General features: G+C 59.6%; 50 protein-coding genes and 1 tRNA gene. 12 read left to right on the top strand and 39 right to left on the bottom strand.

The features are described 5' to 3' along the window. Positions 1-16: 16 nt before the first annotated feature. The 18 genes from ACKWJN_RS12135 to rpe all read right to left on the bottom strand — a co-directional run bounded on the left by ACKWJN_RS12135 (position 17) and on the right by rpe (position 16,904). Positions 17-102, bottom strand: a tRNA-Tyr gene (locus ACKWJN_RS12135). 60 nt (positions 103-162) lie between these two features. After that, positions 163-954: a uracil-DNA glycosylase gene (locus ACKWJN_RS12130; RefSeq protein ID WP_408597262.1), complete on the bottom strand. Its 792-nt coding sequence runs from the start codon at positions 952-954 to the stop codon at positions 163-165. A 14-nt stretch (positions 955-968) separates the two neighbouring features. Further along, on the bottom strand, positions 969-1,760 hold the full coding sequence (trpC, locus tag ACKWJN_RS12125; RefSeq protein ID WP_408597260.1) for an indole-3-glycerol phosphate synthase TrpC: 792 nt from the start codon (positions 1,758-1,760) through the stop codon (positions 969-971). 13 nt (positions 1,761-1,773) lie between these two features. Continuing rightward, positions 1,774-2,823, bottom strand: a complete 1,050-nt coding sequence (gene trpD, locus ACKWJN_RS12120) for an anthranilate phosphoribosyltransferase (protein WP_408597259.1) — start codon at positions 2,821-2,823, stop codon at positions 1,774-1,776. A 9-nt stretch (positions 2,824-2,832) separates the two neighbouring features. After that, entirely contained in the window at positions 2,833-3,402 is a 570-nt protein-coding gene (locus tag ACKWJN_RS12115) for an anthranilate synthase component II (RefSeq protein ID WP_408597257.1), read from the bottom strand. A gap of 5 nt (positions 3,403-3,407) precedes the next feature. Then, positions 3,408-4,922 carry an anthranilate synthase component I gene (gene trpE / locus ACKWJN_RS12110; RefSeq protein ID WP_408597256.1) on the bottom strand — a complete coding sequence of 505 codons (1,515 nt, stop codon included), beginning with the start codon at positions 4,920-4,922 and terminating at the stop codon, positions 3,408-3,410. Positions 4,923-5,164: 242 nt separating this feature from the next. Continuing rightward, a complete protein-coding gene (gene gph / locus ACKWJN_RS12105; RefSeq protein ID WP_408597254.1) occupies positions 5,165-5,881 on the bottom strand; it encodes a phosphoglycolate phosphatase in 717 nt (238 codons plus the stop codon). Between the two features lie 10 nt (positions 5,882-5,891). Further along, positions 5,892-6,827: a LysR family transcriptional regulator gene (locus ACKWJN_RS12100; RefSeq protein WP_408597252.1), complete on the bottom strand. Its 936-nt coding sequence runs from the start codon at positions 6,825-6,827 to the stop codon at positions 5,892-5,894. A gap of 78 nt (positions 6,828-6,905) precedes the next feature. After that, positions 6,906-8,081 carry an acyl-CoA dehydrogenase family protein gene (locus ACKWJN_RS12095; protein ID WP_408597250.1) on the bottom strand — a complete coding sequence of 392 codons (1,176 nt, stop codon included), beginning with the start codon at positions 8,079-8,081 and terminating at the stop codon, positions 6,906-6,908. After that, positions 8,081-9,268 (bottom strand): CaiB/BaiF CoA transferase family protein, encoded by a 1,188-nt coding sequence (locus ACKWJN_RS12090; protein ID WP_408597248.1) that lies wholly within the window; start codon positions 9,266-9,268, stop codon positions 8,081-8,083. The genes ACKWJN_RS12095 and ACKWJN_RS12090 overlap by 1 nt, the downstream gene beginning before the upstream one ends. Next, positions 9,268-10,272 carry a tripartite tricarboxylate transporter substrate binding protein gene (locus ACKWJN_RS12085; protein ID WP_408597246.1) on the bottom strand — a complete coding sequence of 335 codons (1,005 nt, stop codon included), beginning with the start codon at positions 10,270-10,272 and terminating at the stop codon, positions 9,268-9,270. The genes ACKWJN_RS12090 and ACKWJN_RS12085 overlap by 1 nt, the downstream gene beginning before the upstream one ends. Before the next feature lie 55 nt (positions 10,273-10,327). Further along, positions 10,328-11,329, bottom strand: coding sequence for a Bug family tripartite tricarboxylate transporter substrate binding protein (locus ACKWJN_RS12080; RefSeq protein ID WP_408597244.1), 1,002 nt, complete (start codon positions 11,327-11,329; stop codon positions 10,328-10,330). Positions 11,330-11,380: 51 nt separating this feature from the next. Next, on the bottom strand, positions 11,381-12,946 hold the full coding sequence (locus ACKWJN_RS12075; RefSeq protein ID WP_408597242.1) for a class I adenylate-forming enzyme family protein: 1,566 nt from the start codon (positions 12,944-12,946) through the stop codon (positions 11,381-11,383). Then, the gene (locus tag ACKWJN_RS12070; RefSeq protein ID WP_408597240.1) at positions 12,943-13,392 is read right to left on the bottom strand and encodes a MaoC/PaaZ C-terminal domain-containing protein; all 450 of its coding nucleotides are present in this window, start codon (positions 13,390-13,392) and stop codon (positions 12,943-12,945) included. The genes ACKWJN_RS12075 and ACKWJN_RS12070 overlap by 4 nt, the downstream gene beginning before the upstream one ends. Before the next feature lie 19 nt (positions 13,393-13,411). Beyond that, positions 13,412-14,098: a dienelactone hydrolase family protein gene (locus tag ACKWJN_RS12065; RefSeq protein WP_408597238.1), complete on the bottom strand. Its 687-nt coding sequence runs from the start codon at positions 14,096-14,098 to the stop codon at positions 13,412-13,414. Between the two features lie 8 nt (positions 14,099-14,106). Then, the gene (locus ACKWJN_RS12060) at positions 14,107-15,264 is read right to left on the bottom strand and encodes an acyl-CoA dehydrogenase family protein (RefSeq protein ID WP_408597236.1); all 1,158 of its coding nucleotides are present in this window, start codon (positions 15,262-15,264) and stop codon (positions 14,107-14,109) included. Between the two features lie 24 nt (positions 15,265-15,288). Continuing rightward, entirely contained in the window at positions 15,289-16,083 is a 795-nt protein-coding gene (locus tag ACKWJN_RS12055) for a citryl-CoA lyase (RefSeq protein WP_408597235.1), read from the bottom strand. A gap of 131 nt (positions 16,084-16,214) precedes the next feature. Next, entirely contained in the window at positions 16,215-16,904 is a 690-nt protein-coding gene (gene rpe / locus ACKWJN_RS12050; protein ID WP_408597233.1) for a ribulose-phosphate 3-epimerase, read from the bottom strand. A 30-nt stretch (positions 16,905-16,934) separates the two neighbouring features. On the opposite strand from rpe, the gene apaG reads away from it, so the two are divergent. The 4 genes from apaG to ACKWJN_RS12030 are packed head-to-tail and all read left to right on the top strand — an operon-like array spanning position 16,935 to position 19,338. After that, a complete protein-coding gene (gene apaG / locus ACKWJN_RS12045) occupies positions 16,935-17,327 on the top strand; it encodes a Co2+/Mg2+ efflux protein ApaG (protein WP_408597231.1) in 393 nt (130 codons plus the stop codon). 6 nt (positions 17,328-17,333) lie between these two features. Beyond that, positions 17,334-18,320: a thiamine-phosphate kinase gene (gene thiL, locus ACKWJN_RS12040; protein WP_408597229.1), complete on the top strand. Its 987-nt coding sequence runs from the start codon at positions 17,334-17,336 to the stop codon at positions 18,318-18,320. Positions 18,321-18,328: 8 nt separating this feature from the next. Then, a complete protein-coding gene (locus ACKWJN_RS12035; protein WP_408597227.1) occupies positions 18,329-18,814 on the top strand; it encodes a phosphatidylglycerophosphatase A in 486 nt (161 codons plus the stop codon). Beyond that, a complete protein-coding gene (locus ACKWJN_RS12030; protein ID WP_408597225.1) occupies positions 18,814-19,338 on the top strand; it encodes a CinA family protein in 525 nt (174 codons plus the stop codon). The genes ACKWJN_RS12035 and ACKWJN_RS12030 overlap by 1 nt, the downstream gene beginning before the upstream one ends. A 16-nt stretch (positions 19,339-19,354) precedes the next feature. On the opposite strand, the gene ACKWJN_RS12025 is transcribed toward ACKWJN_RS12030, so the two are convergent. From ACKWJN_RS12025 to argS, 8 genes are all read right to left on the bottom strand, one after another. Further along, positions 19,355-19,816 (bottom strand): putative toxin-antitoxin system toxin component, PIN family, encoded by a 462-nt coding sequence (locus tag ACKWJN_RS12025; RefSeq protein WP_408597223.1) that lies wholly within the window; start codon positions 19,814-19,816, stop codon positions 19,355-19,357. After that, on the bottom strand, positions 19,813-21,186 hold the full coding sequence (locus ACKWJN_RS12020; protein ID WP_408597221.1) for a class I SAM-dependent RNA methyltransferase: 1,374 nt from the start codon (positions 21,184-21,186) through the stop codon (positions 19,813-19,815). The genes ACKWJN_RS12025 and ACKWJN_RS12020 overlap by 4 nt, the downstream gene beginning before the upstream one ends. Positions 21,187-21,246: 60 nt before the next feature. Further along, on the bottom strand, positions 21,247-22,806 hold the full coding sequence (locus tag ACKWJN_RS12015) for an RNA polymerase factor sigma-54 (protein WP_408597220.1): 1,560 nt from the start codon (positions 22,804-22,806) through the stop codon (positions 21,247-21,249). Between the two features lie 22 nt (positions 22,807-22,828). Next, positions 22,829-23,608 (bottom strand): LPS export ABC transporter ATP-binding protein, encoded by a 780-nt coding sequence (gene lptB / locus ACKWJN_RS12010; protein ID WP_408597218.1) that lies wholly within the window; start codon positions 23,606-23,608, stop codon positions 22,829-22,831. Continuing rightward, positions 23,608-24,126, bottom strand: a complete 519-nt coding sequence (gene lptA, locus ACKWJN_RS12005) for a lipopolysaccharide transport periplasmic protein LptA (RefSeq protein WP_408597216.1) — start codon at positions 24,124-24,126, stop codon at positions 23,608-23,610. The genes lptB and lptA overlap by 1 nt, the downstream gene beginning before the upstream one ends. 102 nt (positions 24,127-24,228) lie before the next feature. Continuing rightward, a complete protein-coding gene (locus ACKWJN_RS12000; RefSeq protein ID WP_408597214.1) occupies positions 24,229-24,873 on the bottom strand; it encodes a thiol:disulfide interchange protein DsbA/DsbL in 645 nt (214 codons plus the stop codon). A 20-nt stretch (positions 24,874-24,893) separates the two neighbouring features. Then, positions 24,894-25,571, bottom strand: a complete 678-nt coding sequence (locus ACKWJN_RS11995) for an SPOR domain-containing protein (protein ID WP_408597212.1) — start codon at positions 25,569-25,571, stop codon at positions 24,894-24,896. Positions 25,572-25,601: 30 nt separating this feature from the next. Next, positions 25,602-27,311 (bottom strand): arginine--tRNA ligase, encoded by a 1,710-nt coding sequence (argS, locus tag ACKWJN_RS11990; protein ID WP_408597210.1) that lies wholly within the window; start codon positions 27,309-27,311, stop codon positions 25,602-25,604. Between the two features lie 48 nt (positions 27,312-27,359). On the opposite strand from argS, the gene ACKWJN_RS11985 reads away from it, so the two are divergent. Beyond that, positions 27,360-28,400: a glycosyltransferase family 2 protein gene (locus ACKWJN_RS11985; protein ID WP_408597208.1), complete on the top strand. Its 1,041-nt coding sequence runs from the start codon at positions 27,360-27,362 to the stop codon at positions 28,398-28,400. Positions 28,401-28,407: 7 nt separating this feature from the next. Then, positions 28,408-28,788 (top strand): GtrA family protein, encoded by a 381-nt coding sequence (locus ACKWJN_RS11980; RefSeq protein ID WP_408597206.1) that lies wholly within the window; start codon positions 28,408-28,410, stop codon positions 28,786-28,788. Here ACKWJN_RS11980 and ACKWJN_RS11975 read toward each other — a convergent pair. The 3 genes from ACKWJN_RS11975 to ACKWJN_RS11965 are packed head-to-tail and all read right to left on the bottom strand — an operon-like array spanning position 28,705 to position 32,152. Then, positions 28,705-30,384, bottom strand: coding sequence for an ArnT family glycosyltransferase (locus ACKWJN_RS11975; protein ID WP_408597204.1), 1,680 nt, complete (start codon positions 30,382-30,384; stop codon positions 28,705-28,707). The two genes, ACKWJN_RS11980 and ACKWJN_RS11975, sit on opposite strands and share 84 nt — an antisense overlap. 8 nt (positions 30,385-30,392) lie before the next feature. After that, positions 30,393-31,229, bottom strand: a complete 837-nt coding sequence (locus ACKWJN_RS11970; RefSeq protein ID WP_408597202.1) for a ChbG/HpnK family deacetylase — start codon at positions 31,227-31,229, stop codon at positions 30,393-30,395. After that, positions 31,226-32,152, bottom strand: coding sequence for a LysR family transcriptional regulator (locus tag ACKWJN_RS11965; protein ID WP_408597200.1), 927 nt, complete (start codon positions 32,150-32,152; stop codon positions 31,226-31,228). Before ACKWJN_RS11965 ends, ACKWJN_RS11970 begins: the two co-directional genes overlap by 4 nt. A gap of 41 nt (positions 32,153-32,193) precedes the next feature. Here ACKWJN_RS11965 and ACKWJN_RS11960 point away from each other — a divergent pair, with 41 nt between their 5' ends. The 3 genes from ACKWJN_RS11960 to ACKWJN_RS11950 all read left to right on the top strand — a co-directional run bounded on the left by ACKWJN_RS11960 (position 32,194) and on the right by ACKWJN_RS11950 (position 36,094). After that, complete coding sequence (locus ACKWJN_RS11960) at positions 32,194-33,222, top strand: SLAC1 anion channel family protein (protein WP_408597198.1); 1,029 nt, start codon at positions 32,194-32,196, stop codon at positions 33,220-33,222. A gap of 157 nt (positions 33,223-33,379) precedes the next feature. Then, the gene (locus ACKWJN_RS11955; RefSeq protein WP_408597197.1) at positions 33,380-35,599 is read left to right on the top strand and encodes a malate synthase G; all 2,220 of its coding nucleotides are present in this window, start codon (positions 33,380-33,382) and stop codon (positions 35,597-35,599) included. A 99-nt stretch (positions 35,600-35,698) separates the two neighbouring features. Then, the gene (locus ACKWJN_RS11950) at positions 35,699-36,094 is read left to right on the top strand and encodes a hypothetical protein (protein ID WP_408597196.1); all 396 of its coding nucleotides are present in this window, start codon (positions 35,699-35,701) and stop codon (positions 36,092-36,094) included. Between the two features lie 25 nt (positions 36,095-36,119). Here the strand turns inward: ACKWJN_RS11950 and ACKWJN_RS11945 are convergent, their stop codons facing one another. Then, positions 36,120-37,319, bottom strand: a complete 1,200-nt coding sequence (locus ACKWJN_RS11945) for an FAD-binding domain-containing protein (protein WP_408597194.1) — start codon at positions 37,317-37,319, stop codon at positions 36,120-36,122. A 148-nt stretch (positions 37,320-37,467) separates the two neighbouring features. Between ACKWJN_RS11945 and ACKWJN_RS11940 the strand changes: the two genes are divergently transcribed. Together ACKWJN_RS11940 and ACKWJN_RS11935 are read left to right on the top strand one after the other, a co-directional pair. Then, positions 37,468-38,940 carry an MFS transporter gene (locus ACKWJN_RS11940; protein ID WP_408597192.1) on the top strand — a complete coding sequence of 491 codons (1,473 nt, stop codon included), beginning with the start codon at positions 37,468-37,470 and terminating at the stop codon, positions 38,938-38,940. 6 nt (positions 38,941-38,946) lie between these two features. Beyond that, a complete protein-coding gene (locus ACKWJN_RS11935) occupies positions 38,947-39,726 on the top strand; it encodes a class II glutamine amidotransferase (RefSeq protein WP_408597190.1) in 780 nt (259 codons plus the stop codon). Positions 39,727-39,763: 37 nt separating this feature from the next. On the opposite strand, the gene ACKWJN_RS11930 is transcribed toward ACKWJN_RS11935, so the two are convergent. Both ACKWJN_RS11930 and ACKWJN_RS11925 read right to left on the bottom strand, forming a co-directional pair. Next, on the bottom strand, positions 39,764-40,147 hold the full coding sequence (locus tag ACKWJN_RS11930) for a type II toxin-antitoxin system HigA family antitoxin (protein WP_408597188.1): 384 nt from the start codon (positions 40,145-40,147) through the stop codon (positions 39,764-39,766). Positions 40,148-40,158: 11 nt separating this feature from the next. Beyond that, positions 40,159-40,452: a type II toxin-antitoxin system HigB family toxin gene (locus ACKWJN_RS11925; protein ID WP_408597187.1), complete on the bottom strand. Its 294-nt coding sequence runs from the start codon at positions 40,450-40,452 to the stop codon at positions 40,159-40,161. Positions 40,453-40,494: 42 nt separating this feature from the next. On the opposite strand from ACKWJN_RS11925, the gene ACKWJN_RS11920 reads away from it, so the two are divergent. Further along, positions 40,495-40,683 carry a hypothetical protein gene (locus ACKWJN_RS11920; RefSeq protein ID WP_408597185.1) on the top strand — a complete coding sequence of 63 codons (189 nt, stop codon included), beginning with the start codon at positions 40,495-40,497 and terminating at the stop codon, positions 40,681-40,683. Between the two features lie 63 nt (positions 40,684-40,746). Here the strand turns inward: ACKWJN_RS11920 and gshB are convergent, their stop codons facing one another. The 7 genes from gshB to leuS form a co-directional block, all read right to left on the bottom strand. Beyond that, positions 40,747-41,697 (bottom strand): glutathione synthase, encoded by a 951-nt coding sequence (gene gshB, locus ACKWJN_RS11915; RefSeq protein WP_408597183.1) that lies wholly within the window; start codon positions 41,695-41,697, stop codon positions 40,747-40,749. 3 nt (positions 41,698-41,700) lie between these two features. Further along, positions 41,701-43,572, bottom strand: coding sequence for a potassium transporter Kup (locus ACKWJN_RS11910; protein ID WP_408597182.1), 1,872 nt, complete (start codon positions 43,570-43,572; stop codon positions 41,701-41,703). A 10-nt stretch (positions 43,573-43,582) separates the two neighbouring features. Continuing rightward, positions 43,583-44,878: a glutamate--cysteine ligase gene (gene gshA / locus ACKWJN_RS11905; protein ID WP_408597181.1), complete on the bottom strand. Its 1,296-nt coding sequence runs from the start codon at positions 44,876-44,878 to the stop codon at positions 43,583-43,585. A gap of 81 nt (positions 44,879-44,959) precedes the next feature. After that, positions 44,960-46,240: a glutamate-5-semialdehyde dehydrogenase gene (locus ACKWJN_RS11900; RefSeq protein ID WP_408597179.1), complete on the bottom strand. Its 1,281-nt coding sequence runs from the start codon at positions 46,238-46,240 to the stop codon at positions 44,960-44,962. 14 nt (positions 46,241-46,254) lie between these two features. Beyond that, on the bottom strand, positions 46,255-47,325 hold the full coding sequence (holA, locus tag ACKWJN_RS11895) for a DNA polymerase III subunit delta (RefSeq protein WP_408597178.1): 1,071 nt from the start codon (positions 47,323-47,325) through the stop codon (positions 46,255-46,257). A gap of 8 nt (positions 47,326-47,333) precedes the next feature. Continuing rightward, entirely contained in the window at positions 47,334-47,843 is a 510-nt protein-coding gene (gene lptE / locus ACKWJN_RS11890; protein WP_408597176.1) for an LPS assembly lipoprotein LptE, read from the bottom strand. 9 nt (positions 47,844-47,852) lie between these two features. Next, positions 47,853-49,869 (bottom strand): leucine--tRNA ligase (leuS, locus tag ACKWJN_RS11885; protein ID WP_408597175.1); only part of this gene is annotated, 2,017 nt, incomplete at its 5' end.

Here is a 49,869-nt window from a genome sequence, read left to right as displayed (position 1 = left end):
CATTTGTTGGTTTCGCTGGTGGAGGAGACTGGATTCGAACCAGTGTAGGCGTAAGCCAACAGATTTACAGTCTGCCCCCTTTAGCCACTCGGGCACCCCTCCGGCGAACCGCAAACTATAGCAGATTTTTATGTCTGGCCTTGGCTGACGCCGCAAATCTGCTTACAAAGCCCAATCCAAGGTTTCGCCGCGCTGCGCCAGCCAAACCTGAGCCTGTGAAAAATGGCCGCATCCGATGAATGGCTGGGGCGCTCGCAAAGCGGACAAGGGCGAAGGATGGTTGGCCTTGAGCACCAAGGCCTCACGCGCTGGCGCAGCTGTGTCGCTCAAACCCAAAAAACTCGGCGCCAGCTGGCGGGTTTGTTGTGCCAGCATGTCCGCCTTGGCCTGGGCATGAGCGCCCCACAGCAAGTACACACACACAGGTGCGGTGCGTGCCACCTCGGCCAACAAGGCATCGGTCAAGGCCTCCCAACCACGTTTGGCGTGGCTGGCGGGCAGACCGTCCTCCACCGTCAAACTGGTGTTGAGCAACAACACGCCGCGTCGCGCCCACGCCTCCAGCGAACCACTGGCGGGCATGGGCTGATTCACATCACGCTGCAACTCTTTGAAGATATTGCGCAAGGACGGCGGCAACTTGACCCCAGGCGCCACCGAAAACGACAAGCCTTGCGCCTGGCGGGGACCGTGGTAAGGGTCTTGTCCCAAGATCACCAGCCGCACCTTCGACAAGGGCGTAAGCCACAAGGCCCACAGGGGGTGCGCGGGATAGACCACCGCGCCAGCTGCAAGACGCCCACGAACAAAGTCTGCCAAGGCCACCCCTTCAGGACTGCGCCAAAAAGCATCCAACACCGGCTGCCAATCGGGGTGAACAGGCCAATCCTGAGGGGCCCACGCGGTCAAACGAGGCGCGTCAGGCGGTGATGCTTGAGAGAACAAATCAGCCACAGCGTCAAACTAGATCAAGCCACAAACAACTCAGCCAAGGCCTTGCCGGGATCGGGCGCACGAATGAAGGCCTCGCCCACCAAAAACGCATGGACATTTGCCGCACGCATGGTTTGCACATCGCTACGCTGCAAGATGCCGCTCTCCGTCACCAGCAAACGGTCGGCAGGCACATCTTTCATCAGCGACAAGGTGGTGTCGAGCGTGACCTCAAAGGTGCGCAGGTTGCGGTTGTTGATGCCCACCAAAGGCGTCTTGAGCTTCAAGGCGCGTTGCAGCTCTGGCGCATCGTGCACCTCCACCAGCACTGCCATGTCCAGGCTGCGCGCAATCGCTTCCAACTCAGCCATTTGCGCGTCGTCCAGGCACGCCGCAATCAGCAAAATGCAGTCGGCTCCCATGACGCGTGCCTCGTACACCTGATACGGATCAATCATGAAGTCTTTGCGCAGCACCGGCAAATCGCACGAGGCACGGGCTTGCTTTAAATAATCCACGCTGCCCTGAAAAAACTGCTGGTCGGTCAACACCGACAAGCAAGCCGCGCCATGCTCGGCATAGCTTTGCGCGATATCGGCGGCAATGAAATCTTCACGCAACACGCCTTTGGAAGGGCTGGCTTTTTTGATCTCGGCGATCACCGCAGGCAAGCCCGCTGAAATCTTGGCGCGCAGGGCGCCCACAAAGTCACGCGTGAGCACACGGCTTTCGGCATCGGCACGCATGGCTTCGAGCGTCTTGCGCTTCAAGCCCGTCGCAATTTCTTGCCGTTTGACTTCAACGATTTTGTTCAGAATGTCAGACATCTCTTTTCTTTCTTCAGGCCGCAGCCAATTGATGCACCGCTGTCACCAGCTGGTCGAGCTTGGCTTTGGCAGCGCCAGAATTCAACGCATCATTGGCGCGCGTGATGCCGGCTTCGATGCTGTCGGCCACATTGGCCGCATACAAAGCCACGGCGCTGTTGAGGACTACGATGTCGCGCGCTGGGCCCGCTTGGTTATCCAACACCGACAACAACAGCGCCCGCGACTCCTCTGGCGTGTCCACGCGCAAAGCACGGGTACTGCTCATGGCAAAACCAAAGTCTTCTGGGTGAATTTCGTACTCACGGATGCGCCCGTTCTTGAGCTCGCCCACCAAGGTGGCGGCCCCCAGAGACACCTCGTCCAAGCCGTCACGCCCATACACCACCAAGGCATGCTCAGCACCCAAACGCTCCAGCGCACGCACTTGGATCCCCACCAGATCAGGGTGGAACACCCCCATCAAAATATTGGGTGCGCCTGCCGGATTGGTCAGTGGACCCAAGATGTTGAAGATGGTGCGCACACCCAACTCTTTGCGCACGGGTGCCACGTTCTTCATCGCGGGATGGTGGTTCGGTGCAAACATGAAACCAATACCCACCTGTGCCAAACATTGTGCAATTTGCGCCGGCTTGAGGTTGATGTTCACCCCCAAGCTCTCCAACACATCGGCACTGCCGCTCTTGCTGCTCACACTGCGCCCGCCGTGCTTGCTGACCTTGGCGCCGGCTGCGGCTGCCACGAACATCGAACACGTCGAAATATTGAAGGTGTGCGAACCGTCACCGCCCGTGCCCACAATGTCTACCAGGTGCTGCGTATCGGCCACTTCCACTTTGGTGGAAAACTCACGCATCACCTGTGCCGCCGCCGTGATTTCTCCAATGGTTTCCTTCTTCACGCGCAAGGCGCTCACAAACGCGGCCATCATCACAGGCGACATGTCGCCGCCCATGATGAGCCGCATGATGTGCAGCATCTCGTCGTGAAAAATTTCGCGGTGTTCGATCACGCGCTGCAAAGCCTCTTGGGGCGTGATGGGGTGAATAACGCTGGTCATCGCGACTCCTTACAGAAAGTTTTTCAACATGGCATGACCATGTTCGGTGAGGATGGACTCGGGATGAAACTGCACCCCTTGGATGTCCAACTCGGTGTGGCGCACGCCCATGATTTCACCATCGTCGGTCCACGCCGTGACCTTCAAGCAAGGCGGGCACGACGCGCGCGCAATGGCCAGCGAGTGGTACCGGTTGACCGTGAACTGTTCAGGCAAACCACCAAACACCCCCTCTTGGGTGGTGGTGATGACGCTGGTCTTGCCATGCATCAAGGTCTGCGCCCGCACGATCTTGCCGCCAAAGGCCGCGCCAATGCTTTGGTGCCCCAAGCACACGCCCAAGATGGGCAACTTGCCGGCAAAGTGCTGAATGGCCGCCACCGAAATTCCGGCCTCAGCAGGTGAGCATGGGCCCGGTGAAATCACCAAGCGATCAGGCTGGCGTGCTGCGATGCCTTCGAGCGTGATGTCGTCGTTGCGAAACACCTCCACCTCGGCACCCAACTCACCAAAATATTGAACGATGTTGAAAGTGAAGCTGTCGTAGTTGTCCACCATGAGAAGTTTGATTTTTTTCATGGTGATCACTCCAAGCCTTCTTCCACCAACTCGCTGGCGCGCAACAAGGCGCGTGCCTTGTGTTCGGTCTCTCGCCACTCCAACTCGGGCACCGAATCGGCCACCACACCCGCAGCCGCCTGCACATACAAGGTGTCGTTTTTCACAATGCCCGTGCGAATGGCAATCGCCACATCCATGTCGCCAGCGAAACTCAAGTAACCGCAAGCACCACCGTACAGCCCGCGCTTGACGGGCTCCAACTGGTCGATCAACTCCATGGCATGCACTTTGGGCGCACCCGTCAACGTGCCTGCCGGGAAGGTGGCGCGCAACACGTCCATGCTGGTCAAGGGCTGGCCATCGGGACCCTCACGCAACAAACCCTCCACATTGCTCACGATGTGCATCACATGGCTGTAGCGCTCCACCACAAAGGCTTCGGTCACCTTCACACTGCCCACCTTGGCGATGCGGCCAATGTCGTTGCGTGCCAGGTCGATCAACATCACGTGCTCGGCACGCTCTTTCGGGTCGTTGATCAACTCGACCTCAGCCGCCTTGTCGGCCTCGGGCGTGGCGCCGCGAGGACGGGTGCCTGCCAAGGGGCGAATGGTGATTTTTTGCCCTTCGGGCGTGGACTCTTGGCGCACCAAAATCTCAGGCGACGCGCCCACCACATAGGCATCGCCCAGGTTGTAGTAATACATGTAGGGGCTGGGGTTGAGCGAGCGCAGCGCACGGTACAGCGACAGTGGGCTGGCGGTGAACTGTTTGTGAATGCGCTGGCCCACCTGCACCTGCATGAAGTCGCCCGCCGCAATCAGTTCCTTGGCGCGCACCACGGCAGCCAGGTAATCGTCTTTGGCAAAACTGCGCTGGGCGGGGTGGCTGTCTCCGGGTGCAATGGAGGGCGCAACGGCAGGTGCTTTCAAGCGCTGCTTCAACTCAGCCAATCGCGCCTGGGCTTGGGCATAGGCACCCGGCTGCGCCGGGTCGGCATACACAATCAGCGAGAGCTTGCCCGACAAGTTGTCGATCACGGCCAGTTCTTCGGTTTGCAGCAGCAAGATGTCGGGCATGCCCAAATCATCCGGCGGGCACGATTGGGCCAATTTCTTTTCAATGTGGCGCACGGTGTCATAGCCAAAGTAGCCCGCCAAACCACCGCAAAAGCGCGGCAAGCCCTCAAGCAAAGCCACCTTGAAGCGTTGTTGATAGGCCGACACAAAGTCCAGCGGGTTGCCGTGGTCGGTTTCCACCACCACGCCATCGGTCACCACCTCGGTCTTGGCCTCTGCGCCAAAGCCACTGGCGCGCAACACCGTGCGTGCCGGCAAGCCAATGAAGCTAAAGCGCCCAAAGCGCTCGCCACCCACCACCGACTCCAGCAAAAAACTGCGCTCACCTTGCTGCTGCACATGGGCCAGCTTGAGGTACAGCGACAAAGGGGTTTCAAGATCCGCAAACGCTTGCGCCATCAGCGGAATGCGGTTGTAGCCCTGCTGGGCCAATTGGTTGAATTCGTTTTCAGTGATCACAGCTTGAGCCTCCACAGCTCAGCCCCACAGAGGTGGGGCCATTCATTCCAAAAGTGCTTGCTGGCAAAACTGCCGAGAAGCGCGACGCACGGCGCAAGGCGTGCGAGTTAGATGCGCGCAGAACTCGGCGTACGCCAGGGCCAGGCTCCCCGGTCGTGACAACCTGTGACAGTGCTGCGGTGAATGAACATGTGACTCAGTTTAACAAACGATACACGCCACCAGACGATGCATCGAAGCGCTTAGGCACGGGTCAGCCAATCGCCCACCTGCGCGATCTGGTCCAGGTAGCCATCGGCGTCCACCGCCTCGATGGGCTCGCCGTGGTTGTAGCCATAGCGCACCAACACGACCGGACACCCCGCCGCCCGCGCAGCTTGGGCATCGTTGCTGGAGTCGCCCACCATCAAGGTGCGTTCGGGCAAGCTGCCCAGTGCCACACAGGTTTTGAGCAGGGGCAAGGGGTCGGGCTTCTTGGCAGCAAAGCTGTCGCCACCAAACACCTGCGTGAAAAACCCGTCCAAGCCTTTGACTGCCAAGAGGTTTTGGGCAAATGCCAAGGGCTTGTTGGTCAAGCACGCCAAGGTCCAGCCTGCGTCTTGCATCTGCTGCAAGCCCTGCACCACACCGGGGTACACCTGGGCGTATTGGCCGTTGATGCGTTGGTAATGGTGCTGGTAGCGCAACCACGCAGGCTCGTACAAGCCGTCCACACCGCGTCCCGCACACACCAAGCCAGAGCCTGCGACTTCAGGCAAAGCCAATTGATGGGTGAGTACCGAGCGAATCAAATGCTCGGAGCCTTTGCCGACCGTGCGTTCGACCAAAGCGCGTGTGACCGGCGGCAAATCGAGATCGGCCAAACAGCGGTTGAGCGCCTGCTCAAAGTCCCCCAAGGTGTCGACCAACGTGCCGTCGAGGTCGACGATGGCGGCGTGGATTTTTAAATGGAAAGCCATAAGCGACGCATCAATCCTTTGTGAAAAGTTCGGACACCAACTTCCTCAGCCAACGGTTGGCGGGGTCTGCGTGTTTGCGTTCGTGCCAAAACTGCTTGATGTCGTAACTTGGCACATCAAACGGCAACTTGAAAGTTTTCAAATTCGGCAAGTTACGGGTGTAACTCAACACATAGCTGGGCAAGGTCGTGATCAAGTCCGTCTGCTGCACGATGGCAGGCACCACGGTGAAGTGCGGCACGCGCAACACCACCCGTCGGCTAACGCCCGAGGCCGACAAGTGCCTCTCCAACAAAGATGTGGTCGAGCTTTGGACCGCGTGACCGCTGTAGCGCGAACCTGCAGGTTCAATCACCACATGCGAGGCAGCCGAGAACTGCGCCTGCGACAAACCTTTTTTGATATGCGGATGATCGGCGCGCACCAAACAAATGTGCGAATCCGTGAACAGGCGTTGTTGGTACACACTGGTTTTCAGCGCTGGCAAAAACCCAATCGCCAAGTCCGCTTCACCGCTGGCCAACGCGTCTTGGTAGGCCTCACGTGGCAACTGAAGCACGCGCACATTCACCTGAGGGGCTACCGCCATCAAGCGCGTGACCAAACGCGACAAGTAGACCAACTCGCCAATGTCACTCATCAAAATTTGAAAGGTTCGATCGCAGCGAGAAGGTTCAAAGGCAGCTGCGCCTTCCACTGCGCCCAGCAAGAGCTTCAACCCCTCTTCCACGTTAGGGCTGATACGCAAGGCAAAGTCCGTGGGCTCCATGCCACTGGAGACACGCACAAACAGAGGGTCGCCCGTGAGCTTGCGTAATTTGCCCAAGGCGTGGCTCATCGCAGGTTGAGACAAGCCCAGCCTAAAACCTGCCCGCGTGAGATTGTTCTCGCGCATCAAGGCGCTGAACACTTGCATCAGATTGAGGTCGATTTTGGAAGCATCCATAGACCGAATAGTCTAACGATGCATCATCCGCATCTCTGATGTGCCGAGCCTCTTGTGCGACGCCTCTCACGACAAAGGTCAAGCAGGCGCTAAACGATTCACCCCCGAGCGCCCAGACAGCACTTCACTGGCAATGATCATGCGTTGCATCTCCGACGATCCTTCGGTGATCAAGCGGCTGCGTGCGTCGCGAAACATCAACTCCAAGGGCAATTCGCGCGACAGTCCCAAACCGCCATGGATTTGTATGGCCCGATCCACGATGCGCATGTACACCTCGTCAGCATAGAGCTTGACCTGTGACGCTTCGACGTGAAAGTTCGCTCCTTGATCGGCCTTCCAAGCCGCGTGGTAAGTCATCAATCGCGCGGCGTGCAGCTCGGTGGTCGAGTCGGCAATCATCCATTGAATGGCTTGCCGACGCGCCAAAGGCTGGCCAAAGGTCTGGCGCTGATTGGCAAAGTCAATGGCCATCTCCAAGGCGCGCTGCGCACGCCCCAGGGCCTTGGGGCCGTGAATCAGACGCCCCACATTCAAAAACTCCCGTGCCAGCTCCCACCCCTGCCCGGCCTCACCGACCCGCTGTGCAGCGGGGATGCGTACATTGTCAAAGACCAGCTCCCAGGGGCGGTCCGGACTCATCAATTCAAAACTCTGCCCCAAAGACATGCCAGGTGTGCCTTTGTCGACCAAAAAGCATGACACGCCGCCCCCCGAACCTGTCTCGTCGGTCTTGGCAAACAGCTGCACAAAGTCGGCCTTGTCTGCGCTGGTGATGTAGATCTTGCTGCCGTTGATGCGGTAGTGATCGCCCTCACGCACGGCCGTCGTCAACATGCCAGAAGGGTCCGACCCTGCACCAGGTTCGGTCAATGCAAAGCAGGTCCGTTTGTCGCCTCTGATCACGGGGTAGAGGTATTTTTCTTTTTGCTCCGGCGAACACCTGAATAAAACCGGCCCCAAATAAGGCGTGAGGACGGTCTGTGCGCGAAATGAGGGCACATTGCACTTGGCCAACTCTTCCATGACCAAACACATGCCCACATAACCGACACCGCCACCGCCGTGTTCTTCAGGCAAATCAAAGCACCAAAACCCCAAGGTTTTGGCTTTGTTCTGCAAGCGTTGGCGCAGGTCATCCGGAATGTCTGGCTCGTTGGCGTATGACGCCTCTAAGGGCATCAGCTCTTCTTGAACAAAGCGGCGCACCGAGTCACGCAGCATCAACAGTTCGTGATCAAACCCAAACTCCATCAAATCACTCCCTGCTGGCTCAGTTGTTCAATGTCTTTATCGCTCAGACCCACTTCATGCAACACCTCGCGGGTGTGTTCACCCAGTGCAGGGGGTGGCAAAAAGTTGCTGTAGTTATCCCCGTCATAGCGCACCGGTCGATGCGCGGCTTTGACCACGCCGTATTGAGGGTGCGTGGTTTCGTAAAACAGCCCCAAGTGCTGTACTTGCGGATCGTCGGCCAAATCTTGCAAGCGGCGTTCAGGGGCAAACGGCACATCTTGTGCCTCCAAGCGCGGCATCCAATGCGCGCGGTCTTGGGTGGCAAAGGTTTGCGCCAAGTCAACGGCCAGAGCGTCGTAACCCGCCACACGTGCGCCTCGATTCGGGTACTTTTGCTGCAAATCCTCGCGACCAATGGCAAGGGTCAAGCCCTGCCAAAACTTCTCAGGCGATGACAAATGCAGCCCAATGCGAGCACCATCTTTGCATGTCACGATGAAGGACTGCGAGGAAGACGCACGCGCGTAAAAAGGCACGGGCTCACCCGTTGCAAACAGTTTGCCCAACGGTTCGGTAGAAAAAGCCACAGTCGCTTCAAGCATGCTCACCTCGACCTTGCGCCCCAGTCCCGTGCGGGCGCGCTCCACCAAAGCGCCCAAAATGCCCATCGCTGCATACATGCCCGTCAAGGCATCCGAGACTGCAGGTCCGGGCACACGTGCATCCGTGCCTTGGTGAAACATCGACAACCAGCCCGAGAGGCTTTGCCCCACGTTGTCGTAGGCCGGCCGTTCGGCATAGGGCCCACTCGCACCATACCCTGTGATCGCGCAGTACACCACGCTTGGATCACGGGCTTTCAAAGCCTCGTAATCCAAACCCAGACGCGCCTCCACACCTGGACGCACATTGAGCAACACCACATCTGCCGACGCCAACAAAGCATGCATGGCAGCTTGTCCGTGCGGCTTGGTGTAGTCCAGTGTGATGCTGCGTTTGTTGCGGTTGTGTGCCTGAAAGTGAGAGCTGTACAAACCGCCGTTGAACGCACGAAAAGGATCGCCCGAACCCGGGCGTTCGACCTTCACCACATCAGCGCCCATCTCTGCCAACAACATCGCGGCATAGGGTGCGGTGATGAAGCTGCCCAGATCGAGCACGCGAATACCAGCCAGTACCTGAGGGGAAGCGGTGTTCAAAGCCATCACTCCGCCTTCACACCTGTGAGCTTGACCAGACGCGCCAATGAGGCCGTCTCTTTGCGCATGAAAGCGGCAAACTCATCAGGGCCAGAGGGCGCACCCACCACCCCCAAGGTGGCCAAGCGCTCTTTGACATCGGGTTGCGCCAGTGCCTGCGCAATTTCACGCGACAAGCGCTGTGTGATCTCTTTGGGTGTCCCAGCTGGTACGGCCGTGCCGTACCAGGTCATGAAGTCAAACTCAGGCAAAGCCGCTTCAGCCACAGAAGGTGTATCCGGAAACGAATCCAAGCGCTTGGCACTGGACACCGCCAACGCCACCAACTTGCCAGATTTCACATAAGGCAAGGCGGAAGAAGAGCCCGTGAACATCAGGTCCACTTGACCGGCCACCAAGTCGGTCAAAGCAGGCGCAACGCCTTTGTAGGGCACATGGGCCATGTCAATTCCTGCAAGTGACTTGACCCACTCCATCGACAGGTTGTGCGGGGTGCCATTGCCAATGGAGGCGTAGTTGATCTTGCCGGGTCTGGCCTTCGCCGCAGCGATCAATTCAGGCAAGGTTTTCACATTCAGGGAAGGGTGCGCCACCATCACCAAGGGAACGAAGACGAGCTGGGAGACGGGGGAGAAATCTTTCACCGAGTCATAAGGCAGCTTGGCAAAGAAGGATGGATTGATGGCGTGCGAATCCGTGATGAGCCCTAGGGTGTAGCCATCCGGTGGGGCTTTGGCCAGCATCTCGGTGCCAATGAGCGTACTGGCCCCGGGTTTGTTTTCAACCACCACAGGTTGGCCCATCGATTGGGTCATTTTCTGCGCAACCAAACGCGCCACGATGTCTGTTCCGCCCCCAGCAGGGTAAGGCACGATGAAGCGAATCGGCTTGCTTGGATAAGCAGCTTGGGCCATCACCTGCAGGGTGGTGCAACAAGCGACTACGGCGAGCAGCGCGCTCAACACGCTGCGTTGCATTGCAACGAGGCTAAATCGGAATTGATCTGCCATGTTTGATCTCCTGTATTTCTCGTCACATTCACACAATCGCAGCACGTGAAGCATCTCAGTCCAACTTCACGTTCAGTTCTTTGATGTGTGTCGCATAGGTCGCGCGGTCTTTGCGCAAGAAGTCTGCGTACTGAGCAGGGCCTTGATTCAACAGCTCCAAGCCAACCCCCGAGATGTACTTTTGTTGAAACTCTGACCGGACAATGATCTTGGACACATCGGCAGCAATCTTCTCGACCACTGCACGCGGTGTGGCTGCGGGCGCAATCAAGCCGAACCAGGCACTGGCATTGAACCCCTGCATGCCCAGTTCGCTGAACGTTGGCACCTCAGGCAAAGACGCCGTGCGTTTGGGCGAAGCAATGGCGATGGCACGCAGCGCCCCGCTGCGCACCAATGGAATAGCTGGCGGCACCCCTGTGAAGGCGAACTGCACTTGCCCCGACAACAAAGCAGGCATCACATCGGCCACACCCTTGTAGGGCACATGCAGCGTCTTGATGCCCGCCAGTTTTGAAAACGCTTCGGCATCAATGTGTGCTTTGCTGCCCAAGCCATACGTGCCATAAGCCACCTCATCAGGCTTGGCTTTGGCCGCCGCGATCAAATCGTTCAACGTGCTTCCCTTGAAAGCAGGACCAACCACCAAAACCTCCAGCGTTTCCGCCACGTTGATGACTGGCACAAAGTCTTTCACCGGGTCATAGGGCAGTTTGTTGTAGAGGTACTGGTTGGACGAAACCGTGGGGTCGTTGGCCAGCATCAGGGTGTAGCCGTCACCGCCAGCAGCGAGGGTGGCTTGGGCGGCAATGATGGTGTTGGCTCCGGCGCGGTTTTCGACCACCACCTGTTGACCCCAATCACGGCTGAGTTCTTGGCTCAGACCACGCGCCAAGTTATCGGCCAAACCTCCAGGAGGAAACGGCACGATGATTTTGACGGGCTTGTTGGGATAACTGCTGGTGCTCTGAGCCAGCACAGAAGCACCAAACAGGGTGGCTACGGCGCACACACTGCCGAGCGCAAGCTTGCTGAAAATTTGCGAAATACGTGACATGGATGTCTCCTGTGGGTGGCATGAAAAGGGTTGCTCTGGCTGGCAACTTGTTTATGAAACATGTCGCTGCTGGTCCTGCCACAGCGGTGCACGCAAGGCGCGCTTGTCAATCTTGTTGGTGCTCGGCACGCGAGGCATAGCCTCAAGAAACTGGTAGTATTTAGGCCGCTTGTATCCCGCAATAAGGTCTCGGCAATGTTCAGTCAATGCCTCCTGTGTCGCACTGCAGCCAGGCTTGAACACGACCGCAGCCACCACCGACTCACCCCACTTGGGGTCAGGGGCGCCAACCACCGCCACCTCAGCGACCGAGGCATGCAACAACAGGGCTTCTTCGACTTCACGGGAGTAAATGTTTTCGCCGCCAGAAATGATCATGTCTTTCTTGCGGTCCACGATGAACAAGAAGTCCTCCTCGTCCAAATACCCCATATCTCCCGTGTGCAGATAGCCGTCGCGCAGGGCTTGCGCCGTGACATCGGGCTTACGCCAGTACGCCTGCATCACAGACTTGGAACGCATGCACACTTCACCAACCTCACCACTTTTGCATTCCCGACCCTCGTCGGACATGATTTTTAAATCGGTGCCAAGGTAAGCCTGACCTGCACTTGCCAAGCGCGCACGTTGCTGCGGTGTGCCATCCAAGATGTGTTGGTGTTTGAGCAAGGTAGTCCCCAAACCTGCCTCGGTCATGCCGTAAATTTGCATGAAGATGGGCCCCATGACAGCGCGCGCACGTATCGACAAAGCCACCGACATCGGTGCCGAGGCATAGCAGACGGTATGTAGGCTGGATAAATCTACGGGCGTTTGCTCTTGCACGTCCAACATCATGGTGATCATGGTGGGCGCCAAATGCGCAGACGTCACACGATGCTGCGCCATGCTGTTGAGCACAGCGGCTGCGTCAAAGGTTCGGTGCAACACGATGGTGGCGCCAGCGACCCAATACGTCAGCAACTCAGTAGGCCCCCCAATGTGATAGAAAGGCATGACGATCAACATGCGGTCTGTTTGTTGCGCAGCATGTGCCAAAGCCTGTACACGTGCTTGCTCCAACTGCGCTTCATTGCCCAACATCACGCCTTTGGGCACACCCGTGGTACCACTGGTGTAGATCAACAAAAAAGTGTCGTCTTCGTGGGCTCTGTAGCGCACAGGGTCGGGCTGCGCAGAGGCCAACAAGGTTTCGTAGTCGAGCGCCCAATCCACGGGTTGTGCCAATTGGTCAAAGCATATGAACAGCGTGCTCGCTGGCAGGTGAGCACGCAACTCTTCGGTGCGTTCCAAGTACTCGGACTCAAAGAAGAACACCGCAGGATCGGCATCTTGCAAGATGCCTATTTGCTCAGGGGCTGACAAGCGGTAATTCAAGCCTAAGCCGACATAACCGCCCCAACCGGCGGCACCGTAAACCTCCAGGTACTCCAGGCAATTACGCGACAACACAGCCAAGCGGCTTTGGTGCCCACACCCTGTTGCGGCCAAGGCATTGATGAGTTGCTTGACACGCTGCGCGTAGTCATGGTGGCTCAAGCTGCGCCCTTCAAAATGCACCGCAGGATGCTCTGGGAAGCAGCGCGCGTTGCGTTCAATCATGTCGCCCAAAATCATGTCACGCCTCCATGCCGGCGCACCATCGTTTGCGCCACACCTTCTTGCACCACCTGCCCCGAATGGTTCACCAGCTTGATGCGTCGCTCCAACACCCCACGTTGCCCATCGGCGGTAGGCCGCTTCGCCACAACGTCCACCTCCACATGCACCGTGTCCCCCACAAACAAAGGCGCGAGGTAACGCCAGCTAGAAAAACCCAGAGCCGCAATCACGCCATCGCCCAACTCAGGAAACTTGGTGGCCATGCCAAAGGCAATGTGCAAACCGTAGCTGCCTTGAAAAATGCGTTGTCCCAAAGGCGTGGTTCGGGCAAATTCAGCATCCGCATGGATGGGGTGCCAATCGCCGCTGCTCATGCACGCATCGTGCAAATCGGCCTCGGTCAAGGTGCGTCCCGTGCTGCGCCAGCTTGCACCAACTTCGATGTCATCAAATCGCATCATGGCGGCCATGACTCCGCCCTCAAGCCAAAGCCTGTTGCAAAAACGCGCAGGTGCGTTCACGCGCCAAGGCCACATCCGCCGCCGCGCCACGGGTGTAAAACCCGTGGTTCGCACCTGGGTAGACGTGCATGGCCACCGAGGGCTGAAGATGCAGTGCATCGGCAATGGCTTGGCGCCCAGCTTCTGGCACGTAAGGGTCATGGTCGCCAAAGTGCAGCATCAGCGGGCAGCGCAAGGTTGAGGCAAATTGCAACTGAGTTTCAATGCCAACGCCGTAAAACGACACCGCAGCATCCACGGCTGCGTTTGCAGCGGCAAGGTAAGCCAATTTGCCACCCAAGCACATCCCGGCCACGGCCACCCGCCCGGCAAAGTCAGGCAGCGCACGAATATGCTGGGCCGTGCTGGCGATGTCGGTCAACCCATCGCTGTCTGGGTAATCATGAAGGTAGCCCATGGCTTTGGCGATGTCGTCTTTGCTGTGTGACAAGCTGATGCCAGGCTCGAAACGCCAAAACAAATCGGGCGCATAGGCCAAGTAACCGTCCTCGGCAAAACGGTCAGCGACCGCGCGGATATGAGGAGTGACACCAAAAATTTCTTGCAGCACGATCACTGCGTGACCATTAGGCTGCGCGGGCACACTCACATAAGAATCAAAGTGCTGGCCATGACCCGCGTCAATGCTGTCGTTGCGTGATCTCATGCATCCTCCTAATGGGTGTAACGGCCATTGAGCACTTCGCGTGCAATGGAACTTTTGTGAATTTCCACCGTGCCATAGCCAATAGACATGCCCCGAACATCACGGAAATAGCGCTCGTAGGGATATTCTTCTGACAAACCATAAGCACCCGCCAACTGCATGGCTTCGTTCGTCACCCTCACGGCCATTTGGTTGACAAAGGCCTTGGTGATGGAGGTGTCCACGATGCTGGGCCGCCCTTGGTCCACCCGTTGTGCCGCGTTGTACAAAAGGGCTCGCGCAGCTTCTATGTCCATGGCCATGTCTGCCAATTTCCATTGCAAACCTTGGTTCTCTGACAAGGGTTTGCCAAACTGCTGCCGCTCTTTGACATGGGTGGTGATGTGCTCGAATGCCGCTTGCGCCACCCCCAAGCACACCGGCGGGTTGCCGGTGATGCGGTCGGCATCCAGCACGCCCAGCAGTTCACGCATGCGTCCGGCTTCAAGCAGCAAGTTGCCGGCGGGAATACGGCAGTTTTCAAACACCAACTCAGCCATGCCCGTGCCACGCAAGCCCAGCAAATCGAGGTGTTTTCCAATCGTGAAACCAGGCGTGTCGCGATGTACCAAGACCGCACCCATGCCCTTCATGCCAGGATCGTTCGTCAAACGCACCCACACCAAGAACAGGTCAGAGACCTGCGCACCTGTGCACCACAGCTTGCTGCCGTTGATGACAAAGTCATCGCCCTCTCGCACCGCGCGGGTTTGCACATTGCCTACATCTGAACCCGCATTGGCTTCAGACATGCTCCAAGCGGTCAACAACTCTGCGCGCACAATGGCCGGCAAATAGGCTTGCTTTTGTGCCTCGCTGCCCAGCGCCAAGATGGCGCGAGGCGTGGCTCCGTCGGTACACGAATACAAAATTGCCGTGTTGGCGCAGTAGCGGGCAATTTGCTCGACCACCAACACGTTCTCCATCACCCCCAAACCAGCGCCGCCATATTGGTCGGGCATGAACAAACCGGTGTAGCCCATCTCAGCCAATGGCTTGAGGTTTTCCACCGGGGCTTGGTAATGTTTGTCGGCTTTGGCCGCGTTGGGGCCAAATTTGTCGCGCGCCAAGTCGCGCACGCTGTCGCGGATCAGGCGTTGTTCTTCGGTCAGTCCGTGGTCTTTCATCTGGGCATTGCTCCAATCAAGGGCTTACGTTCTGACATGCGCAGAGCACTCTTCTTCGGTGCGCTCCCATATTTCCCGCGCCAGCGGATTGCGCAACTCTTCGGCCAGGTGACCCACGATGCCGATCGTGCGGCCAATCACAGCCAAACCGCGGCACAACTTCCAAGGAATGCCCAACTCCGACGACAAAGCACCAATCGCCCCGGTGGCATTGATGGGTAGCTGACCAGGTTTGCCCAGGGCACGCTCCGCAGACAAGGCCACATGCTTCATCAATTCAACGTACTTGCCGCTCAAACCCTGCTGCTGGGCCAACTCAAACAAGCGCGGCGTGCGTGGATCAATCGGTTTGTGCAAGTTGTGACCGATCCCTGGAATGGGTGTCCGTGTCGCCATGTGGCGCTGAACAATGGCTTCGGCCATGGCTGGCAACTCGTGCATCGGTGTGTCGGCAGCATCACCCGATAAAGCCTCTTGCAACAATCGGGCTGAACCTTCGGCAGTGCCTGCAAACGTGGTGCCCATGCCGAGAATGCCTGCGGCCACTGCGCCTTGCAACGACTCAGGTGCACCCATGTAGGTCAAGCGCGAGGCAATCACCATCGGCGTCATGCCATGCTCTACCAACGTGGAGAGCAACGCATTGAACACCACCGACTCGCCTGGCGTTGGCAAACGGCTTTGAATCTCTAAAAAGGCAAAGTCACCTAAGTTGAGTTTGCCCAAAATGTCGCCTGTCAAACTCATGCCTTTGACAGTGATGCTGGTGGCATTGCTCCAGCCCATGTCGGACTGAAGGTTTTTTCTTTTTCGGCTCACGTGGTCTCCTGGCTTGCATGTCCGACGGACACGTCAATCCAGCGTAATGTAGGAAGACCAGGTCATGCGCGCAATCGATGGCGCGCATAGTTCACATCAGCATTACGAATGCACAAGCACCCTGACGCGCATCACCCCAACGCCACACGCATGTCGTCGATCACCTGCTTGTAGTCAGGCTTGCCAAAAATCGCACTGCCCGCCACAAAGGTGTCGGCACCTGCATCGGCGACGCGACGGATGTTGTCGGCCTTGATGCCACCATCCACTTCTAGACGAATGTCACGGCCACTGGCATCGATCAGCTTGCGCGCTTGTTCCACCTTGCGCAGAGCTGAGTCGATGAAGCTCTGGCCACCAAAGCCCGGGTTGACGCTCATGATCAGAATCAAATCAATCTCATCCATCGTCCAGTTCAGCACGTCCAGCGGCTCGGCGGGGTTGAACACCAAACCGGCCTTCACGCCACGGGCCTTGATGGCCTGCACACTGCGGTGCACATGGGCGCTCGCGTCGGGGTGAAAACTGATCAAGTCGGCCCCTGCGTCGGCAAAGGACGCGGCCAGTGCATCGACCGGTGAAATCATCAGGTGCACATCGATCGGCACCGCCACACCGGCAGCGGTTTTGGCATGCGGCTTCAAGGCTTGGCAAATCATGGGCCCAAACGTCAGATTGGGCACGTAGTGGTTGTCCATCACATCAAAGTGAATCCAGTCCGCGCCTGCAGCGATGACATGCTTCACTTCTTCGCCTAACCGGGCAAAGTCGGCCGACAAGATGGAGGGTGCAATGCGAAAAGTGGGACGGGTGCTGTTCATAGGGCGATTATTTCATCCAAAATCACCGCCATGCCCAGCTACCAATTCAAAGTGGATGTCCATCCGCAATACCTGCCCGAACAATCCGAACCCGAAGCCGGTGTGTTTGTGTTCGCCTACACCATCACGATCACCAACACAGGCAGCATCGCGGCACAACTGATCTCGCGCACCTGGAACATCAACGACGCCAACGGCGTGCACGAAAAAGTGCGCGGCCTGGGCGTGGTGGGCCACCAGCCCTTGCTCAAACCCGGCGAGTCGTTCGAGTACACCAGCGGCAGCCACTTGCGCACGCCCACGGGCACCATGCACGGCAGCTACTTCTGTGTGGCCGAAGATGGCGAGAAGTTTGATGTGGACATCCCCATGTTCGTGCTCGACGCCTTGAGCGCCGACCCCAGCCAACGCCGCTTGCATTGATCGCGCATGGGCGAATTCGACCTGATTGAACGCTACTTCAAGCGCCCAGCACACCAAGCGGTGTTGGGCGTGGGCGACGACTGCGCCCTGCTGCTGCCTACCCCCGGCATGCACCTGGCTGTGTCGAGCGACATGCTGGTGGAAGGGCGCCACTTTGTGTCGACCGTTGACCCAGAGCGCCTGGGCCACAAAGCGCTGGCCGTCAACCTGAGCGACCTGGCCGCCTGCGGCGCCGAGCCGCGTGCCTTCACCCTGGCCTTGTCTTTGCCACGCGTGGACGAAGCCTGGCTGGCGGGGTTTTCGAGGGGCTTGCTGCGCTTGGCTGACGCGCATGGGTGCGAACTGGTGGGGGGCGACACCACCCAAGGACCCTTGAACATCTGCATCACCGTGATGGGCGACGTGCCACCCGGCGATGCGCTGTTGCGCCACAACGCCCAAGTGGGTGACGACATTTACATCAGCGGCACCGTGGGCGATGCGCGCTTGGCGCTTGAGGTGTTTCGCGGCACACAGTCGCTGGATGCAGCAGGTCTGGAACAAGCGCGTCTGCGCATGGAGCAACCCACCCCACGCGTGGCCTTGGGGCTGGCCTTGCGCGCCGTGGCCAACGCCGCCATCGACATCAGCGATGGACTGCTGGGCGACCTGGGCCACATCCTCAAACGCTCACGCGTGGGCGCACAGATCGACACCCACTGGCTGCAAAGCGGGTCCAGCTTTGGTGACGGTCAAGCAGCGGGCATCACGCCCTTGCTGGCGGCTTTGCCCTGGAACAAGCGCCTGGAGTTTGCCTTGGCGGGCGGTGACGACTACGAGCTGTGCTTCACCGCCCCCGTGAACCAACGCGAGATGGTGCACGCCGCCGCGTGGGAGAGCGACACGCCCGTCACCCGCATTGGCCGCATCACCGAGGCCTCCGGCCTGGTGCTGCTCGACCCCCAAGGCCAGCCCATCACGCGTCGCTTTGCGTCGTTTGACCACTTCGCTTAAGGACTCGCATGCTCAACCGCCGCTTCTTACTCGACCACCCCGCCCACCTGATTGCCCTGGGCTTTGGCGCAGGCCTGAGCCGCTTTGCGCCTGGCACCGTCGGCACCCTGTGGGCTTGGGCCGCTTTTTTGATCTTGCAACGTTGGCTGTCGCCTCTGGAGATGGGCCTGCTGATCGCTGTGTCTTTGGTGGTGGGATGGTGGGCCTGCACCGTGTGCGCACGGCACATGGGCGTGCCAGATCCGGGTTCGATTGTGTGGGACGAGGTGGTCGCCTTTTGGCTCATCTTGTGGCTGGTGACGCCCACCACCTTTTGGGGCCAGTTTGGCGCCTTCGTGCTGTTTCGCTTTTTCGATGCAGTCAAGCCCGGTCCGGTCCGATGGGCTGACAAGCAATTCAAAGGCTTTGGTTGGCGTGGCGGATGGGGCATCATGTTTGACGACCTGGTGGCCGCGTTTTGCACGCTGCTGGTGATCGCTTTGTGGAGGTTTTGATGACACACGACAACACACCCCCTTTGGCAGAACAACTCGCCAGCGCCTTGCTGCAACACGGTTGGATGTTGGCCACCGCCGAGAGTTGCACCGGCGGCATGATTGCCGCGCGCTGCACCGACTTGGCCGGATCTAGCCAGTGGCTGGAGCGCGGCTTTGTGAGTTACTCCAACGAGGCCAAGCACGACATGCTGGGCGTCGACCCCGCCTTGATTGCCCAGCACGGCGCGGTCAGCGCCGAGGTGGCTCAGGCCATGGCCTTGGGCGCGCTGCGCCACTCGCAAGCGCAGGTGTCCTTGGCAGTGACAGGGGTCGCGGGGCCAACAGGTGGTTCCAAAGACAAACCCGTGGGCACCGTGTGGTTTGCTTGGGCCCTGCCCAGCGACAACGGCCCCACCTTGGGCGCCGAAACCGCGTGGGTCAAAACCGAATGCGTGCATTTCAACGGCGACCGCGCCTCCGTGCGCGAGGCCACGCTGCAACACGCCCTGGCCACCTTGCTGCACTGGCTGCAGCACCACTGAAACACCAACCTTCGCCTTACGGCAGCAGCGCCGGAAAGCTGCGCGCCACCGCCACGCCCAAGCGCGCCATGCGGTTGCGCAGGGTCAGCACCGCCTTGTCTTTGCTGATGAGTTGCGCGGTGTGCGCAGCAGCCAAGTCAATGAACTTTTGATCGTCGGCGTCTTTGCAGACAAACTGCGCCTTGGCCGCAATCGGCACCAGCTGGGCATGCGCGTCGAAGCGGCTCAAGATGTGCTCGGCGGTGATGTCGCTGACGGTCATGCGCGCCACGATGTGGGTGTAGGCCAACACGCGCGCCAACTCGTCGCGCATGACCTGCGTGGCCAGCCAGCGCACCGTCTTGTCGCCAAGCGCCGCACGCAACGCAGGCGTGGCCGGGTCTTGGTAGAGCCACAAGTCCAGCACGATGTTGGTGTCGAGCACCACACACACAGGCGTCGTGGCAAGAGGCCTCACTTGAGACAGCTGCGCACTCATGCCTGGGGCGGCTCGCTGCCCTCTGCAGGCTTGTTGCGCATGGAGCCGGCACGCAAATCGAAGCGAAACATGCGGCACTCGATGGGGCCGTTCCACATGGGCACGCGGCGTGATTCTTTGAAGCGCATGCGCCCAGGCAACTTGAGGTCGGGGGTCAACATCCAGGCGGTCCAACCGGGGTAGTTCTTTTTCCAGTGGCTCGCAAGCTGGCTGAAAAAATCGCCACCGTCTTCGGTTTGCGTGATCTCACGCGCGCCAAAGCGGGGGGTGTCTAGGCGCGCACCGTCCGGTGCCTCGTCGTCCATCACATCTTCATAGGGCGACACGTACGCGGTAGGCGGCGCATAACGGGCACGACGCGCAGCACCCGCAATACCCGCGGCCTCAATGCGTTCGCCATACGGTGGGTTGACCAACATCACGCCGGGCAGGTCAGAGGGCGGCATGCGTTGCAGCGCATCGCCACCGCGCAGTTCCACCGCATGGGCCACACCGGCACGCTCGGCATTGCGCTGCGCAAAGTCAACCATGCGAAACGCCACATCGCTGCCAAACACAGGCGCACGCGGCGCACATTGTTGGCCTCGTGCGTTTTCCAACAAGCCTTGCCAAACATGGGGCTGAAACGGCACCAGCTTTTCAAAGCCAAAGCGGCGCATGGAGCCCGGCGCAATGTTGCAGGCAATTTGCGCGGCCTCAATGGCGATGGTGCCGCTGCCGCAGCACGGGTCATACAAAGGCACGCCCTGCGCACACCAACCGTCGGGGTTGGCGGGGGTGCCGTCGCCCTGGCTCCAGCCACTGGCCGCCAACATGGCTGCGGCCAAGGTTTCTTTCAACGGGGCGTCGCCTTTGTCGGCGCGCCAGCCACGCTTGAACAAGGGCTCGCCCGAGGTGTCGATGTAGAGGGTGAGCTCGTCGGTGGTCAGGTGGGCGTAGATGCGTGAATCGGGCCAACGGGTGTCCACATCGGGGCGCACACCGCTTTTGTTGCGGAAGCGGTCGGCCACCGCGTCTTTGATTTTGAGCGCGGCAAAGTTCAGGCTCTTGAGCGGGCTGTGCTGCGCCGTGATTTCGATCTTGAAGCTCTGCTTGGGGCTGAACCACAACTCCCACGCCACGTTGGAGGCGGCGTTGTACAGGTCTTGTTCCGAGCGGTATTGGGTGTACGACAGCTCCACCAACACCCGCTGCGCCAAACGGCTGTGCAGGTTGAGCAGCATGGCGTCGCGCCACGAACCGCGCACCATCACGCCAGCACGAAAAGCACGCAAGTCGTCTGCCCCGATGCCGGTGATGCGTTGCACTTCGGTGGCCAGATACGTTTCTACGCCTGCGGCGCACGGTAAAAAGAGATGGAGTTGGTTCATGGTGATCCGTTCAAAGCCAACCCTGCGGCCAAAGCCATGCAGGGCAGCTGGACTTGGTGTTTACAGCGCCTTGCGCAACGTGGTCGGCGCAATCCGCAGCGCCTCGCGGTACTTGGCCACGGTGCGACGTGCGCATTCAATGCCTTGCTCTTTGAGCATCTCGGACAACTGGTTGTCGGACAACGGTTTCTTGGGGTTTTCGCTGGCCACAAATTGTTTGATGAGCGCGCGCACTGCCGTGCTCGACGCGTTGTTGCCACTGTCTGTTTCCAGACCCGACCCAAAAAAGTACTTCAACTCGAAGGTGCCAAACGGCGTGTTCATGTACTTGTTGGTGGTCACACGGCTGATGGTGGACTCGTGCAGCCCCAGCTCCTCGGCAATCTCACGCAGCACCATGGGACGCATGGCGAGTTCGCCGTGGATGAAGAAGTTTTTCTGCCGCTCGGCGATGGCGTTGCTCACCCGCAAGATGGTGTCAAAGCGCTGCTGGATGTTTTTGATGAACCAGCGCGCCTCTTGCAGCCGCTGCTGCAGGCCTTGGTGCGCTTCGCCCTTGCCACCCTTCAAGGCGTTGGCATAGATGTCGTGCACACGCAGGCGTGGCATCACGTCGGGGTTGAGCATGACGCGAAATTTCGGCGTGGCCGATTTGCCAATGCGCGTCACCAAGACATCGGGCACCACCACATGGCGTTCCACGTCGGCAAAACGCCGACCCGGTTTGGGTTCGAGCCGAGCGATCAGCGGAATGGCGGCTTTGATGTGCGCTTCGCTGTCGCCCAAGGCAATCATCAAACGTTTGATGTCGCGCTTGGCCAACAACTCCAGCGGTTGCTGGCACATGCGCAAAGCCACCGCACACACGGTTTGCGCTTCTTCGCCTTGAGGCTTTAAGGCCTTGAGCTGCAAGCACAAACACTCGGCCAAATCGCGCGCGCCCACGCCCACGGGTTCTAGGCTTTGCAGCAAGTGCAGCGCCACTTGAAAGCGGTGCTCCAACTCTTCCAGCTGCTCTTCGTCGTCGCCCGCCAAACCTTCGGCCAAGCTGCGCAGCGAGTCCTCCAGGTAGCCGTCGTCGTTGAGGTTTTCAATCAGGTAGCGCAGGGCCGATCGGTCGGTTTCGCTCAAGCGCAATGACAGGGCTTGACGGTGCAAGTGCGACGCCAAAGACTCTTGGCTGCGCGCCAGCTCGGTGGCGTCGGCCGCATCGTCCCCGCCGGTGTTGTTGTGCGCAGGGGCGTCCCCGCCCCACTCGGAGTCATCGGCGGAAAACTCCACGCTGCCGTCGCCCTCCCAGCTTTCAGCCACGCCGTCCACACTGGGCTCGGTGTCGCTGGCGGTGTTGTCGACCGTGATTTCCGACACGGTGTCCATGGCCGCCATCTCGCGCGTCGGCTCGGCATCGTCGGCAGAGGCAGGTGTGTCGGCCTGGGCCACGCCAAATTCTTCGCGTGGCGCTTCTTCAAACTCTTTGTCGAGAAACGGGTTCTCGTCGAGCATTTGCTCAATCTCTTGGCTCAGCTCCAGCGTGGACAGCTGCAGCAAGCGAATCGACTGCTGCAACTGCGGCGTCAAGGCCAGATGCTGGGAGACGCGTAGAGAGAGACCTTGCTTCATAGGGTGGGTGCGAGGGCGATGGCTACATGCGGAAGTGTTCACCGAGATAGACGCGACGCACATCGGCGTTCTCGACTATCTCGGTGGGCGTGCCTTGGGCCAGCACACGGCCATCGCTGATGATGCAGGCGTGGTCGCAAATGCCCAGCGTCTCGCGCACGTTGTGGTCGGTGATCAACACCCCCATGCCACGTGCTTTCAAAAAACCAATGATGCGTTGAATTTCGATCACAGCAATCGGATCGATGCCGGCAAACGGCTCATCCAGCAAGATGAAGCGTGGCTGGGTGGCCAAGGCGCGGGCAATTTCCACCCGGCGACGCTCTCCCCCCGACAGAGCCACGGAGGGTGACATGCGCAAGTGCTCAACCCGCAACTCTTGCAGCAACGAAGTCAGGCGGCGGTCGATCTCCGCCTCGCTCAGCGGTTTACCCTGGTCGTCGTGCTGCAACTCCAACACGGCGCGCACGTTGTCTTGCACATTGAGCTTGCGAAAAATCGAGGCCTCTTGCGGCAAATAGCTCAAGCCCAAACGCGAACGAAGGTGGATCGGCAAATGGGTCACGGGTTGACCATCGATGGTGATGCTGCCGGCATCGGCCCGCACCAGCCCCACGATCATGTAAAACGAGGTCGTCTTGCCGGCGCCATTGGGGCCCAGCAATCCCACCACTTCGCCTTTTTTCACAGAGATGGACACGTCGTGCACCACCTTGCGGCTGCCATAGGCTTTTTGCAAATGCTGGGCTTCCAGGCAACTCACGTTCGCATCGGGGGCAAGCGTTGGGTTGGGGGTCACCATCACTTGTTGTCCGTCGTTGTGCTGCGCGGCGCCAAGGTGGCACGCACCCGACCGCCGGTCGGCTTGCCCGTCTCGCCCGCCTTTTGGCCGTCGATGGTGAACAGTTCGGAGAGGTTGTTGTAGACGATGCGCTTGCCCGCCCACTGGTCGGCCAACACCGCGCCACGGTAGCGGCGCACTTCGGCTTGGTCGTTCAAGATGACTTGGTCGGCCCGTCCGTCGTAATCGATGCGCAGGGCTTCGCCTTCAATGAACTCGTCCACACCTTCGCGTTTTTGCCGAAAGAAAGAGCGCTTGTTGGGCTCGGGCAAGATCAAACCAAACTGGTAGCCGTCAGGATCTTGGCGAATTTCTATGCGGTCACCCCGCATCTGCATCGAGCCCTTGGTCAGCACCGCGCGACCTTTGAAGACGCTGATTTGCTTGAGCTCATCGTGCACCAAACTGTCCGCTTCGATGTTGAAGGGTTTGTCTCGGTCGGCTTTTTCTGCGTACGCTGCCGCTGGCACACAAGCCATGAGAACAACCAACGAGAAAGAAGCGAATGAAGTCAAGGCACGAATATTGCTGTTAAATAACGGTGGATTCTAACCACCCGCAATGCTCGGTCTTGCAGCGATTCAACGGCTCGAACGGGCTTGCGCAATCAGGGACTCGGTGACTTGCAACGCACGCTCCATCGTGCCGGTCAAGCCGCCGTCGGTGTAGTAGCGCCCGGCAATGCCCAGTGCAGGCACGCCTTGGACCTTGAAGCCCTCTTGCAGCTGCGTGGCACGGCGGGCTTTGGTGGCCACGCCAAAGCTGTTGAAAGTCTCGGTGAACTTGGCAGCAGGAATGCCGTTTTTGTCAGCCCATGCAGACAAGGTTGCCAAGGTGTTGAGTGCTTGACGCTCGGTGTGAATGGCATGGAACAGCTTGCCGTGCATGACCTCCACCAGGTTCAGCGTTTCAAACACGTAGTAGGCGCGTTGCTGCGCTTCAAAGTCATCACGGAAACGCACGGGCACGCGCTTGACCACCACGTCTTTGGGCAGGGCTTTGAGCCAGGCCGCAAAGCGCGGCTCGAAGGCGTTGCAGTGCGGGCAGCTGTACCAAAAGAACTCGATGACTTCAATTTTGCCTTCGCCTGCCTCGGTGGGCACACGCTTGTCCAAGGCCAAAAAGTCAATGCCCTCTTCAGGCTTCTTGCCCTGGGCATGGGCGAGCCCAGTCAGCCCCGACGTTGCGGCAGCCCATGCGGCTAAAGAAAAGTCACGACGTTTCATACACACCTCAGATCAAAGAATTAACGCTGAACACGCACCATGGCAGAGTCCAAATGGGAGGCTTCCAGCTTCACGCGCACGCGCTCGGCATCGGCCTTTGTTTCTAGCGGGCCCACGCGCACACGGTACACGGTGCGGCCGCCCTGGTCACGCTCGCTCACTTTGGCATCCAAGCCCAGCAAACCCAGCTTGGCGCGTTGCGCTTCGGCCTCGTCGCTGGTGCGAAACGCGCCAGCTTGAACAAAGTAAATGAAAGGGTCGCCCCCCACCACGGCAGGCTTGAATTCGGCCGCTTTGCCGTCGGGGGTTTTGACGTCCACTGGCTTGGGGTCTGCGGCCTTGGCTTTGGCCAAGTCGCCCAAGGGGTCTGCACTCTTGGGATCGACCTTGGTGGCAGCATCTGGCTTGGCATCCACCTTGGGGGCAGGCGCAGGGACGGGCAGCTCAGACTTGGCCTCAGGCGCATCTGTTTTGTCCAAAGGCTTGGCCGGGTTCTTGCCGTACAAGGGGGCGTTGGGGTCCCAGTCCTTGTTCTTCTTGTCTTCAGCGGCATCTTGATCCGCGCTGCGCCCCTGGCCTTTGTTCATGAACGGAATGGGCACTTTGGTGACGTACACCGCCACCCCAAGCGCCACGGCCAAGCCCACCACCAAACCGATGATGAACCCCACCAAGGTTCCGCCGCGTTGCTGTTTCATGTTTGTCATCTCCGAGCTCGTGCCGCCGATTTACATGCTGCTGGGTGCCGACACACCCAGCACCTTCAGGCCATTGTGCAGCACCTGGGCGGTGGCCGCGACCAAGGCCAAGCGTGCTTTTTTGACCGCCTCGTCGTCCACCAAAATGCGCTCGGCGTCGTAGTAGCTGTGGTAGCTGGCGGCCAAGTCACGCAGGTAAAAGGTCACGTCGTGGGGCGCAAAGTCATGGGCCGCCGCACTCAGCATGTCGGGGTACTTGGCCAGCAACAACATCAGGGCTTGGGCTTGTGGGCTGTCAAGCGCAGACAAGTCCACGTCTTGGAGCTGCGCCGCGTCGCCGCCATCTTTGTCAGCCCACGCGCGCAGCACCGAACAAATGCGCGCATGCGCATACTGCACGTAGTACACCGGGTTGTCGTTGTTCTTCGTCACCGCCAGGTCCACGTCAAAGGTGTACTCGGTGTCGGGTTTGCGTGAGAGCAAGAAGAAACGCACCGCGTCTTTGCTGGTCCACTCGATCAAGTCGCGCAACGTCACATAACTGCCGGCGCGTTTGGAAATTTTCACCTCTTCACCGCCACGCATCACGCGCACCATGGTGTGCAACACGTAGTCGGGGTAGCCCTCGGGAATGCCCAGGCCATCCACCGACGAAGCAGCTTGCAAGCCCGCACGCACGCGGGCGATGGTGCCGTGGTGGTCGGTGCCCTGGATGTTGACCACCTTGGTAAAACCGCGCTCCCACTTGGCCAAGTGGTAGGCCACATCGGGCACAAAGTAGGTGTAGCTGCCGTCGGACTTGCGCATCACGCGGTCTTTGTCGTCGCCGTAGTCGGTGCTCTTGAGCCACAACGCGCCGTCTTGCTCGTAGGTTTTGCCAGCGGCTTGCAGTTTTTGCACTGCGTTGTCCACGCGGCCACTGGTGTACAGGCTGCTCTCCAAATAATAGTTGTCGAACTTGACCTCAAAGGCCTTCAAGTCCAGGTCTTGCTCGTGGCGCAAATAGGCCACCGCAAATTGACGCATGCCATCGAGGTCGTTGACGTCGCCGCTGCCCGTGAATTCGCGGTCGTCTGAGGTGACGGTCTTCTTGGCCAAAAAGTCAGCCGCGATGTCGGCAATGTAGTCCCCGTTGTAGGCTGGGGCGTTCTCGCCGCTGGGCCACTGTGCGTCTCCGGGCTTGAAGCCTTGGGCGCGCAGCTGTGTGCTGGTGGCCAAGGTGTTGATCTGCACGCCCGCGTCGTTGTAATAAAACTCGCGGTACACGTTGAAGCCCTGGGTGGCAAACAAGTTGCAAATGGCGTCACCCAAGGCTGCTTGCCGGCCGTGGCCCACATGCAAAGGGCCGGTGGGATTGGCAGAGACAAACTCCACCAACACGCGCTGGCCATTGCTGGGCTGAAAGCCAAAACATTCCTTGGCTGCCAACACCTCGCGCACCACCTGTTGTTTGGCCGAGGGCTTGAGGCGGATGTTGATGAAACCGGGGCCGGCAATTTCAATGTCTTGCACCCACTGCTGGTAAGCGGGTGCGGCCAACAAGGCCTCGCGCAGCTGCTCCCCCAACTGACGGGGGTTGAGCTTGAGGGGCTTGGCCAGTTGCATGGCGGCGGTGATGGCGAAGTCGCCATGGGCCGCCACTTTGGGCGATTCAAAAGCGGCCTTGTTGCCGGAGCCGGGCAACAAACCATCGAGGGCTTGGCTCAAAGCGGCCAGCAATTCTTGTTTGACGAGGAGCATGCATGGATTTTACGGGTCACCCCGGTATTTTTTTGGCATGATCTACCCATGCACCAGCCCCATGCCCTCCCAAGCCCTGACCGTTTCCAATACACCCCCACGCTGAGTTGCGTGATGCCGGCCTACAACGAGGGGCAAAACTTGGGAAGTTTGGTGCCGCAAGTGCTCTCAGCGCTGCAAGGGCTGAGCTCTCAGGTGGAACTTGTGCTCATCAACGACGGCAGCCGCGACAACACGGCGCAAGTGATTCAAGCCCTGTGTGCGGCCCACCCGCAGGTGGTGGGCATCAACCTGTCGCGCAACTTTGGCAAGGAAGCGGCGTTGATGGCCGGCGTGGATGCCGCACGCGGTGAGGTGGTGGTGCTGATGGACTCCGACGGCCAGCACCCGGTGTCGTTGGTGGCGGACATGTTGCAACGCTGGCGCGAAGGTTCGGACGTGGTGTACGCCATACGCCGCACACGCGACGACCAATCGGCCTTGCACGCAGGGTTGACGGGCATGTTCTACAAGCTCATCAACATGGGCAACCGCGTGAAGATTCCCCCTCATGCCGGCGACTTTCGCTTGATGGACCGCCAGGTGGTGGATGCCCTCAAGGCCCTGCCCGAACGCAACCGCTTCATGAAGGGCTTGTACGCCTGGGTGGGCTTTGCCAGCACGGCGATTGACTACGAGCCGCTGCCACGCGTTGCGGGCGAAAGCAGTTTTGGCTTGCGGGGCTCGTTTGCGCTGGCACTCACCGGGGTACTGGCGTTTTCGATTGCGCCCCTGCGCGCATTGACCCTGGTGGGCTTGCTGTTGGCCACCCTGGCCATGGGCTATGGCGCGTGGGTGGTCGGGGAGTACTTTTTGTGGGGCATCAATGTGCCCGGCTATGCCACCTTGGTGGTGGGGCTGATGTTTTTCAGCGGCATCCAACTCCTGTCGATTGGCGTGCTGGCCGAATACGTGGGCCGCATTTACGAAGAGGTGAAGCAACGGCCGATGTATTTGGTGCAACAACGTTGGGGCGCCGGCTTGGCCTTCACCTCGCCCAAAGCACCTGTCCCACCCGATGTGCCGGTGGACGACGAAGTGGCCGTGTAAGACCCCCATGAGCAATTGGCGCACAGGGTTTTGGTTTGTGCTGGTGGGCGCCAGCGCGGCCTTCACACACTTGGCCGTGTTTGCTTTGACCGAGCCTCATCTGTGGCCCGAAGTGGCCAACGCGGTGGGCTTTGGGGTGGCGTTTGGCGTGAGCTTTGCTGGGCACCGCTGGTTGAGTTTTCAAGATGCCGGCACCTCGTTGTGGCAAAGTTTTCGCCGTTTTGCCATCACCGCACTGGTGGGCTTTGCTGCCAATGAACTGGTCTTTGTGGTGTTGCTGCGCGGCTTGGGGCTGCCGTCGTTTTTAGCGCTGTTTTTGGCCCTGGTGCTGGCATCGGCCCAAACCTTTGTGCTCAGCCGCTTGTGGGCTTTCCGACGTGGCACTTGATGCGGCTGCGGTGCTGCGGTACAGCGACCATGCCTGTCCCCCCAACACCAAGTCAAACCCGGCGTGATTTTGTAAATTCAAACGGGCCGAGCCGTTGGGCGCCAGCACCCAGGCCCCCGCTTGCTGCTTCAAGGTCTCCAAGCGACTCAAGGGTTGCAACACACGCGCGGCTTGGGCATCAAAGTTTGCGCCCTCAAACAACTCGCGCCGCCAGTTGTCACCGGCTGTGCGGCGCAAGGTGTCCCAGTCTTGCAGCACTTCGACGGGGTGCTGAAGCTGCGCGTAAAACGGCAAGTCATACGGGTAGTCGTCCAACACCGCCACCACATCGGTTGGCGTGATGAGACAGCCCAGCGCTGCGGCGACATCGGCGCTGCTGCGCTTGTGGGTGTAGCGAGCGGCCACGAAGTTGGCCCCCAAGGCCAAAGCCAGCGCCAGCCCCACCAGCACAGCAAAGACCTGCCGGCCCCATGCACCTGTCGCCCAATGCTGCTGCCACCAGAGGGCCGCCAGCACCGCCAACGGCGGGATCACCGGCAAGGCATACCCAATCAATTTGGAATTGGGAATGGAGAAAAACACCAAAATGGCCAACGCCCAAATCCAGCACAACGAGATCCAAGGGCCTTGGGTCAAAGCGGCTTGGCTCAGCGACTCCCCCAAAGGTGCGGACGCAGGCGACGCCCTGCGGTGCAACTTGTCGCGCGCATACGCTTGCACACGCTGCCAGCCGTCGGCCGCAGCAAAAAACACCCAAGGAAACAGCAGCACCACCACCGCCACGCCATAAAACCACCAGGGGTGGGCGTTGTTGAACGTGGTGGCGGTGTAACGGCCAAATTGGTGGGTGCCAAACATGTAAGCCAGCATGTCAGGGTGCACCTGCGCTGCCAACACAAACCAAGGCAGCGCCACAGCCACAAACAACAACACACCGCTGACCCAGGGCAGCGCCCAAACTTTGCGCCACTGCCAAGTCCACACCACCCACAAGGTCAGCACCAAGCCGGGCAGCAGCAAGCCAATCAAGCCCTTGCTCAACACGCCCAACGCACACGCGACAAACCCTGCACGCGCCCAGGTGGCATGCACGCCATTGGGATGCAACAAGGCGCGGGCAAAACACCAAATGGCCACGCCCATCCAAGTCGCCACCATCATGTCGTGGTTCACATATTGACCGCCCACCAAAAAGGCCAGGCTGCTGCCCAACATCCAGGCCGCTCGACGGGCGGTGGCGGCATTTGCGAAGTGGCGCACGCAGTGCCACATCAAGCCCCACATCAGACAGGCATGCAGGGCCACCACCGAACGCGCCGCCCAGGGCGTTGCACCAAACACCTGCATCGACATGGCCTCCAGCCAATAGAGCAAGGGGGGCTTGTGGAAGAAAGGCACGCCGTCCAAGCGTGGCGTCAACCAGTCACCGCTGACCCACATCCACCGACCCACGTCTGCGTAACGCCCCTCGTCGGGCAACGCCAAAGGGCGCAAGGCCGCCAAAACCAGCAGCAAGGCGGGCAATAGCCATAAAGCCCAGCGAGCGCCCAGCGAACGTTTGGGGGCGGGGCCACCTGGGGTGGCTGAGGGATCCATCGCGTGATTCAAGTTTGTTTCCAAGGTTCGCTGCCGCGCACCAAGCGCACGCCCGCATCGCGCAGGTCTTGCACAAAGTCGTGGCTGGCCAAATACGCAAATTCGCGGGCACGGGCAGGGCCAATCTCGTCATCGGCAGCCGCCGACGAGGCCGGATGGCACATGATGAGCGCAGCTTGATCGGCCACGGGCACATCCAGCAACCAGCGTTGCATGCGCTGGCGGTAATCGTCCAGGCTGCCGTCAAAGCCATACGCGCCCAACAAAGGGGCAACGCAAGGCCAATCGTGTTGTTGCGCCCAAGCCTGCAACGCATGGGCGCCCATGGCGGTGATGACTTGCGCTTTCAAACCCACCTGCGCGACACGCGAGACACGCAACCAAGGCCTGGGTTGTTGAGCGCCATAGCGCTGCACCAGCACGTCACACAGCGTCTCACGCAGTCCGGCAAATTGCTGCACATGTTGGTGACCGTCCACATGGTCAGGCGGGGCTTGCCAATGCATTTCAAAGGCGTCTAGCTGACGCTGTATCGCATCGCGCACATCGGCACCCCGAAAGCCGCCAGTCCACGAGCGCCACATCACCGCACCCAAGCTGCGGCCAAAGCCCGCGTGTTGCGCAAAGGTGCTGGTCCAGTCCAAGTGCAAGCCCACATCGACGCAGTCACGCAACTCGCGCAGAGCAGGCGCGTCTTCGGCCCAGCGCGGCGAGAAAGACATGACACTGGTGGCGCTCAGGCGCCCCAACACGCACAGTGCCACGATGCCCTGCGACGTGGGGGCGTTGACCGCATAGTCGTCGGCACACACCACCACGGACTTGGTCCAGGCCGATGCCGTCATGCCGCGCCCCCCCAGTAATCGGCTTGGGCATAGCGGTCTTTGATGAAGTCAATCCACAAACGCAAACGCAAGGGCAAGTGTTTGCGCTGCGAGAACACGGCGTAAATGCCGTTGGCCGGGGCCGCAAAAGCGTCCAACACGGACACCAATTGCCCACTGTTGATTTGCGCCGCCACCTCCCAGGTGCTGCGCCAAGCAATGCCGTGTCCACCCAAGCACCAGTCGTGCAACACCTGACCATCCGAGCAATCCATGCGCCCTGCCGGACGCAGATGGATGACCTCGTGCGCGCCCGCTGCCGTGGGCACACGGAACGCCCAGCCCTTGGTTTGTGAGGCATCGCTGGACAGCGTCAAGCAGCGCAAGCGCATCAAGTCGTTGGGGGTTTGGGGCGTGCCATGGCGTTTTAAAAATTCAGGGGTGGCCACACACAAGCGGCGGTTGTCGGCCAAGCGCACGCTGACCAAGGAAGAGTCCGGCAAATCGCCCACGCGCACCGCGCAGTCCAAGCCCTCAGCGGCCAAATCCACCACGCGGTCGCTCAGGTTGAGCGACACCGTGACCTCTGGATGGGCGCTGCAAAACTGGGGCACCAGCGGGGCCACATGGCGTCGCCCAAATCCTGCCGGGGCGGTGATGCGCAAGTGTCCACTGGCTTGGAGGCCACCGGCACTCACGCTGGCCTCGGCGTTGGCCACATCGGCCAACAGGCGTTGGCAGTCTTCCAGAAAGGCCGTGCCTTCGTGGGTGAGTGAGATGCGACGGGTGGTGCGGACCAACAACTTGACACCCAAATGCGACTCGAGCCCGTCCAGCCGCCGTCCGATGATGGCAGGGGCTACGCCCTCGGCATGCGCTGCCGCGGTCAGACTGCCCTTTTGCGCCACCGACACAAAGGACTCAAAGGCTTTGAGTTTGTCCATGGGACGATTATCCACGGGGGTGCCTCACCTAAACTCGCCGCATGCAACACACGCCTCGCGCCAACTCAGCCCCCTGGATCGCCCGCATCGGTGCCCCACTCGAACATCTGTTTCCGGCATGGTTTGCCCTGGTGATGGGCTGGACTGGACTGGCGCAAGCTTGGCTGCGTGGCAGCGACTTGCTGGGCGACATGGCACTGGGCCTGGCCTTGGTGGCCGGTGGTTTTGCGGCGCTGATTTTTAGCCTGTTGTGCTTGGCCAGTGTGTGGCGCGTGAAACTGCACCTGCATGCGGTGATCAAAGACTTGCAGCACCCGATCCGTCATGCCTTCATGGCCACCTTTCCGGTGTCGGTGATTTTGTTGGCCGCCTTGGGCGCGTCCTTGTTTCAAGACACCCACCCCACCCTCGAATTGGCCTTGGCTTGGTTTTGGTGTGCCGGTTCGCTGTTGGAGTTTGTGGCCACCGTGTGGGTCATCAGCCGCTGGCTGCGTCCGCAAGCTGAAGGCGGTTTGCAGTGGTCCGCGCTGACGCCCGCGCTGTTCATTCCGGTGGTGGGCAATGTGCTCGCGCCCTTGGGCGGTGTGCCGCTGGGGTTCGAGTCTTGGGCCACGGCCCAGTTTGGCATTGGCTTGTTGCTGTGGCCGATTTTGCAAACCTTGCTGTTCGTGCGCTGGGGACAAGTGGGGCCTTTGCCAGCCAAACTCAGCCCCACCTTGTTCATCTGCGTGGCACCACCGTCTGCCGTGGGCTTGAGCCTGCTGGTGATGCAAGCACCCGCGCCATTGGCCTGGGCGGCGTGGGGCATGGCCTTGTTCTTTTTGGCCTTGACCCTGACCCAGTTGGGGCCCATGCGTGCCCAACCATTTGGCATGTCGTTTTGGGGCATGAGCTTTCCATTGGCCGCCTTCAGCGCCCTGACCCTGCGCTTGGCCAGCACCGCTGAGGGCGCTTGGTTGCAGCTGCCCGCGCTGGGCATGCTGGCCCTGACGTCGCTGGTGATCTTGGGCCTGACCCTGGGCACTTGGCGCGGTTTGCGCAACGGCCGCTTGCTGGTGGCCGACGCGTGATGGCTGAGGTGCCTGATTAGCGGCGTATTTGTCAGGGCAACCCCACCCTTTGCGCGTGCAATTGGGCGTGCGGCATACCCTAAGATTCGCACTGGTATTTGCACCGATGTCTTTGATCCAAAATTTCCCCTTTTGATTCATCCAGAGAGAACGACCCATGAGCCAACACGCCACCCCACGCACACAGGTGCACAGCCTGCACGTTGCCAGCAACCTGCACCAGTTCATCAACAGCCAAGTGCTGCCCGGCACGGGCGTGAGCGTCGAGAATTTTTGGCGCGGCTTTGACGCCATCGTGCAAGACCTGGCCCCCAAAAACATCGCCTTGCTGGCCGAACGTGACCGCCTGCAAACCGAGCTCGATGCCTGGCACAGCCAACACCCCGGCCCGATCAAAAACATGAAGGCCTACCGCGCCTTCCTGGAAAAAATTGGCTACCTGGTGCCCGTGCCTGCCAAAGTCAAAGCCACCACGAAAAACGTGGACGCCGAACTGGCCTTGCAAGCCGGCCCCCAGTTGGTGGTGCCCGTGCTGAACGCGCGCTATGCGCTGAACGCGGCCAACGCGCGTTGGGGCTCGCTGTACGACGCCCTGTATGGCACCGACGCCATCTCTGAAGCCAACGGCGCCGAAAAAGGCAAGGGCTACAACCCCGTGCGTGGCGCCAAAGTGATTGAGTACGCACGTCATGTGCTGGACCGCACCGCCCCTTTGAAGAGCGGCTCGCACATCGACTCCACGGGCTACGCCGTGGTGAATGGCGCGTTGGCAGTGACGTTGAAAAACGGCAAGACCACCTCGCTGGCCAAAGCCGCTCAACTGGTGGGCTACCAAGGTGATGCCGCCGCGCCGTCGTCGGTGCTGTTGCAGCACAACGGCTTGCACCTGGACCTGCAAATCAACCGCCACACCGCCATTGGCGCCAGCGATGCCGCCGGCGTGAGCGACTTGGTGGTGGAAGCCGCTTTGTCCACCATCCTCGACCTGGAAGACTCGGTGGCCGTGGTGGATGCTGACGACAAAGTGCTGGCCTACGGCAACTGGTTGGGCATTGTCAAAGGCACGCTGACCGAGGCCGTGGAGAAAAACGGCAAAACCTTCACCCGTGGCTTGAACGCCGACCGCGTGTACACCGGCACCAAAGGTCAGCCCATCACGCTGCATGGCCGCTCGCTGCTGTTCTTGCGCAACGTGGGTCACCTCATGACCAACCCCGCCATCCTCTACACCGGCCAAGACGGCCAAGTGCACGAGATCCCTGAAGGCATCCTGGACGCCGTGGTCACCACCGCCATCGCACTGCACGACCTGCAAGGCCAAGGTGCCAACGGCATTCGCAACTCGCGCACCGGCTCGGTCTACATCGTCAAACCCAAGATGCACGGCCCCGCAGAAGTGGGTTTTGCTGCCGAACTGTTTGGTCGCGTGGAAAAGGTCTTGGGCTTGGCCGACAGCACCGTCAAGCTGGGCATCATGGACGAAGAACGTCGCACCAGCGTGAACCTGAAAGCCTGTATCGCCGCTGCGGCCAGCCGCGTGGCCTTCATCAACACCGGCTTTCTGGATCGCACGGGCGATGAAATGCACACCGCCATGTTGGCCGGCCCCATGCTGCGCAAAGGCGACATGAAGACCACCCCGTGGATTCAGGCCTACGAAAAGAACAACGTGCTGGTGGGCTTGTCATGCGGCTTGCGCGGCAAGGCACAAATCGGCAAAGGCATGTGGGCCATGCCCGACCTGATGGCCGCCATGCTGCAACAAAAAATTGCCCATCCCAAAGCCGGTGCCAACACCGCCTGGGTGCCCAGCCCCACCGCTGCCGTGCTGCATGCCATGCACTACCACCAGGTCAAGGTCAGCGATGTGCAAAAAGAGATGGAAAAGATCGACGCCGACGGTCAACGCGACGCCTTGCTCAACGACTTGCTGCAAGTGCCCGTGGTCGCGAAGCCAAAGTGGAAAGACGCCGAGAAACAAGAAGAGCTCGACAACAACGCCCAAGGCATCTTGGGCTATGTGGTGCGCTGGATTGACCAAGGCGTGGGCTGCTCCAAAGTGCCCGACATCCACAACGTGGGGTTGATGGAAGACCGCGCCACCTTGCGCATCTCCAGCCAGCACATGGCGAACTGGCTGCACCACGGCGTGGTGACCAAGGCCCAGGTGAACGCCACCTTCAAGCGCATGGCCAAGGTGGTGGACAAGCAAAACAAAGGCGACCCGCTGTACAAAAACATGGCGGGCAACTTTGCCACCTCTGCGGCTTACCAAGCCGCTGTTGACTTGGTGTTCAAAGGCAAAGCCCAACCCAGCGGCTACACCGAACCCTTGCTGCATGCTTGGCGTTTGAAGGTGAAGGCAGGGACCGCTTAAAAGCAGGTACACCACGGCACCCCACAAACGGCACCTGCGGGTGCCGTTTGTTTTGGGTCAAGTCACTATGATCAAGCTCTATCTCCTTTAGGAACAGACATGTCCAACTCATACACCCAAACCCTGGTGCGCTTTGCACTGCGCACCCTCATCGGCTTGGTGTTGACCGTGGTGGTACTGGCTGGGCTGTATTTGCTGTTCACCTACCACTTCACCTACTCGCGGGGCGAGAGCGTGGGCTATGTGCAAAAACTCTCGTACAAGGGATGGGTCTGTAAAACATGGGAGGGCGAGCAAGTGCGCGCCCTGGCCACCATGCCGGCCATTCCAGAAAAGTTTGCCTTCACCGTGCGTGACAACGCAGTGGCGGACCAAATCAACCGCCACATTGGGCAAAAGGTGGTCATGGAGTACGAACAGCACAAAGGCTTGCCCGAGTGCATGGGTGAAACCCAATACTTTGTGGTGGCGGTGCGCCCAGCGCCCGGTGAGTGACAGCTGTCTCTAGCGCCAACCTGGATCAGGATCTGGGCGCGATGGGGTAGACCAGTTGCTGCAAGTGACGCACGCCCTTGTTGACCTGCACCCACCATTTGGAAAACGAGTCGCAGGGCTTGTCCAGATCGCGAAACAACCTCGGCGCTGTGCGCTGGTGCCAAGGGACCGATGGCATCTCTGGCAGACGCAAGTGCGCCACGGTGTGCACCGCTTGCGCCTGTGCCAACGCAGCTTCAAGCGTTGACACGCTGCCCCACCAGCGGTGCGGGGTGAGAGCCGCCATGCGCTCGCCCACAAACTGCCAGCGTCGCGCGTCCCACGGGTGCGCCTGTGTTTGCTCAGCGCACAAGGCCGCCACCACCACCACATCGGGCGGCAGATCGGTGGGCACATCGGCCAGCGCCCAAGGGTGAACCCACCACACCTGGCGCCCTGCCACCACGTCGGCCTGTGGCGCTGAAAAGCCCAGGGCTTCAGGCGGCGCATCCAAAAGGGCCGGCTCGTCTTCGCCTGCCTCGTTGCGGGCTCTGGCCTGTGTGACGGTGGCCAGGTTGTGGGCCAAGATCTCCAGCGTTTCGTACGTGGTGTCCAACAACGTGCCACGGCTGTGCCACGGCGCGGGGGCGAATTTTTCGACGTTGTCGGCATTGAACAAATACGGCTTGCTGCTGCCCGTGCCCGCAACCCACTGCCAGCTGAGGTAGTTGCTGGCGATGTCGCCGTCGAGCAAGTGGCCGTACATCCAGTCGGCGCCGACCCGCCAATGCACCTTGCGCAAATGCACCAAGTAACTGGCCAGCCACATGCGGGCGTGGTTGTGCAAATAACCGCTGGCGTAGAGGGTTGACACCGCTTGGTCGATCACAGGCACCTGGGTGCAGGCATAACGCACATCGTCGGGCAGCAGCTGGGAATAGGCCGACTCAGGCAGCACCCCTTCGTGCAAGGAAGCGGCCATGCCCGGCTCGCCGAGGTGCTGGTGCACGTGCTGGTAGTACTCGCGCCAGCCCAACTCCATCATGAACTTGTGCTGCACGCCCAAACGGTGGCGGTGGTACATGGTGCTGGCCACATCCAGCACACTCAAAAATCCATGCGTCAAATATGGCGACAAACGGCTCACCGCGCCATTCAAATCATTGCGCGAATAGGCGTAGTGTTTGGGCTCGACCAAGTTCAGCCGCTCAAGCGCTGCTTGGGGTGTTGGAGGAAATTCGTGCATCACAGAGGGTGAATTGTGCCCGCTCTGCCTCGGTACACTTTGACCATGCCTTCTCTGCCCGTTGTCCCTGTTGACCCCCGCACCTGCCCCTTTTGTGGCGATCCCAATGGGTGTGCGACGGGAACTGCGCCGACCCCAGGTACACCCCATGTCTGATCGCGGCTCACTGGCCGAACTGCAAAGCCGTTACGGCACACGACACCGCTGGTTGTTGCTGGCCACGGTGATGATCGGCTCGATGGCGGCCATCATTTCGTCGACCATCATGAACGTGGGCATTCCCGACATGAGTCGGCAATTTGCCATTGGCCAAGAGCAAGCCCAATGGGTGAGTTCAGGCTTCATGGTGGCCATGACCGTGTCGATGCTCACCACCCCTTGGTTGTTGGTGCGCTTTGGTTACCGGCGCACCTACACCGGGTGCATGTTGTTGCTGGCTGGCGCAGGCGTTGCGGGTGGCTTGTCGACCGACTACAACTGGGTGCTGGTGGCGCGCGTGGCCGAAGGCTTGGCGGCAGGGGTGGTGCAGCCCATCCCCGCCATCATCATCTTGCGGGCCTTTGACACCTCAGAACAAGGACGGGCCAACAGTTGGTTTGGCATGGGCGTGGTGTTGGCCCCCGCCATTGGCCCCAGCATTGGCGGCTTGTTGGTCGACATGTTTGGCTGGCGATCGCTGTTCTTCATGGTGGTGCCGTTCTGCGCGGCTTCTTTGTGGCTGTCGCACCGCTACGTGCCCACCAGCGCCCCTGGTGGCGTGAGCGCCAACCACGGCAAGCCCACTCTGGATGTGGGTGGCTTGGCGCTGGCCACCGTGGGCACTTTGTGCCTGCTCAACGGGCTGGTGTTGCTGCACCGGGCTCAGTACAGCCTATCGGCCGTGTTGCTCATGTCCACCCTGGGCTGCTTGGTTGGCTTCATTGCCTGGCAACGTTGGCAAATGGCCCGCGACGGTCTGCCCTTGATGAACTTGTCGCTGTTCGCCCATCGCCCGTTCGCCATGGGCACGGTGGTGGCCTTCATCTATGGCATTGCCTTGTTTGGGTCCACTTATTTGATTCCGGTTTATCTGCAATTGGGCCTGGGCCTGTCGGCCAGCCACGTCGGCACCTTGCTGCTGCCTGCGGGTTTGGTGTTGGCGTTGACCATTGCCATCGTGGGCCGCTACTCCAGCACCCATCCCACGCATTTGTTGGTGAGCTTTGGCTTGGCGATGCTCGCGCTGTCGTTTGCGCTGATGTTGATCGTCAATTTACAAACCGGTTTGTGGGTTTTGGTGCTGTTGACCTTGCTGGGCCGCATTGGCCTGGGCTTTGTGCTGCCCTCACTCAACATTGGTGCGATGCGCAGCCTGGACACACAACTGATTCCTCAAGGTGCGAGCACCATCAACTTTGTGCGCATGCTCGGCGGTGCTGCCGGCGTGAGCTTGTGCGGCATCTTGCTGGAGTGGCGTTTGGCCGCACATGGCGACACATTGACCAACACCCAGCTCTCGCTGAATCGACTGGCAGCGTTTGACGAGGTGTTTTTGATCTTGGCTGCGGTGTGTTCCTTGGCCATGTGGGCCGCCTGGAAAATTCGAGACGTCCGTCACCCAGCTCTGGCAGAAGAAAAGTAAATCACCATGTGCCAACTCCTAGGCCTCAATTGCAAAAACCCCACCGACGCGACCTTCAGCTTCACTGGGTTTGCACAGCGTGCGGGGGTGACCGACCACCACGCCGACGGGTGGGGGATTGCGTTTTTTGAAGGGTCAGAGCAAGACCGGGGCTTGCGCCACTTCATCGACCACTTGCCGGCCAGCATATCGCCCGTGGCCGAGCTGATTCGCCGCTACCCGATCAAAAGCCGCAACGTGATTTCGCACATTCGCAAAGCCACGCAAGGCAAGGTGGCGCTGGAAAACTGCCACCCGTTTGTGCGCGAACTCTGGGGCCGCTACTGGGTGTTTGCGCACAACGGCAATTTAGAAAACTATGCACCGCGTTTGCATGGCAACTTCAAACCTGTGGGCCAAACCGACAGCGAGCAAGCGTTTTGCTGGCTGATGCAAGAGCTGGCCAAGTCGCACGCCAGTGTGCCCTCGGTGGCAGAGCTCACACTCACACTGCGCGAGTTGGTTCCTCGCATTGCCAAGCATGGCACCTTCAACTTCTTACTGTCCAACGGGCAAGCGCTGTGGGCCCATGCTTCCACCCACTTGTGCTACATCGAGCGACGCCATCCCTTTGCCACCGCCACCTTGAGCGACCAAGACATGAGCATCAACTTTGCAGAGCATGCCTCACCCGATGACCGCGTGGCTGTGGTGGTCACAGCACCACTGACCACCAACGAAACCTGGACGCCGTTTGCACCCGGTGAGTTGAAGGTATTTGTGGATGGAGAGGTTGTTTTGGGGTGAGGCTAGGTGGTTTGGCATGACACACCATCACGTGGCTTCAAGCTGCCAGTAACTCTTCGCGCAAAAGATAGGGCTTGACCAATACGTCCGCCGGCAAATTAAGCTGATCGACCAAACGACGAATCATTTCGAGCGTCAATGGGCGCGTCCTGTTCAAGATATCGGCAACACGGCCACGAGGCCCAATCATGGGTTCAAGGTCTTTACGACTCAAGCCGCGACTTTCCATGACGTGCTCAATGAGCTCAATGGGGTCTGGGTCAGCCATCGGGACATGCGTTTTCTCGTAATGCGCCACCACCAGGGTGAGCACATCCAGACGCTCGGCCTCAGCAGATTTGGCGGGTGCAGACCAAAGCCGCTCGATTTCATCCAGTGCAGCTTTGTATTCTTTTTTGTTGTGAATTGTGCGGATTTCCATCGGTTTCTCCTTTAGACGTTGAGCACATCAATCTTGTCGTACTGCGCATGTGTGCCAACAAACTTCACAAACATCAACCCTTTGTCATAGCGCACAAGCACGACCAATCGGTAGTCATTGCCCTTGATGTTGAACACCACGCGGTTGTTGGCAGTAAAGCTTGCATTCCTGTAAGCCTCCTTGATGTCAACGGGTGATTTCCATTGAGCCCTACTCGCCAGCGCGTACCAAGCCCTGAGAGGTGTTTGTGCGTCAGGATGCTTTGCCCAAAATGCACGAAGAGTAGATATCGCTATGACTCGCATGTTTCATGATGATACCAAATTGGTATCGACTTAGAAAAGGCAATGTCGTCTCACACAGATAACAAGGTGTCATCTGGAGAAATAAAAGAGACGGCAGATCTGCTGGGCAAACGCATCGTATTGATCGATGGACATCTTCTCACTAGGCTGATGATCCGTTTCGACATAGGTTGCAGGGCTGAAGAGGTGATCCACATCAAAAAGCCAGATGAAGACTTTTTTGACGAATGAGTCGACTCAAGGGCAAGAGTCTCCGCAACGCATCACCCAGAATTCAACGCCCCCAAGCCCCACTCAGCGCCGCACCGCTGCCTCCAGCGCGTCGATAAATAAAGCCGCCACGTTGCAGCCGGTTTGGTCAAAGATTTCTTGAAAGCACGTCGGGCTGGTGACGTTCACCTCGGTCAGGCAGTCACCAATCACATCCAAGCCCACCAGCAACAAACCACGTGCTGCCAGCACAGGGCCCAGGGCCTCGGCTATTTCGCGGTCGCGCGGCGAAATGGCTTGCGCCACGCCTTTGCCACCTGCGGCCAAGTTGCCGCGCACTTCACCGCCCTGGGGAATGCGTGCCAAGCAATATGGCACCACGTGGCCACCGATCACCAACACGCGTTTGTCGCCCTGCGCAATGGCCGGTAAAAACTTTTGCACCATCACGGTTTGGGCACCGTCGCGGTTGAGGGTTTCAACGATGGCGCCAAGGTTCAAACCATCGGCTTTGACACGGAAAATGCCCATGCCGCCCATGCCGTCGAGCGGCTTCAAGATGATGTCTTGGTGCTGGGCATGAAAGTTTTTGATGGCTTGTGCATCGCGCGTCACCAGCGTGGGGCTGATGAATTGCGCAAACTCCAAAATGGCGAGCTTCTCGGGATGGTCGCGCAAAGCGGCGGGCTTGTTGAACACCTGGGCGCCCTCGCGCTCGGCTTGCTCTAACAAGTGGGTGGCGTAAAAGTATTCGCTGTCGAACGGTGGGTCTTTGCGCATGATCACCGCGTCTACGCTGTGCAAGGCCAGGTGCTCGTCGACACCTTGCACCTCAAACCATGCGTCGGCCTCACCCGTGAGGCGAATGCGCTGAGCCCGCGTGGTGACCTTGTGTCCGCTTTGCCACACGATGTCGTGTGGCTCGCAGGCCAACACGTGGTGGCCACGTTGTTGTGCTTCGCGCATCATGGCAAAGGTGGTGTCTTTGTAGATTTTGAAAGACGCCAGGGGGTCTGCCACGAAGAGGATGTGCATGGTTTAAATCTCGATCTTGCTGCCCAACTCGACCACCGAGTTGCTGGGCAGGTTCAAGAAGTCGGCGGCAGAACTGGCGTTAAGGTGCATTTGCGCGAACAGTTTTTCGCGCCACTGCGACATGCCTGAACCGATGGTTGGCACGATGCTGTCGCGCGACAAGAAGTAGCTGGTGGTCATGGGACTGACGTCGCAGCCCATGCCGCGCAGCTGGGCCAAGGCGCCGGGTACGTCGGGGTTGTCTTTGAAACCATAGTGAATGACCACCTGCCAGCAGTCGTGGCCCAGAGGACTGACCACCAAGCGCTCGGCATCAGAGACCCAAGGCACTTCATGGTTTTGCACATTCACAAACAGGTTTTGCGCGTGCAGCACTTTGTTGTGCTTGAGGTTGTGCAGCATGGCATTGGGCACCGAGCCTTTGCCAGAGGTCAGGAACACAGCCGTGCCATCCACGCGGGTGGGGGGTGACACGAACACGGCTTCTAAGAAGCTGGACAAGTCCAAGGCTTCCTCTTTGCGCTTTTCATTCAAGATGTCCCGACCATCACGCCAAGTGAGCATGAGCATCAGGATGACGGCGCCAATGAAAAGCGGGAACCAGCCGCCCTCAAACAACTTGAGCAGATTGGAAGCCCAGAAGGCAAGGTCCACCACAAAGAAAAAGCCCGTGGCCACCAGGCACAACCACAAGGGGTATTTCCAGCTGTAACGAATCACAAAGAACGTCAGCACGGTCGTGATGAGCATGTCGGTGCACACCGCAATGCCATAGGCGGCGGCCAGGTTGCTGGACGACTTGAACATCATCACCGCCAAGACGATGGTGACAAACAAGCCCCAGTTCACGAGGGGGATGTAAATTTGACCGGTGTCTTTGACGCTGGTGTGCAGCACTTGCAAACGTGGCAAAAACCCAAGTTGCACCACCTGCTTGGTGACGCTGAAGGCACCCGAAATCAGGGCTTGAGAGGCAATCACCGTGGCTGCGGTGGCCAAGGCCACCAGGGGCACCAGCAGCCAATCGGGCGCCATCAGAAAGAAGGGGTTAGACACCGCATCAGGGTTGCTGAGCAACAAAGCGCCTTGGCCAAAGTAGTTCAGCGTCAACGCGGGCATGACCACCGTGAACCAAGCCACTCGAATTGGCTTTTTGCCAAAGTGCCCCATGTCGGCATACAAAGCTTCGCCGCCTGTGACGCACAAGACCACGGCGCCCAAAATCAAGAAAGTGATTTCGGGTTCATTGAAGATGAAGCTCAGCGCGTAAAACGGACTGATGGCCCACAAAATTTCTGGGTGGGCCGCGATGTGATACACCCCCAAAGCGGAGATGGCCATGAACCACACCACGGTGATCGGGCCAAAGAACTTGCCAATGCCGCCCGTGCCACGCTTTTGAACGGCAAACAAACAGAACAAGATGATGAGGGTGAGTGGGATCACATATTTCTTGAAGGCGGGGGACACCACCTCCAAACCTTCCACCGCAGACAGCACCGAAATGGCCGGGGTGATGACACCGTCACCATAGAACAAGCAGGTGCCAAAAATGCCCACCAACAGCATCTTGCTGCGCAGTTTGGGTTTGTCTTTGACCGACATGGAGGCCAGGGCCAACATGGCCACCAAGCCACCTTCGCCGTTGTTGTCCGCCCGCAGCACCAAGGCCACGTACTTCACCGAAACGATGGTGGTCAGGGTCCAAAAGAAAATCGACAAAATGCCGTAAACGTTGTCAGGGGTGAACTCCACATGGCCGGAGCCAAACACCTCTTTCATGGCGTACAGCACACTGGTGCCGATGTCGCCATACACAACGCCAATGGCGCCCAGCGTCAAAGCAGCCAGAGAAGACTTGGCGTGTTGTTCCATCTCGTGAACCTCAGTCGTAATTTTCAGCTTCAGGGTCGGTCGCTTCGAGTTCGTAACTCGCAGCCAGCATGGCCAAGCGGCCAATCACCCCATACATGTAGAAACGGTTGGGCGTGCTCGCACCAGGCTTGACACCGGGCTGCGGCGTGTGCGCGCTCTGCTCAAAAGCCAAGGGCACAAAACTGGCGCCAGGGGCATTCAAGTTCTCGTCAATGCCACGGTCGGCATGCACGCGGTAGAAGCCGCCCACCACATAGCGGTCCATCATGTAGACCACGGGCTCGGCCACCGCGTCGTTCAAGCGCTCATAGGTGAGCACGCCCTCTTGGATGATCACTTGGTTGACCGCCTGTCCGTCTTTGACCACGCTCATTTTGTTGCGCGTTCTGCGGTTCAAGGCGTCCAGGTCTTTGACATCGCGCACCGTCATGATGCCCATGCCATAGGTGCCGTTGTCGGCTTTGACGATGACGAATGGTTTTTCTTGGATGCCGTACTCTTTGTATTTGCGCTTGATCTTGGTGAGCAAGGCGTCCACATTGGTTTGCAAGCACTCCATGCCCGTGCCTTCGGCAAAGTCGACTTCGCCGCACTGGTTGAACATGGGGTTGATCAACCATGGGTCGATGCCCAACAGTTTGCCAAAGCGTTTGGCCACTTCTTCGTAGCACTCAAAGTGTTTGCTCTTGCGGCGCACGCTCCAGCCCGCGTGCAAAGGCGGCAACAAATACTGCTCGTGCAAGTCTTCCAAGATGCCGGGAATGCCCGCGCTCAAGTCGTTGTTGAGCAAGATGGTGCAAGGGTCAAAGTCTTTGAGGCCCAAGCGGCGTTTGCTGCGAATCACGGGCTCAAGGGTGACATGGTCCCCGTTGGGCAAGTCGATGGTGGTGGTTTCTTTGATCTCAGGATTGATCGACCCAATGCGCACATTCAAACCAGCCATGTGAAAGATGCGCTGCAGTTGCGCGACGTTCGACAGGTAGAAGGTGTTGCGGGTGTGGTTCTCAGGGATGACCAGCAGGTTGCGGGCTTCGGGGCAGATTTTTTCAATCGCGGCCATCGCCGCTTGCACCGCCAAGGGCAGCATCTCGGGGGTGAGGTTGTTCCAGCCGCCGGGGTAAAGGTTGGTGTCGACCGGCGCGAGCTTGAAGCCCGCATTGCGAATGTCCACCGAGCTGTAAAACGGGGGCGTGTGCTCCATCCATTCCAAGCGAAACCAGCGCTCAATGGCGGGCATGGAGTCGAGGATGCGTTGCTCGAGTTCGTTGATGGGGCCGGTCAAGGCCGTGATAAGGTGGGGAACCATGGTGTCCTTCTAGTGGAGGGCAATTCTAGGACCTTGCATCAAGCTTCAAAGCGTCAAGCCTGGCCCTGTCACTGAACTGTCTCAATGGCGGATTTCGCCCTGGCCCAAGACCACGTACTTCAGGGAAGTCAGTCCTTCGATCCCCACGGGACCGCGGGCGTGGAATTTGTCAGTGGAAATGCCTATTTCAGCACCCAAACCATATTCAAAACCATCGGCAAACCGGGTGCTGGCGTTGACCATGACGCTGGACGAATCGACCTCGCGCAGGAAACGCTGGGCATGCATGTGGTCGCGGGTGAGGATGGCCTCGGTGTGGTGGCTGCCGTAGTGGTTGATGTGCTCAATCGCCGCATCCAACCCGTCGACCACCTTGATGCTGACGATGGGTCCAAGGTATTCCTCAAACCAATCTTGCTCGGTGGCGTCTTTCAACTGCGCGCCCTGAACACTGGCCAACAAGGCACGGGCTTCGGGGCAGCAGCGCATTTCGACGCCTTTGTCGGCAAACACCCGCCCAATGCGCGGCAGAAAAGCAGCCGCCACACCACGCGCCACCAACACACTTTCGCTGGCATTGCAGGGGCTGTATTTTTGGGTCTTGGCGTTGTCTGTCACCGTCACGGCCATGTCCATGTCGCAGGGGTCGTCCACGTAGGTGTGGCAGTTGCCATCCAAGTGTTTGATGACGGGCACTTTGGCGTCGCGGCTGATGCGCTCGATCAAGCCCTTGCCGCCGCGCGGAATGATGACGTCGACAAACTCGGGCATGGCAATCAAATGGCCCACGGCTTCGCGGTCGGTGGTGGACACCAGCTGCACCGCGTGGGCAGGCAAGCCAGCCGCCACCAAGGCTTGTTGCACCAGCAAGGCCAGGGCTTTGTTGGATTCAATGGCTTCTGAGCCGCCACGCAAGATGCAGGCATTGCCGCTCTTGATGGCCAAAGACGCCGCCTCGATGGTGACGTTAGGACGGCTCTCGAAAATCATGCCGAACACGCCAATGGGCACACGCATTTGACCCACGCGAATGCCGCTGGGTTGTTGTTTCATGCCCATGATTTCGCCAATCACATCGGGCATGCTGGCGAGTTGCTCGCACCCCTGTGCGCAGGTCTCCAACACCTTGGGGCTGAGTTTGAGGCGATCCACCATGGGGGCCTCCAGGCCTGCCGCAGTGGCTCGGGCGATGTCTTTGGCGTTGTCGATTTGCAAGGCGTCGACGTTGGCGCGCAACAAGGCGGCCAAGTTGCGCAGCGCTTGGCTTTTGAGCGCAGCCGAGGCTTTGGCCATGTGGGCGGCAGCGGTTTTGGCCTGTGCGCCCAAGAGCTGCATGTGCTCGGCAAGGGTGTGTGGTGTCATGGCGGTATTTTCCTTCAAGCGGGCCGCGTCATGCAGGCGCGGCACAAGCGCATGGCCAAGCGGTCCAGGGCCTGCCAGTTGTCGGCGGGCCAGTCGGGCACTTTGAGGCCTTTGACAATGCCGTCGACCTGATGGGCCGACTGCAACAACTTGTCCAGCATGCCCACGCTCAAGCGCGGCAAGACACGCTCGAACAGTCGCTCGCGAGGCCCCCAAATGCGTTGCTCACGCAACACCATGGGCAAGGCCTTGCCAGCAGCCACAGCGTCTTTCACACGCTTCAAGGCACGTATTTCTTCGGCCAGGGTGTAGTGCACCAGCACCTCGGCCTCGCCCTCGGCTTTGAGCCCGTCCAACATGCGCTGCACGCGCAAGGGCTGGCCACTGAGCACGGCCTCGGAGAGTTTGAAGACGTCGTAACGCGCCACATTGAGCACGGCACGCTCGACCTGCTCCAAACTGAGCTCACCGGCGGGATAGAGCAAGGCCAATTTTTGAATCTCTTGGTGTGCCGCCAACAAATTGCCTTCCACCCGGTCGGCAAAAAACTGCAAGGTGTGTTGCCCGGCCTCTCCTTCGGCCACGCGTTGTTGCTGCGCAGCCAAGCGTTGGGCAATCCAGGTCGGCAACGCCTGTCGCTCGACGGGGTCGATCTGCACGCTGATGCCGTTGTTCTCGAGTGCGGCAAACCATGCAGTGCTCTTGGTCTGTTTGTCCAAGCGCGGCAACAACACCAGGGTCAAGGTGCTGTCATTGCCCACCGCCATGTCTGCGATCTGCTGCAACGCCACACTGCCTTCTTTGCCTGGCTTGCCCGAGGGAATGCGAATTTCAATGATTTGTTTGTCGGCAAACAAGCTCATGGCGCCCCCGGCGGCCAGCACTTCGCCCCAATCAAAATGGGCACCGGCCACGGTGAACACGCTGCGCTCGGTGAAGCCCTGACTGCGCGCGATGCGTCGGATGCTGTCCGCGGCCTCTTGCTGTAACAAGGGCTCGTCACCGTGCAAGGTGTAGAGGCTGCGCAGGCCTTTGCTGGCTGGCCCCTGCAAGTGTTGCGCAAGTTGGTTGGCCGCAATCTGCATGGCGGCTCTCAGAGTTGGCGCAAGGTGGCCAAGCGACGTTGGATTTGTTGCACCAAGTCGTTTTCCATGTCGCGGTAGAGCAAGCCTTCTTCCGACTCTTTGAACAAAGCGCCGGTTTCGTTGAAGTTGATGTCGCGGTTGAGCTGGATTTCAGCTTCGGGAATCAACTCTTTGCCTTCTAAGGTGCGCACCCGAAAGCGATACCGCAAGCGCAGTTGGTATTCACGGATCGCGCCCGACGAGGTGCGGCCCACCACCACTTTTTCTCGGAACTCAGCCAACTGATCAAAGATGATTTGCGCGCGCTCAATTTGTCTGGCGTCGCTGATGACCTCCACCTGCCCGGTCGAAGTCAAGCTGCGATGCAGCTTGATGCCCAGCGGCGAATTGACGGGCACCGTGCTGAAAACCGTGCGAAATGCATAGTTGGGCGGTTGGCGCAGCTCAAAGCCACAGCCGGCCAGCATCACGGCGGCTCCAACAGCCAAGCCAAGTGCAAAACGACGGCGTGTGTGCATGGCTGACCTTTAAACCACCACGTTGACCAAACGGCCAGGCACCACGATGACCTTCTTAGGCGCAGCCCCGTTGGCTTGCTTGATGAAAGCTTCGGTGGCCAGGGCCGCTTGCTCAATCTCTTCTTTGGACGCGGTGGCGCTGACACGCACCGCACCACGCAGCTTGCCGTTGATTTGCAACATCAGTTCAATCTCGTCACGCAACAAGGCCGACTCGTCCACCTCGGGCCAAGCGGTGTCGAGCAAGTCGCCCAAGCGTTTGGCATAGCCCAGTTGCGTCCAAAGGTTGGCGCTGATGTGCGGGCAAGCGGGGTAGAGCAAGCGCAGCAGCACCGACATACCTTCGCACAACACGAGGGCGTCGGCTGGGCTGCCATCGGACTTGAAATCCTCCAGTGCGTTGAGCAACTTCATGCAGCCCGACACCACGGTGTTGTATTGCATGCGCTCGTAGTCGTAGCTGACTTGTTTGAGCACCAAGTGCAGGTCGCGACGCAGGTCTTTGGCTTCGGTGCGAAGCGCTGCGGAATGGGCATCGGCCACCCCAGCCGCTTGCAGCGTGGCCTCGTGCTTGACCGCAAAGTTCCATACCCGGCGCAAGAAGCGGTAGCTGCCCTCCACGGCCGCGTCGTTCCACTCCAGAGTCGCCTCGGGTGGCGCGGTGAACATGGTGTACAGACGCGCGGTGTCTGCACCGTATTTCTCAATCAGGTCTTGCGGGTCCACGCCGTTGTTCTTGGACTTGGACATGGTGCCCACGCCCTCGTAGTCGATGGGTGTGCCCACGGGCAATTTGCCATCGCTGCTGTCGGCCTCGTTCTTAAGCTTGGCGCCTACCACCTTGCCTGCGTCATCGAGCACATGCTCCACATCGTGCGGCCAGAAGTAATCTTTGCCGCCTTTGGCGGTGCGCCGCGAGTAAATGTGGTTGAGCACCATGCCTTGTGTGAGCAGCTTGGTGAACGGTTCGTCCACGGTGACGAGCCCCATGTCGCGCATGACCTTGGTCCAAAAACGCGCGTAGAGCAGGTGCAGGATGGCGTGCTCAATGCCGCCAATGTACTGATCCATGCCGCTGCCGCCGGTGGCTTTGTCAGCGTCGCGCATCCAGTAGCTTGTGCCCTCAGCCACCATGTGGTCGGCATTGGTCGGGTCGCAATAGCGCATGAAGTACCAAGACGAATCCACAAAGGTGTCCATGGTGTCGGTCTCGCGGCGCGCGGGCTTGCCGCACACGGGGCAAGTCACCCCAGCGTGAAAGCCTTCGTGTGTGTGCAAGGGGTTGCCCGAGCCGTCGGGTATGCAGTCTTGCGGCAGCACCACCGGCAGGTCTTTTTCGGGCACCGGCACCGCGCCGTGTTCGTCACAGTGGATGATGGGTATCGGGGTGCCCCAGTAACGCTGGCGGCTCACGCCCCAGTCGCGCAAACGCCAAGTGGTTTTTTTCTCACCCAGGCCCTTGGCTGCCAACAACTCGGCCACTTTGGTCACAGCGTCTTTGAACCGCAGTCCATCGAGTGCCCCAGAATTGACGCACACACCCGCTTTGGTGGCATACCACTCTTGCCAGGCTTTTGTATCGAACACCAAGGAAGCGGCATCGGCGGTTGCGGCCGCGTCAAGGCCCACCACTTGTTGGATGGGCAGGTCGTATTTCAAAGCAAATGCAAAGTCACGCTCATCGTGCGCAGGCACACCCATCACGGCGCCATCGCCATACGACATGAGCACATAGTTGCCGACCCACACTTCGACTTGCGCCCCGGTCAAGGGGTGCGTAACGAACAAGCCCGTGGCCATCCCCTTTTTTTCTTGGGTGGCCAGTTCAGCTTCGGTGGTACCACCGGTTTTGCATTCTTCAAGGAATGCGGCCAAGGCCGGGTGAGATGCCGCCGCGTGCAAAGCGAGTGGGTGTTCGGCCGCCACCGCGCAGAAGGTCACGCCCATGAGGGTGTCGGCACGCGTGGTGAACACGTACATGCGGCCCTGTCTCTTATACACATCTGACGCTGCCGACGAAGCTAGA

This window comes from Limnohabitans sp. (assembly GCF_046052825.1).
Taxonomy (GTDB): domain Bacteria; phylum Pseudomonadota; class Gammaproteobacteria; order Burkholderiales; family Burkholderiaceae_C; genus Limnohabitans.
Note: the sequence above shows the minus strand (reverse complement) of the source record. Positions and strands in the feature narration are given on the sequence as shown.

Coding starts and splice junctions, on each gene's coding strand:
- trpC (WP_408597260.1), bottom strand. CDS start 1,760: ATGTCTGACATTCTGAACAAAATCGTTGAAGTCAAACGGCAAGAAATT.
- trpD (WP_408597259.1), bottom strand. CDS start 2,823: ATGACCAGCGTTATTCACCCCATCACGCCCCAAGAGGCTTTGCAGCGC.
- ACKWJN_RS12115 (WP_408597257.1), bottom strand. CDS start 3,402: ATGAAAAAAATCAAACTTCTCATGGTGGACAACTACGACAGCTTCACT.
- gph (WP_408597254.1), bottom strand. CDS start 5,881: ATGGCTTTCCATTTAAAAATCCACGCCGCCATCGTCGACCTCGACGGC.
- ACKWJN_RS12100 (WP_408597252.1), bottom strand. CDS start 6,827: ATGGATGCTTCCAAAATCGACCTCAATCTGATGCAAGTGTTCAGCGCC.
- ACKWJN_RS12095 (WP_408597250.1), bottom strand. CDS start 8,081: ATGGAGTTTGGGTTTGATCACGAACTGTTGATGCTGCGTGACTCGGTG.
- ACKWJN_RS12090 (WP_408597248.1), bottom strand. CDS start 9,268: ATGGCTTTGAACACCGCTTCCCCTCAGGTACTGGCTGGTATTCGCGTG.
- ACKWJN_RS12085 (WP_408597246.1), bottom strand. CDS start 10,272: ATGGCAGATCAATTCCGATTTAGCCTCGTTGCAATGCAACGCAGCGTG.
- ACKWJN_RS12080 (WP_408597244.1), bottom strand. CDS start 11,329: ATGTCACGTATTTCGCAAATTTTCAGCAAGCTTGCGCTCGGCAGTGTG.
- ACKWJN_RS12075 (WP_408597242.1), bottom strand. CDS start 12,946: ATGATTTTGGGCGACATGATTGAACGCAACGCGCGCTGCTTCCCAGAG.
- ACKWJN_RS12070 (WP_408597240.1), bottom strand. CDS start 13,392: ATGATGCGATTTGATGACATCGAAGTTGGTGCAAGCTGGCGCAGCACG.
- ACKWJN_RS12065 (WP_408597238.1), bottom strand. CDS start 14,098: ATGAGATCACGCAACGACAGCATTGACGCGGGTCATGGCCAGCACTTT.
- ACKWJN_RS12060 (WP_408597236.1), bottom strand. CDS start 15,264: ATGAAAGACCACGGACTGACCGAAGAACAACGCCTGATCCGCGACAGC.
- rpe (WP_408597233.1), bottom strand. CDS start 16,904: ATGAACAGCACCCGTCCCACTTTTCGCATTGCACCCTCCATCTTGTCG.
- apaG (WP_408597231.1), top strand. CDS start 16,935: ATGCCCAGCTACCAATTCAAAGTGGATGTCCATCCGCAATACCTGCCC.
- thiL (WP_408597229.1), top strand. CDS start 17,334: ATGGGCGAATTCGACCTGATTGAACGCTACTTCAAGCGCCCAGCACAC.
- ACKWJN_RS12035 (WP_408597227.1), top strand. CDS start 18,329: ATGCTCAACCGCCGCTTCTTACTCGACCACCCCGCCCACCTGATTGCC.
- ACKWJN_RS12030 (WP_408597225.1), top strand. CDS start 18,814: ATGACACACGACAACACACCCCCTTTGGCAGAACAACTCGCCAGCGCC.
- ACKWJN_RS12025 (WP_408597223.1), bottom strand. CDS start 19,816: ATGAGTGCGCAGCTGTCTCAAGTGAGGCCTCTTGCCACGACGCCTGTG.
- ACKWJN_RS12020 (WP_408597221.1), bottom strand. CDS start 21,186: ATGAACCAACTCCATCTCTTTTTACCGTGCGCCGCAGGCGTAGAAACG.
- ACKWJN_RS12015 (WP_408597220.1), bottom strand. CDS start 22,806: ATGAAGCAAGGTCTCTCTCTACGCGTCTCCCAGCATCTGGCCTTGACG.
- lptB (WP_408597218.1), bottom strand. CDS start 23,608: ATGGTGACCCCCAACCCAACGCTTGCCCCCGATGCGAACGTGAGTTGC.
- lptA (WP_408597216.1), bottom strand. CDS start 24,126: ATGGCTTGTGTGCCAGCGGCAGCGTACGCAGAAAAAGCCGACCGAGAC.
- ACKWJN_RS12000 (WP_408597214.1), bottom strand. CDS start 24,873: ATGAAACGTCGTGACTTTTCTTTAGCCGCATGGGCTGCCGCAACGTCG.
- ACKWJN_RS11995 (WP_408597212.1), bottom strand. CDS start 25,571: ATGAAACAGCAACGCGGCGGAACCTTGGTGGGGTTCATCATCGGTTTG.
- argS (WP_408597210.1), bottom strand. CDS start 27,311: ATGCTCCTCGTCAAACAAGAATTGCTGGCCGCTTTGAGCCAAGCCCTC.
- ACKWJN_RS11985 (WP_408597208.1), top strand. CDS start 27,360: ATGCACCAGCCCCATGCCCTCCCAAGCCCTGACCGTTTCCAATACACC.
- ACKWJN_RS11980 (WP_408597206.1), top strand. CDS start 28,408: ATGAGCAATTGGCGCACAGGGTTTTGGTTTGTGCTGGTGGGCGCCAGC.
- ACKWJN_RS11975 (WP_408597204.1), bottom strand. CDS start 30,384: ATGGATCCCTCAGCCACCCCAGGTGGCCCCGCCCCCAAACGTTCGCTG.
- ACKWJN_RS11970 (WP_408597202.1), bottom strand. CDS start 31,229: ATGACGGCATCGGCCTGGACCAAGTCCGTGGTGGTGTGTGCCGACGAC.
- ACKWJN_RS11965 (WP_408597200.1), bottom strand. CDS start 32,152: ATGGACAAACTCAAAGCCTTTGAGTCCTTTGTGTCGGTGGCGCAAAAG.
- ACKWJN_RS11960 (WP_408597198.1), top strand. CDS start 32,194: ATGCAACACACGCCTCGCGCCAACTCAGCCCCCTGGATCGCCCGCATC.
- ACKWJN_RS11955 (WP_408597197.1), top strand. CDS start 33,380: ATGAGCCAACACGCCACCCCACGCACACAGGTGCACAGCCTGCACGTT.
- ACKWJN_RS11950 (WP_408597196.1), top strand. CDS start 35,699: ATGTCCAACTCATACACCCAAACCCTGGTGCGCTTTGCACTGCGCACC.
- ACKWJN_RS11945 (WP_408597194.1), bottom strand. CDS start 37,319: ATGCACGAATTTCCTCCAACACCCCAAGCAGCGCTTGAGCGGCTGAAC.
- ACKWJN_RS11940 (WP_408597192.1), top strand. CDS start 37,468: ATGTCTGATCGCGGCTCACTGGCCGAACTGCAAAGCCGTTACGGCACA.
- ACKWJN_RS11935 (WP_408597190.1), top strand. CDS start 38,947: ATGTGCCAACTCCTAGGCCTCAATTGCAAAAACCCCACCGACGCGACC.
- ACKWJN_RS11930 (WP_408597188.1), bottom strand. CDS start 40,147: ATGGAAATCCGCACAATTCACAACAAAAAAGAATACAAAGCTGCACTG.
- ACKWJN_RS11925 (WP_408597187.1), bottom strand. CDS start 40,452: ATGCGAGTCATAGCGATATCTACTCTTCGTGCATTTTGGGCAAAGCAT.
- ACKWJN_RS11920 (WP_408597185.1), top strand. CDS start 40,495: ATGTCGTCTCACACAGATAACAAGGTGTCATCTGGAGAAATAAAAGAG.
- gshB (WP_408597183.1), bottom strand. CDS start 41,697: ATGCACATCCTCTTCGTGGCAGACCCCCTGGCGTCTTTCAAAATCTAC.
- ACKWJN_RS11910 (WP_408597182.1), bottom strand. CDS start 43,572: ATGGAACAACACGCCAAGTCTTCTCTGGCTGCTTTGACGCTGGGCGCC.
- gshA (WP_408597181.1), bottom strand. CDS start 44,878: ATGGTTCCCCACCTTATCACGGCCTTGACCGGCCCCATCAACGAACTC.
- ACKWJN_RS11900 (WP_408597179.1), bottom strand. CDS start 46,240: ATGACACCACACACCCTTGCCGAGCACATGCAGCTCTTGGGCGCACAG.
- holA (WP_408597178.1), bottom strand. CDS start 47,325: ATGCAGATTGCGGCCAACCAACTTGCGCAACACTTGCAGGGGCCAGCC.
- lptE (WP_408597176.1), bottom strand. CDS start 47,843: ATGCACACACGCCGTCGTTTTGCACTTGGCTTGGCTGTTGGAGCCGCC.